General features: G+C 68.7%; 55 protein-coding genes and 1 pseudogene. 9 read left to right on the plus strand and 47 right to left on the minus strand.

Translation table 11 applies throughout. From position 1 onward, the window contains the following. Positions 1 to 216: 216 nt before the first annotated feature. Positions 217 to 1,104: an aldo/keto reductase gene (locus tag JFB92_RS02200; RefSeq protein WP_199034437.1), complete on the plus strand. Its 888-nt coding sequence runs from the start codon at positions 217 to 219 to the stop codon at positions 1,102 to 1,104. 49 nt (positions 1,105 to 1,153) lie between these two features. On the opposite strand, the gene JFB92_RS02205 is transcribed toward JFB92_RS02200, so the two are convergent. Together JFB92_RS02205 and murQ are read right to left on the minus strand one after the other, a co-directional pair. After that, positions 1,154 to 2,002: a helix-turn-helix domain-containing protein gene (locus JFB92_RS02205; protein WP_199034439.1), complete on the minus strand. Its 849-nt coding sequence runs from the start codon at positions 2,000 to 2,002 to the stop codon at positions 1,154 to 1,156. 89 nt (positions 2,003 to 2,091) lie between these two features. Then, complete coding sequence (murQ, locus tag JFB92_RS02210; protein ID WP_307788990.1) at positions 2,092 to 3,027, minus strand: N-acetylmuramic acid 6-phosphate etherase; 936 nt, start codon at positions 3,025 to 3,027, stop codon at positions 2,092 to 2,094. 89 nt (positions 3,028 to 3,116) lie between these two features. Here murQ and JFB92_RS02215 point away from each other — a divergent pair, with 89 nt between their 5' ends. Beyond that, positions 3,117 to 4,001 (plus strand): MurR/RpiR family transcriptional regulator, encoded by an 885-nt coding sequence (locus JFB92_RS02215; protein ID WP_199034441.1) that lies wholly within the window; start codon positions 3,117 to 3,119, stop codon positions 3,999 to 4,001. Here JFB92_RS02215 and JFB92_RS02220 read toward each other — a convergent pair. The 28 genes and pseudogenes from JFB92_RS02220 to JFB92_RS02355 all read right to left on the minus strand — a co-directional run bounded on the left by JFB92_RS02220 (position 3,998) and on the right by JFB92_RS02355 (position 22,318). Then, positions 3,998 to 4,666 carry a peptidoglycan recognition protein family protein gene (locus JFB92_RS02220; RefSeq protein ID WP_199034443.1) on the minus strand — a complete coding sequence of 223 codons (669 nt, stop codon included), beginning with the start codon at positions 4,664 to 4,666 and terminating at the stop codon, positions 3,998 to 4,000. The genes JFB92_RS02215 and JFB92_RS02220 overlap by 4 nt on opposite strands. Positions 4,667 to 4,736: 70 nt before the next feature. After that, positions 4,737 to 5,378, minus strand: a pseudogene (locus JFB92_RS02225) (GH25 family lysozyme); the annotation flags it as partial. Between the two features lie 288 nt (positions 5,379 to 5,666). Further along, positions 5,667 to 7,469, minus strand: coding sequence for a glycoside hydrolase family 3 protein (locus tag JFB92_RS02230; protein ID WP_307788992.1), 1,803 nt, complete (start codon positions 7,467 to 7,469; stop codon positions 5,667 to 5,669). Positions 7,470 to 7,603: 134 nt separating this feature from the next. After that, entirely contained in the window at positions 7,604 to 8,020 is a 417-nt protein-coding gene (locus JFB92_RS02235; protein ID WP_199034445.1) for a type II toxin-antitoxin system VapC family toxin, read from the minus strand. Continuing rightward, positions 8,013 to 8,252, minus strand: coding sequence for an AbrB/MazE/SpoVT family DNA-binding domain-containing protein (locus tag JFB92_RS02240; protein WP_199034447.1), 240 nt, complete (start codon positions 8,250 to 8,252; stop codon positions 8,013 to 8,015). The genes JFB92_RS02235 and JFB92_RS02240 overlap by 8 nt, the downstream gene beginning before the upstream one ends. A gap of 150 nt (positions 8,253 to 8,402) precedes the next feature. Further along, positions 8,403 to 8,798 carry a 50S ribosomal protein L18 gene (gene rplR, locus JFB92_RS02245; RefSeq protein WP_199034450.1) on the minus strand — a complete coding sequence of 132 codons (396 nt, stop codon included), beginning with the start codon at positions 8,796 to 8,798 and terminating at the stop codon, positions 8,403 to 8,405. After that, a complete protein-coding gene (gene rplF / locus JFB92_RS02250; protein WP_199034452.1) occupies positions 8,798 to 9,337 on the minus strand; it encodes a 50S ribosomal protein L6 in 540 nt (179 codons plus the stop codon). Before rplF ends, rplR begins: the two co-directional genes overlap by 1 nt. Before the next feature lie 18 nt (positions 9,338 to 9,355). Further along, positions 9,356 to 9,763 carry a 30S ribosomal protein S8 gene (gene rpsH, locus JFB92_RS02255; RefSeq protein WP_199034454.1) on the minus strand — a complete coding sequence of 136 codons (408 nt, stop codon included), beginning with the start codon at positions 9,761 to 9,763 and terminating at the stop codon, positions 9,356 to 9,358. A 102-nt stretch (positions 9,764 to 9,865) separates the two neighbouring features. Continuing rightward, positions 9,866 to 10,051 (minus strand): type Z 30S ribosomal protein S14, encoded by a 186-nt coding sequence (locus JFB92_RS02260; RefSeq protein ID WP_199034462.1) that lies wholly within the window; start codon positions 10,049 to 10,051, stop codon positions 9,866 to 9,868. Beyond that, the gene (rplE, locus tag JFB92_RS02265) at positions 10,051 to 10,620 is read right to left on the minus strand and encodes a 50S ribosomal protein L5 (RefSeq protein WP_199034464.1); all 570 of its coding nucleotides are present in this window, start codon (positions 10,618 to 10,620) and stop codon (positions 10,051 to 10,053) included. Before rplE ends, JFB92_RS02260 begins: the two co-directional genes overlap by 1 nt. After that, a complete protein-coding gene (gene rplX, locus JFB92_RS02270; protein WP_199034465.1) occupies positions 10,620 to 10,934 on the minus strand; it encodes a 50S ribosomal protein L24 in 315 nt (104 codons plus the stop codon). Before rplX ends, rplE begins: the two co-directional genes overlap by 1 nt. Before the next feature lie 3 nt (positions 10,935 to 10,937). After that, entirely contained in the window at positions 10,938 to 11,303 is a 366-nt protein-coding gene (gene rplN / locus JFB92_RS02275) for a 50S ribosomal protein L14 (RefSeq protein WP_199034466.1), read from the minus strand. 12 nt (positions 11,304 to 11,315) lie between these two features. Then, on the minus strand, positions 11,316 to 11,585 hold the full coding sequence (rpsQ, locus tag JFB92_RS02280) for a 30S ribosomal protein S17 (protein WP_199034467.1): 270 nt from the start codon (positions 11,583 to 11,585) through the stop codon (positions 11,316 to 11,318). Then, complete coding sequence (rpmC, locus tag JFB92_RS02285; RefSeq protein ID WP_199034468.1) at positions 11,582 to 11,815, minus strand: 50S ribosomal protein L29; 234 nt, start codon at positions 11,813 to 11,815, stop codon at positions 11,582 to 11,584. Before rpmC ends, rpsQ begins: the two co-directional genes overlap by 4 nt. 2 nt (positions 11,816 to 11,817) lie before the next feature. Then, positions 11,818 to 12,243, minus strand: coding sequence for a 50S ribosomal protein L16 (gene rplP / locus JFB92_RS02290; protein WP_199034469.1), 426 nt, complete (start codon positions 12,241 to 12,243; stop codon positions 11,818 to 11,820). A gap of 5 nt (positions 12,244 to 12,248) precedes the next feature. Beyond that, positions 12,249 to 13,058 (minus strand): 30S ribosomal protein S3, encoded by an 810-nt coding sequence (gene rpsC, locus JFB92_RS02295; RefSeq protein ID WP_199034470.1) that lies wholly within the window; start codon positions 13,056 to 13,058, stop codon positions 12,249 to 12,251. Next, complete coding sequence (gene rplV, locus JFB92_RS02300) at positions 13,058 to 13,546, minus strand: 50S ribosomal protein L22 (RefSeq protein ID WP_199034476.1); 489 nt, start codon at positions 13,544 to 13,546, stop codon at positions 13,058 to 13,060. Before rplV ends, rpsC begins: the two co-directional genes overlap by 1 nt. Positions 13,547 to 13,582: 36 nt before the next feature. Continuing rightward, entirely contained in the window at positions 13,583 to 13,864 is a 282-nt protein-coding gene (gene rpsS / locus JFB92_RS02305) for a 30S ribosomal protein S19 (RefSeq protein ID WP_199034477.1), read from the minus strand. 3 nt (positions 13,865 to 13,867) lie between these two features. Then, on the minus strand, positions 13,868 to 14,710 hold the full coding sequence (gene rplB / locus JFB92_RS02310) for a 50S ribosomal protein L2 (RefSeq protein WP_199034478.1): 843 nt from the start codon (positions 14,708 to 14,710) through the stop codon (positions 13,868 to 13,870). A gap of 18 nt (positions 14,711 to 14,728) precedes the next feature. Next, on the minus strand, positions 14,729 to 15,043 hold the full coding sequence (rplW, locus tag JFB92_RS02315; protein WP_199034479.1) for a 50S ribosomal protein L23: 315 nt from the start codon (positions 15,041 to 15,043) through the stop codon (positions 14,729 to 14,731). Then, a complete protein-coding gene (gene rplD / locus JFB92_RS02320; protein WP_199034480.1) occupies positions 15,040 to 15,690 on the minus strand; it encodes a 50S ribosomal protein L4 in 651 nt (216 codons plus the stop codon). Before rplD ends, rplW begins: the two co-directional genes overlap by 4 nt. Next, on the minus strand, positions 15,687 to 16,340 hold the full coding sequence (gene rplC, locus JFB92_RS02325; protein WP_199034482.1) for a 50S ribosomal protein L3: 654 nt from the start codon (positions 16,338 to 16,340) through the stop codon (positions 15,687 to 15,689). The genes rplD and rplC overlap by 4 nt, the downstream gene beginning before the upstream one ends. An 8-nt stretch (positions 16,341 to 16,348) precedes the next feature. Further along, positions 16,349 to 16,657: a 30S ribosomal protein S10 gene (rpsJ, locus tag JFB92_RS02330; protein ID WP_199034484.1), complete on the minus strand. Its 309-nt coding sequence runs from the start codon at positions 16,655 to 16,657 to the stop codon at positions 16,349 to 16,351. Positions 16,658 to 17,048: 391 nt separating this feature from the next. Then, positions 17,049 to 18,242: an elongation factor Tu gene (gene tuf, locus JFB92_RS02335; protein ID WP_199034487.1), complete on the minus strand. Its 1,194-nt coding sequence runs from the start codon at positions 18,240 to 18,242 to the stop codon at positions 17,049 to 17,051. A gap of 120 nt (positions 18,243 to 18,362) precedes the next feature. Beyond that, positions 18,363 to 20,468 carry an elongation factor G gene (gene fusA / locus JFB92_RS02340; RefSeq protein ID WP_372451554.1) on the minus strand — a complete coding sequence of 702 codons (2,106 nt, stop codon included), beginning with the start codon at positions 20,466 to 20,468 and terminating at the stop codon, positions 18,363 to 18,365. A 15-nt stretch (positions 20,469 to 20,483) separates the two neighbouring features. Beyond that, entirely contained in the window at positions 20,484 to 20,954 is a 471-nt protein-coding gene (rpsG, locus tag JFB92_RS02345; protein WP_199034489.1) for a 30S ribosomal protein S7, read from the minus strand. A 4-nt stretch (positions 20,955 to 20,958) separates the two neighbouring features. Then, a complete protein-coding gene (gene rpsL, locus JFB92_RS02350; RefSeq protein WP_199034491.1) occupies positions 20,959 to 21,330 on the minus strand; it encodes a 30S ribosomal protein S12 in 372 nt (123 codons plus the stop codon). Positions 21,331 to 21,946: 616 nt separating this feature from the next. After that, entirely contained in the window at positions 21,947 to 22,318 is a 372-nt protein-coding gene (locus tag JFB92_RS02355) for a hypothetical protein (protein ID WP_199034493.1), read from the minus strand. Between the two features lie 54 nt (positions 22,319 to 22,372). Here JFB92_RS02355 and JFB92_RS02360 point away from each other — a divergent pair, with 54 nt between their 5' ends. Then, a complete protein-coding gene (locus JFB92_RS02360) occupies positions 22,373 to 22,549 on the plus strand; it encodes a hypothetical protein (RefSeq protein WP_199034495.1) in 177 nt (58 codons plus the stop codon). Here JFB92_RS02360 and JFB92_RS02365 read toward each other — a convergent pair. From JFB92_RS02365 to JFB92_RS02420, 12 genes are all read right to left on the minus strand, one after another. Beyond that, a complete protein-coding gene (locus tag JFB92_RS02365; RefSeq protein WP_199034497.1) occupies positions 22,536 to 22,832 on the minus strand; it encodes a hypothetical protein in 297 nt (98 codons plus the stop codon). The genes JFB92_RS02360 and JFB92_RS02365 overlap by 14 nt on opposite strands. Further along, positions 22,829 to 23,149, minus strand: a complete 321-nt coding sequence (locus tag JFB92_RS02370) for an AbrB/MazE/SpoVT family DNA-binding domain-containing protein (RefSeq protein ID WP_199034499.1) — start codon at positions 23,147 to 23,149, stop codon at positions 22,829 to 22,831. The genes JFB92_RS02365 and JFB92_RS02370 overlap by 4 nt, the downstream gene beginning before the upstream one ends. A 151-nt stretch (positions 23,150 to 23,300) precedes the next feature. Continuing rightward, complete coding sequence (locus tag JFB92_RS02375) at positions 23,301 to 27,188, minus strand: DNA-directed RNA polymerase subunit beta' (protein WP_199034501.1); 3,888 nt, start codon at positions 27,186 to 27,188, stop codon at positions 23,301 to 23,303. Positions 27,189 to 27,315: 127 nt separating this feature from the next. Next, positions 27,316 to 30,747, minus strand: coding sequence for a DNA-directed RNA polymerase subunit beta (rpoB, locus tag JFB92_RS02380; protein ID WP_199034503.1), 3,432 nt, complete (start codon positions 30,745 to 30,747; stop codon positions 27,316 to 27,318). Positions 30,748 to 31,608: 861 nt separating this feature from the next. After that, positions 31,609 to 32,868, minus strand: a complete 1,260-nt coding sequence (locus JFB92_RS02385; RefSeq protein WP_199034504.1) for a hypothetical protein — start codon at positions 32,866 to 32,868, stop codon at positions 31,609 to 31,611. Positions 32,869 to 33,061: 193 nt separating this feature from the next. After that, complete coding sequence (gene rplL / locus JFB92_RS02390; RefSeq protein ID WP_199034506.1) at positions 33,062 to 33,448, minus strand: 50S ribosomal protein L7/L12; 387 nt, start codon at positions 33,446 to 33,448, stop codon at positions 33,062 to 33,064. 30 nt (positions 33,449 to 33,478) lie between these two features. After that, on the minus strand, positions 33,479 to 34,018 hold the full coding sequence (rplJ, locus tag JFB92_RS02395) for a 50S ribosomal protein L10 (protein ID WP_199034508.1): 540 nt from the start codon (positions 34,016 to 34,018) through the stop codon (positions 33,479 to 33,481). 292 nt (positions 34,019 to 34,310) lie between these two features. Further along, positions 34,311 to 35,006, minus strand: coding sequence for a 50S ribosomal protein L1 (gene rplA, locus JFB92_RS02400; RefSeq protein WP_233162173.1), 696 nt, complete (start codon positions 35,004 to 35,006; stop codon positions 34,311 to 34,313). A gap of 57 nt (positions 35,007 to 35,063) precedes the next feature. Continuing rightward, positions 35,064 to 35,492, minus strand: coding sequence for a 50S ribosomal protein L11 (rplK, locus tag JFB92_RS02405; protein WP_199034510.1), 429 nt, complete (start codon positions 35,490 to 35,492; stop codon positions 35,064 to 35,066). Between the two features lie 173 nt (positions 35,493 to 35,665). Next, entirely contained in the window at positions 35,666 to 36,415 is a 750-nt protein-coding gene (nusG, locus tag JFB92_RS02410; protein ID WP_199034512.1) for a transcription termination/antitermination protein NusG, read from the minus strand. 229 nt (positions 36,416 to 36,644) lie between these two features. Beyond that, positions 36,645 to 36,926 carry a preprotein translocase subunit SecE gene (secE, locus tag JFB92_RS26435; RefSeq protein WP_307788993.1) on the minus strand — a complete coding sequence of 94 codons (282 nt, stop codon included), beginning with the start codon at positions 36,924 to 36,926 and terminating at the stop codon, positions 36,645 to 36,647. A 97-nt stretch (positions 36,927 to 37,023) separates the two neighbouring features. Further along, a complete protein-coding gene (locus JFB92_RS02420) occupies positions 37,024 to 37,521 on the minus strand; it encodes a GbsR/MarR family transcriptional regulator (protein WP_199034514.1) in 498 nt (165 codons plus the stop codon). Positions 37,522 to 37,602: 81 nt separating this feature from the next. Between JFB92_RS02420 and JFB92_RS02425 the strand changes: the two genes are divergently transcribed. Then, the gene (locus tag JFB92_RS02425; RefSeq protein ID WP_199034516.1) at positions 37,603 to 38,523 is read left to right on the plus strand and encodes an ABC transporter ATP-binding protein; all 921 of its coding nucleotides are present in this window, start codon (positions 37,603 to 37,605) and stop codon (positions 38,521 to 38,523) included. 2 nt (positions 38,524 to 38,525) lie between these two features. Continuing rightward, positions 38,526 to 40,187, plus strand: coding sequence for an ABC transporter permease (locus tag JFB92_RS02430; RefSeq protein ID WP_199034518.1), 1,662 nt, complete (start codon positions 38,526 to 38,528; stop codon positions 40,185 to 40,187). Positions 40,188 to 40,277: 90 nt separating this feature from the next. On the opposite strand, the gene JFB92_RS02435 is transcribed toward JFB92_RS02430, so the two are convergent. The 5 genes from JFB92_RS02435 to lanKC all read right to left on the minus strand — a co-directional run bounded on the left by JFB92_RS02435 (position 40,278) and on the right by lanKC (position 47,758). Next, positions 40,278 to 41,531 (minus strand): MFS transporter, encoded by a 1,254-nt coding sequence (locus tag JFB92_RS02435; RefSeq protein ID WP_199034520.1) that lies wholly within the window; start codon positions 41,529 to 41,531, stop codon positions 40,278 to 40,280. Beyond that, entirely contained in the window at positions 41,528 to 43,957 is a 2,430-nt protein-coding gene (locus JFB92_RS02440; RefSeq protein ID WP_199034522.1) for a hypothetical protein, read from the minus strand. Before JFB92_RS02440 ends, JFB92_RS02435 begins: the two co-directional genes overlap by 4 nt. Positions 43,958 to 43,966: 9 nt before the next feature. Further along, entirely contained in the window at positions 43,967 to 44,698 is a 732-nt protein-coding gene (locus JFB92_RS02445; RefSeq protein ID WP_199034524.1) for an ABC transporter ATP-binding protein, read from the minus strand. Between the two features lie 413 nt (positions 44,699 to 45,111). Further along, entirely contained in the window at positions 45,112 to 45,210 is a 99-nt protein-coding gene (locus JFB92_RS02450; RefSeq protein ID WP_199034526.1) for a class III lanthipeptide, read from the minus strand. Continuing rightward, positions 45,203 to 47,758 (minus strand): class III lanthionine synthetase LanKC, encoded by a 2,556-nt coding sequence (gene lanKC / locus JFB92_RS02455; protein WP_199034527.1) that lies wholly within the window; start codon positions 47,756 to 47,758, stop codon positions 45,203 to 45,205. The genes JFB92_RS02450 and lanKC overlap by 8 nt, the downstream gene beginning before the upstream one ends. Positions 47,759 to 48,052: 294 nt before the next feature. Here lanKC and JFB92_RS02460 point away from each other — a divergent pair, with 294 nt between their 5' ends. The 4 genes from JFB92_RS02460 (at position 48,053) to JFB92_RS02475 (ending at position 55,725) form a co-directional block, all read left to right on the plus strand. Next, positions 48,053 to 48,874, plus strand: coding sequence for an AfsR/SARP family transcriptional regulator (locus JFB92_RS02460; protein ID WP_199034528.1), 822 nt, complete (start codon positions 48,053 to 48,055; stop codon positions 48,872 to 48,874). 67 nt (positions 48,875 to 48,941) lie between these two features. Further along, positions 48,942 to 52,043 carry an ATP-dependent DNA helicase gene (locus tag JFB92_RS02465; protein ID WP_233162187.1) on the plus strand — a complete coding sequence of 1,034 codons (3,102 nt, stop codon included), beginning with the start codon at positions 48,942 to 48,944 and terminating at the stop codon, positions 52,041 to 52,043. Further along, positions 52,036 to 55,080: an ATP-dependent helicase gene (locus JFB92_RS02470; protein ID WP_199034530.1), complete on the plus strand. Its 3,045-nt coding sequence runs from the start codon at positions 52,036 to 52,038 to the stop codon at positions 55,078 to 55,080. The genes JFB92_RS02465 and JFB92_RS02470 overlap by 8 nt, the downstream gene beginning before the upstream one ends. Positions 55,081 to 55,245: 165 nt before the next feature. After that, positions 55,246 to 55,725: an Rv0361 family membrane protein gene (locus JFB92_RS02475; protein ID WP_199034531.1), complete on the plus strand. Its 480-nt coding sequence runs from the start codon at positions 55,246 to 55,248 to the stop codon at positions 55,723 to 55,725. Positions 55,726 to 55,782 lie beyond the last annotated feature (57 nt).

Raw genomic sequence — 55,782 nt, forward strand, 5'->3', positions numbered from 1 at the left:
GCGGCCTCCAGTGCGACTCGCGCGGCTACGACCTCTACAAGCCGGATCGTGGAGCGGTCCTGGACGAGAACTACGAGCTGATCGAAGGCTAGCCCGACGTGGCGACTGGCCGGCCCCCGGTGGGGGCCGGCCAGTCGCCACGTCGGAGGGTGGGAACACCGTTCCCACGAAAAGCCTTCTCTGGCACCTTCTGACCTGCGAATCTACCGTCGGGGCATGACTCAGAGAAATCTCGGTGGCAACACCGTCAACCCGATCGGCTTCGGCTCCATGCAACTGGCCGGACCGAACGCATTCGGCCCTCCCGCCGACCCCGACAACGCCGAGGCGGTGCTCCGGCACGCCGCAGCGAACGGGGTCGAGCACATCGACACCGCCCAGATCTACGGCCCCGACATCGTCAACGACCTCATCCGCGAGGCCCTCCATCCCTACCCCGAAGGGCTGCGCCTGGCGACCAAAGTCGGCGGGGCCCGCGACGACCGGGGCGGCTGGCATCCCAGCGGCGACCCGGAGTCCCTCAAACGGCAGGTCGAGGAGAACCTGCGATCGCTGCGGGTCGAACGCCTGGACCTGGTCAACCTGCGCCGCTTCGAACGCGATCAGCCCGAGCACACCGAACCGGCCCTGGCCGACCAGCTCGGCGCCCTCGCCGCACTCCGAGACGAGGGCAAGATCGACATGATCGGCATCTCGAACGCCCGCCTGGACACGGTGGCGTCGGCGATCGAGCTGGCCGGAGTCGTGTGCGTCCAGAACGCCTACAGCATCCTGAACCGCACCGATGACGACATCATCGAGCTGTGCCGCCGGCACGAGGTCGCCTTTGTGCCGTTCTTCCCGCTCGGCTCGGCCCTCGGGTCCGGCGGGCCGAAGCATCTGGCCGCCGACGAGCACGTCGGCGCCGTCGCCGGGAAGCACGGCGCCACCGCGACGCAGATCGCGCTCGCATGGCTCCTGGCCCGGTACGAGCGGATGCTGCTGATCCCGGGAACCGCCTCGATCGCCCATCTCGACGAGAACCTCGCCGCCGGCCGAATCGAACTCGACGCCGACGACCTCGAACGTCTCGAGAAGGTCCAGCCGGTCCCGCTCGGGGCGTGATGCTCCCGCCGCCCGGCCGGGCGGCGGGGACGCGGGCCTTCGAGCCGGTTCAGACCGCTGCCGCCGGCGCCGCCCAGTCTCGGAGCCGTTCGAGCTTCTCGGCGTCGGGGCTGCCGGGCCGGGCCGAGCACACGACGAGCCTGACGCTCGAGTGGGCGACCGTCAGCACGTCGCAGTCGATGGTCATGTCGCCGACCAGCGGATTGTGGACCGTCTTGAGCATGCTCAGATGCGGGGCCGCGTGGCCCTCGTCCCACAGCTCGGCGAAACGGGGGCTGTTCGCGCGCATGGTCATCACGAGCGACTTGAAGGCCGGGTCCTCGCCGAGTTCAGACGCCGAGATCCGCAGGTCGGCCACCAGTGCCCGCTCGAAGACCTCGTCGCCTCCCTCGGGGGTGGCGATCTTCGAGGAGACCTCGTCGATGAAGGTCCGCACGACCAGGTTCTCCCCCGCGGCCTCCGCCGCTGAAGGCAGGTCGAACAGGTCGCAGAGGAGCTGCGTCGCGTAGAGGAGCGTCCAGTCGGCGGTGAAGACCGCCAACGGCCGGTCCGCCATGCGGTCGACCATGCGCCGTGCCGCGGTCGGAATCCGATCGGAGAGGGTGTTCGGCGCGAGCGGAAGATGGCCGGCCGAACGCAGGAGCAGGTCGGTCTCGCTGGGAGACAGCCGCAGCGCACGGGCCAGCGCGGTCACGACCTGCGCCGACGGGGTCCTGAACCGCCCCTGTTCGAGCCGCACGATGTAGTCGGGGCTGACTCCCGCGAGGGAAGCCAGCTCCTCGCGGCGGAGACCCTTGGCCCGGCGGCGCCCGTTCGAAGTGATGCCGGCCTGCTGGGGATGGGTCCGCTCCCGCCAGGTGCGGAGCAGACTCCCGAACGATTGCACTTCCGAACGCACCGGTCGATCCTATCCGCATCCGGCGGCCCGAGTGGACACGGATCGTCCCGGCCGCCGCGTTCCTCAGCCGCGCGACGACGCCGTCCGGATCACCGGACGCCGCGGGCCAGGGCGGCGGCGAGGCGGCCGTTCGCGGACTCGAGGCGGGCGTCGGCGGTCGACGCGTCCACGCCGTGTTCGATCATGACCACCGCGGTCTTGATGCGGTCGCCCGAATCGTTCAGCGCCCGCCGGGCCGCCTCGCGTTCGGAGCCGGTGATCTCGCAGATCATCCGTACCGCGCGGTCGGCCAGTTTGGAGTTGAGGACGCGCATGTCGACCATGAGGTTGCGGTAGACCTTGCCGAGTTTGACCATGCTGATCGTGGAGATCATGTTGAGCACGAATTTTTGGGCGGTGCCCGACTTCAGGCGGGTCGAGCCGGCGACCACCTCCGGGCCCACCGGCACCTCGACGGCGTGCTCGGCCGCCGCCGACAGGGCGGTGGCGGTGTTGCACGACAGGCCGACCGTCAGCGCGCCGCGGGCGCGGGCCTCGCGGACGGCGGCGATCACGAACGGCGTGCGCCCGCTGGCGGCCAGTCCGACCACGGCGTCGTTCGGGCCGATGTCCTCGGCGGCGATCGCGGCGATCCCGGCCGCGGTGTCGTCCTCGCTGCCCTCGACCGCGCCGCGCTCGGCGGCCGTCCCGCCGGCCAGGATCGCCTTGATCAGCTCGGGGTCGGTCGAGAAGGTCGGCGGGCACTCGGCGGCGTCCTGGACCGCCACCCTTCCGGCCGTCCCGGCCCCCACGTAGCGCAGTCTCCCGCCCGCGGCCAGGCGCTCGACGATCGCGTCGATGGCCGCGGCCAACTCGGGGAGGACGGCGGCGACGGCCCGCGGTACGGTCGCGTCGGCCTCGTTCATCGTCCGCGCCAGGTCCAGCGTCGGCAGGTGGTCGATCCCCGAATACCGCGGGTCGGCCCGCTCGGTGCTCAGGGTGGCCAACGCGGCGGTCGAATCGAAATCCTCGGTCGCATCACTCACAGGAGCGAGCCTAGCGCAATGGAGATAAGTTTCAGCATCCTCGATCCGGTTGAAGAAATGCACCGTTAGTCCGGGTGTACCGTGTGCACATGTCTGCCAGCCGCACCGAAACGCCGAACCTCCTGGTGCTCATCAAGTCCCTGCTGCCATCGCTGTCGAAGGCCGAGACGAAGGTGGCCCAGGAGATCATCCGCGAGCCCGAAGCCGCCTCGACGCGCACCATCACCGAACTCGCCCGCGCCGCGGGCACCTCGGAGGCCACGGTGGTGCGCTTCTGCCGCTCCCTGGGGCTGTCCGGCCACCGCGAGCTGCGGATGCGCGCGGCCCAGGCGATGATCGGCACCGGGAACGGGCCCGACCGGGAGATCGCCGGCGGCGACATCCCCACCGGCGCCGACATGGCCCGCATCATCGCCACGGTCAGCTACGCGGACGTCGGCGCCATCACCGACACCGCCGAGTCGCTTGACAAGGACGCCTGCGAGGCGGCCGTGGCCGCCCTGGCCGGGGCCGGTCGGGTCGACCTGTTCGGGGTGTGGGCCTCCGGGATCGCCGCCACGGACCTGGCGCAGAAGCTCCACCGCATCGGATGCGTGGCCTACAGCTGGCCGGACGTGCACGCGGCGCTGGCGGCGACCGCGCTGGCCGGGAGGAAGGACGTGGCGGTGGCGATCTCGCATTCGGGGGCGACGACCGAGACCGTGGAGTTCCTGGAGGCCGCCCGGGACCGCGGCGCGACGACCGTGGCGATCACCAACCACGCCCGCTCGCCACTGGCCAAGACCGCCGACCACGTGCTGACCACGGCGGCGCGGGAGACCACCTTCCGCTCGGGGGCGACGGTCTCCCGCATCGCGCAGCTGATGGTCGTGGACTGCCTGTTCGTGGGGGTGGCCGCGCGGCTGCGGCGCCGCTCGGCCAAGGCCCTGGCCGCGACCGCGGCGGCCGTCTCCGGCCGCCAGCGGGCGTCCTAGGCTCGATAGCTCCGGGCCTGCTCGACCTCGTCGCGCAGGCGCGGGAGCATGTCGTGGATGATCCCCGGGCACAGCGTGTCACTGAAGTCCATGTGTCCGAAGATCTCGGTTGATGGAATCCCGTACCGGTCGGCGGCGTAGGCGCACATGGCCACCAGCACCTCCCACTGCGCGGACGGGGGCTCGGCCCCGTCGTGGTAGGCGCCCTCGCAGGAGATGCCGACCGCCTGCGTGTTCTGGCCGGCGGTGTGGATGCCCTGGATGAAGTAGGAGCCGTCCTGGATCGCGGCCAGGCTCCCGGTGCAGCCCTCGGTGATCCAGCCGCCGCGGCTGACGATGAAGTTGTAGCCGCTGTCGCGCCAGCCGTTGTCGTCCATGTGCAGGTCCTGCACCCACCTGGCGTGCGCGTGCGCCTGCGCGCGCGAGAAGTCGGAGGTGTTCTCCGAGACGGTGTGGTGGACGATCAGTCTGGCGGGGCCGCCCCAGACGACCGGGTTGGTGCCTCTGGGCGGCCGGGCGCCCCACTCGCCGGTGGAGTCGATGTCGGGCTCGATCGCGGCGGCGCCGGCGGCCCGCATGCCCAGGCCGGCCACGCCGCTGACGCCGACCAGACCGGCCGCGCCTGCCGCCAGCAGGAGCCTGCGGCGCATGAGTTGGTTGTCCATGCCTGCCTCCGAGTGGAGGGCGGCCCGGCCCGGCATCGGAGCTCAGGGGCCGGGCCGCGCTCCGGTTGGGTTAGGGAGTGTTGTTCGCCAGGGCCAGCAGCCGCGACTGCGAGCCGTTGAAGTTGTTGCGGTCGACGTTCCCGGAGATGCCCGGGACCGATCCGCTCGAGGTGTACTGCCAGAACGTCCAGGTCGTGTTCCGCCACCCGGCCGGGAGGGTCGGGCTGGAGACGCCCCAGTGCGCCACCCACAACGGGCTCTTGGAGGCCATGCCGGTCCACGAGCCGGTGCAGGTGTTCCACCACGACGCGGTGGTGTAGATGACCACGTCGCGTCCGGTCCTCGACTTGTACGTGTTGTAGAAGCTGTTGACCCAGTTGCGCATCTGGGTGGTCGAGAGGCCGTAGCAGTACGCGCCCGACGGCGGCGCCTCGATGTCGAGCACGCCCGGCAGCGTCTGGTCGTCGCGCGACCAGCCCCCGCCGTTCGAGGCGAAGTAGTTCGCCTGCGACGAACCGCTGGAGGCGTTCGGGCGCGCGAAGTGGTAAGCGCCGCGGATCAGGCCCGCGTGGTACGCGTTGGGGTAGTTGGCGTTGAACCGGGGGTCCTTGTAGGACGTGCCCTCTGTGGCCTTGATGTACGCGAAGTCGATGCCCGCGTTCTCGACCGAGTTCCAGTTGATGGAGCCCTGGTAGTGGGACACGTCGATGCCCGCGGGTTGGGTCTGCGCCTGCGCCGGACTGGCCACCGCCACGGCGGCCGCGGTCAGGATCGCGGACGCGACCAGGATGATCGCTTTCCGCCAGGTTCTTCGGAGTTTCTGATCGATTGCCTTGTTCACACGAGACTCCTTGCGTGTCAGGAGATCTACCTTTCGGGGGAAGTGTGAGGTTTCACACTGAAGCCCAGTATGGTGAAAAACTCCACGACAAGTCAAGCGCGTGAAAATAATTTTCTGATACGGCCAGGTGAACCCGGGGCTTCCGGCCGGTTCGTAGGGTCAGAACCCGTCGCCGGAGCCGAGCTCGAACAGCACGGAATCCGGGTCGTCACCTGCGGGAATGTCGACCGGCAGGGAGCCGGACGGCTCCAGTTCGCCCACGATGACCTTCGCGAGTGACGACAGTGAACCGTCGGTGTAGGAATAGCTCGCGAGATACGCGTTGACATCGGTGAAACGGGCGATGTCATAGGGAGTGCCGACCGCCGCCGCGACCACCGGGACCCCGGTGGCCTGGAGGGACCGCACCAGTTCGGTCTGCGGCGAGTCCGCGCCGACGTTGAACGTGGCGACCACGACCAGATCGCGGCCCTCGGCCGCGGCCGCGGCGTTGCCGATCGCCGCGCTGTCGGGCTCGTCGCCGGTCGGCATCGCATCGGCCGAGGCGCCCAGCTCGCCCAGGGAATCGGCGATCACCGCGGTCGTGTTCTCGCCCCAGCCGGTGACCAGCACGTTCAGGCCCTCGGCGGGGACCGGGAGCGTGCCGTCGTTGCGCAGCAAGGTGATCGCCCGGTCGCCGATGTCGGCCGCGGCCTCGCGGTGCTCATCGGTGCCGACCGTCTCGAGCACGCCCTCGGAGTCGACGCCGCCTTCCTCGATCAGGCCGAGCCGGTACTTCAGGTCCAGCAGCCGCTCGACCGAGGCGTCGAGGCGCTCCTCGGTCAGCTCCCCCGACTCGACCGCGTCGAGCACCGCCTGCCGGGCGAGGCCGAAGTCCGGCGGCATCAGCAGCAGGTCGGCTCCGGCCTGGAGGGCCATCACCGGGACGCGCTCGTCGCCGTACTCGCTGCGCACGCCCTCCATCTCCAGCGAGTCGGTGACCACCACGCCGGTGAAGCCGAGCCGCTCCCGCAGCAGACCCGTCAGGATCGGCTCGGACAGCGTCGCGGGCTTGAGCGAGTCGTCCAGGGCCGGGAACTGGATGTGGGCCGACATGATCATGTCCGCCCCGGCCTCGATCGCCGCCTCGAACGGCGGGGCGTCGATCCGGGTCCACTCCCGTTCGGTGTGGGTGATGCTCGGCAGCCCCACGTGGCTGTCGACGTCGGTGTCCCCGTGCCCGGGGAAGTGCTTGGCGCACGCGGCGACCCCGCCGGAGGAGTACCCGCGCACTTGCGCGGCGGTCAGCTCGGCCGCGAGCTCGGGGTCGGAGGAGAACGAGCGCACCCCGATCACGGGGTTGGCGGGGTTGACGTTGACGTCGGCGTCGGGCGCGAAGTTCTGGCTCAGGCCCATCGCGCGCAGCTCGGCCCCGGCGATCCGGGCGGCGTTCTCGGCGGCCTCGGCGTCGCCGGTCGCGCCCAGCGGCATCGCCCCGGGGAACTGGGTGACCGGTTCGCCGATGCGGGTGACGACCCCGTACTCCTGGTCGGTGGCGATCAGCGGCGGCACGGCGTCGCCGGCGGCCTCGATGAGCCCGTTCGAGAGCCGGGCGATCTGCTCGGGTTCGTCGACGTTCCCGGCCCACCCGAAGTAGATGACGCCGCCGGGGCGGTAGCGCTCGATCAGTTCGGCGCCGTTGTCGACGCCGAGGTGGTCCTGGTTGGCGGCGACGTGGTCGGGGTCGTCGGTGTCGGCCGCCGAGCCGTTCACGTACACCATGAACAGCTGCCCGACCTTGTCCTCCAGGCTCATGGAGGCCAGCTGGTCCTCTACGTAGGCTTCGCGGCCGTCGATGTTCTGCTCCCGTCTGTCGACCGTGCCGTCGTCGTCGGAATCCGGAGAGCAACCGGCCATCGCCGCGGCGGCGCCGGCCAGTCCGGAGGCGAGCACGGTCTTGCGGCGCAGAGTCGGGATTCGCACCCGCCCAGTCTTACTCTACGAGTCCCCCACCGGCGAGGTCGGGGCACACGAAACGAGACCCATTCACCAGACCACCGTCCTCCGGCCACACGAACGAGGGGCCGGGAAGCAGCGAAACTCCTCCCCGGCCCGGCTCAGTCAGGTCCGAGCACATCGAGCTTCGGAAAATAGGTTCGGTATCGCGCCGTATCGCGAGTGAGCAGCCGGTATCCGCGCACCGCTGCGTGGGCGCCGATGTAGAAGTCCGGCAGCGGCGATCGCTTTGTTCCACCACGCCGCCTGTATTCGGCGAACGCCTTTCCTGCCAGGAACGCGGCGTCGTACGGCAGTTGCTCTCGCTCGACCTCGTGGGGAGACAGCCAGCCTTCGAGTTCTTCGAGCATGTCGAATCGGACCGAGATCTCCGCATAGACGATCGGGTTCACGCACAGGATCCCCTCGTCGTAGGCTCGCGCCACGGCACGCAGCGACCAGTCTCGCCAGGGGCCCGGGTGCCCGAACACGTCAAGCCAGACATTGCTGTCGACGAGCGTCGAGACCGGATCAGTCACCGCGCAACATCTCCATCAGCTCGTCGGTCGTCTTGTCCATATTCGCGGTTCCCTTGCCGGCGATCCGCTTAGCGAAGCGCTCACCTCGAGTCTCGCTGCGGGGAACCGGCTTGAGATAGACTCGATCCCCCTCCTTGGCGAACTCGAACTCATCTCCCGGATGCCAGTCTTCCTCGGCCCGGATGTCCGCCGGCACAGTGACCTGGCCCTTGCCGTTCATCAGCATTCCCATTGTTGTCACCCCCCCCAAAGGATAGGTAGCACGAGGTATCTCGGAATACATTCTAACTTCTTGGGCGTGTCGCGCGCGCAGGTCGCACACGCAAGGGGCCGGGGAGGAGCTTCGCTCCTCCCCGGCCCCTTCAAGCCGTGTTCTAGCGGGCTAGAACTTCAGGCCCTCGTCGCGGGCGGCGTCGGCCAGGGCCGCGATGCGGCCGTGGTACTTCAGACCCCCGCGGTCGAAGACGACCGCTTCGACGCCGGCGGCCTTGGCGCGCTCGGCGACCAGCTTGCCGACCTCCTTGGCCTTGGCGGTCTTGTCGCCCTCGAAGGTGCGCAGTCCGGCCTCGACCGTCGACGCGGCGGCCAGCGTCTGGCCCTTCGTGTCGTCGATGACCTGGGCCACGATGTGCTTCGAGGAGCGGAACACCGCCAGCCGCGGCTGGTCGGGCGTGCCGGTGATCTTCTTGCGGCCGCGGAAGTGGCGCCGGTTGCGCCCGATGCGGCGCTTCTGAGAGGCCGACCCGGACGGGCGGCGGCGCTCGAGTTTGCTCGCCATTACTTACCTGCCTTCCCGGCCTTGCGGCGGATACGCTCGTCGACGTACTTCACGCCCTTGCCCTTGTAGGGCTCCGGCGGACGCAGTCGGCGGATGTTCGACGCGACCTGGCCGACGACCTGCTTGTCGATGCCCTCGACGTGCAGGAGGGTCGGCTTCTCGACCGTGAACGTGATCCCCTCGGGGGCGTCGACCTGGATGGTGTGGGAGAAGCCGAGGCTCATCTCCACGCCCTTGCCCTTGGCCTGCGCCCGGTAACCGGTCCCGTTGATCTCCAGGGACTTCTTGTAGCCCTCGGAGACGCCCACGACCATGTTGTTGACGAGGCTGCGCGCCAGGCCGTGGAGGGCCCGGGACTTGCGCTCGTCGTCGGGGCGGGTCAGCTCCAGCGACCCGTCCTCGTTCTTCTCGATGCCGATCGGCTCGGGCAGCTCTTGACTGAGCTGACCCTTGGGGCCCTTCACGGTGACCGTCGCGCCGTCGATCTTGACCTCGACGCCGGAGGGCACCTTTACCGGCTGCTTCCCAATGCGGGACATGCTATTTACCCTCCCCTGCTACCAGATGTAGGCGACGACTTCGCCGCCGACGCCGCGCTTGCGAGCCTCGCGGTCGGTCAGCAGGCCCTGGGAGGTGGACACGATGGCCACACCCAGGCCGCCGAGGACGCGCGGCAGCTCAGTGGACTTGGCGTAGACCCGCAGGCCCGGCTTGGAGACGCGGCGCAGGCCCGCCAGGGACCGCTCGCGGTGCTCACCGAACTTCAGGTCGACGACGAGCGTCTTGCCGACTTTGCCTTCCTCGGGCTCCTCGACGCGCCAGTCGGCGATGTAGCCCTCGCGCTTGAGGACCTCGGCGATCGAGGCCTTCATCTTGGAGTGCGGCATCGCCGTGGTGTCGTGGAATGCCTGGTTGGCGTTCCGCAGACGGGTCAGCATGTCTGCGATCGGGTCGGTCATTGTCATTTGCGATTCGCCTTTCTCACCCCGGTTCCCCCGCGCTTCGCGCGGGGGCCTGTGGCGATCGGAGTTGCAGTGCTTCCCGGGCCGGCTCGGCCGGCGTGCGGTCTACCAGGAAGCCTTGTGGACGCCGGGGAGTTCGCCGCGGTGGGCCATCTCGCGCACGCACACACGGCACAGGCCGAACTTGCGGTAGACGGCCTTGGGCCGACCGCATTTCTGGCAGCGGGTGTAGGCGCGGACGGCGAACTTCGGCTTCCTCTTGGCCTTCGCGATGAGGGCTTTCTTCGCCATTAGTCGTTCTCCTTGAACGGGAAGCCCAGGTGCCGCAGCAGCGCCCGGCCTTCATCGTCGGATTTCGCGGTGGTCACCAGGGTGATGTCCATGCCGCGGACCCGATCCATCTTGTCCATGTCGATCTCGGGGAACACGCTCTGCTCGGTCAGACCGAAGGTGTAGTTCCCGTTGCCGTCGAACTGCTGGTCCGACAGGCCGCGGAAGTCGCGGATGCGCGGCAGCGCCAGCGACAGCAGCCGGTCCAGGAACTCCCACATGCGGTCGCCGCGGAGGGTGACCTTCGCGCCGATCGCCTGGCCCTCGCGCAGTTTGAACTGCGCGATGGACTTGCGGGCGCGCCGCACGATCGGCTTCTGCCCGGTGATCGTGGCCAGGTCCTCCAGGGCTCCGTTGATGAGCTTGGAGTCGCGGGCGGCTTCGCCCACACCCATGTTCACCACGATCTTGGTGAGCCCGGGGATCTGGTGGATGTTCCCGTACTTGAACTCGTCGGTCAGCTTCTGCTTGATCTCGGACCGGTAGGTCTCCTTCAAGCGAGGCGCGATCTTCTCTGCAACGTCAGTCATCACAGGTCCTTACCCGTACGCTTCGAGACCCGGACCTTGCGGCCGTCGTCGCCGATCCGGTAGCCCACGCGAGTGGGCTGGTTGTCGGCGTCGAGCACCATCACGTTGGACACGTGGATCGAGGACTCCTGGGTCACGATCCCGCCGGTGCGCGAACCGCGCGCCGTCTGTCCGGCCTTGGTGTGCTTGGTGATGCGGTTGACGCCCTCGACGAGCACGCGATCGCGCGTCGGGTACGCCTCCAGCACCAGCCCTTCGGCGCCCTTGTCCTTGCCCGCGATGATGCGGACGCGGTCGCCCTTCTTGACCTTCATCTCTTACAACACCTCCGGCGCGAGAGAGATGATCTTCATGTACTGCCTGTCTCGCAGCTCCCGGGCAACGGGTCCGAAGATGCGAGTCCCTCGCGGTTCGCCGTCCTTGACGAGAACAGCGGCGTTCTCGTCGAACTTGATGTACGAGCCGTCCGGGCGGCGGCGCTCCTTGACGGTCCGCACGATGACGGCCTGCACCACGTCGCCCTTCTTGACCCCGGCGCTCGGGATCGCGTCCTTGACGGAGGCCACGATCGTGTCGCCGATGCCGGCGTAGCGTCGGCCCGAGCCGCCCAGCACGCGAATGCACAGGATCTCCCGTGCACCGGTGTTGTCGGCGACCTTCAGCCGCGACTCTTGCTGAATCACGTCCCGATCTCCCTACTTGGCCTTCTCAAGGATCTCGACGATCCTCCAGCGCTTGGTCTTCGAAAGCGGCCGGGTCTCCATGATGGAGACGCGGTCGCCGACGCCGCACTGGTTGTCCTCGTCGTGCGCCTTGTACTTCTTGCTGCTGCGGATGACCTTGCCGTACAGCGGGTGCATCTTGCGGTCTTCGACCTCGACGACGGCGGTCTTGTCCATCTTGTCGCCGACGACCAGGCCTTCAAGCACCTTGCGCCGACCGCGAGTCTGAGTGTCCTCGCTCATTCCTCAACCTCCTCCGGCGTGGCGCTGAGGCCGAGCCGGCGCTCGTTCATGACGGTGTAAATCCGCGCGATCTCCTTGCGGACCAGGCCGAGCATGTGGTTGTTCTCCAGCTGGCCCGTCGCGTGACGGACCCGCAGGTTGAACAGCTCTTCCTTCTTGTCCAGGAGTTTCGCCTGGAGTTCCTTGTCGCTGAGCTCGCGGAGCTCACCGGCGTCGATACCAGTGGCCATCACTACTCACCTGCACCTTCACGCGTCACGATGCGGCACTTCATCGGCAGCTTGTGGATGGCCCGCATGAGCGCCTCGTGGGCGGTGTTCTCGCTCGGGAACGAGAGCTCGAACATCACCCGACCGGGCTTGACGTTCGCCACCCAGTACTCGGGGGAGCCCTTGCCGGAACCCTGGCGGGTCTCGGCGGGCTTCTTGGTGATGGCGCGGTCCGGGAAGATGTTGATCCAGACCTTGCCGCCACGCTTGATGTGACGGGTCATCGCGATACGGGCCGCCTCGATCTGGCGGTTGGTCACGTAGCCGTGCTCGAGCGCCTGGATGCCGTACTCGCCGAACGTCACGCGCGTGCCGCGCGTGGCCTTGCCCCGGCGCTTGGGAGCGTGGGGCTTGCGGTAACCGCGCGGCGGTTTCCGTGGCATGAGCATGTCGCTTAGCCCTCCTGCTTCTGAGTCTCGGTAGCGGGAGCGGCGGAGGCGCCCTCGGGCTGCGCGCCCTGCGGCGTCCCGGTGTTCGCGGTGCGACCGCGACCCCCGCGACCGCCGCGGCCTCGGCCCGAACGGCCGCCGCGCTCGCCGCCGTCACGGCGGCGCTGCACCTGCTCGGCCTGCTCCTTGAGCGTGGCCTCGCCCTTGTAGATCCACACCTTCACGCCGATGCGGCCGAAGGTCGTGTGGGCCTCGAACAGGCCGTAGTCGATGTTCGCGCGCAGCGTGTGCAGCGGGACCTGGCCCTCGCGGTACTGCTCGGAACGGCTCATCTCGGCGCCGCCGAGGCGGCCCGAGCACTGGACCTTGATGCCCTTGACCGTCGGGTTGCGCATGGCCGACTGGATGGCCTTGCGCATGGCGCGACGGAAGTTGACGCGGCTGGCGAGCTGCTCGGCGACGCCCTGGGCCACCAGCTGAGCATCGACATCGGGGTTCTTGACCTCGATGATGTTCAGTTGGACCTGCTTGCCGGTCAGCTTCTCGAGGCGGCCGCGCAGGCGGTCGGCCTCGGCGCCCTTGCGGCCGATGACGATGCCCGGCCGGGCGGTGTGGATGTCGACGCGGACCCGCTCGCGGGTGCGCTCGATGTCGACCTTGCTGATACCGGCGCGCTCCAGACCCTTGGTCATGAGCCGGCGGATCTTGACGTCCTCGCCGATGTAGTCCTTGTACTCCTTGTCGGCGTACCAGCGCGACGTCCAGTCGGAGCTGATGCCGAGGCGGTACCCGTGCGGGTGAACCTTCTGACCCATTACTCGGTCTCCTCCTTCTCAGCCGACTCGTCCGACTTGTCGTCGCTCTCTGCCGGCTTGTCGGCCTTCTCCTCCGCCTTCGGCTGGGAGGCCTTGGGGCGGCGAATCGAGGCGGTCTCGACCGGCGCAGCCTGGATCGACTCGACCACCACGGTGATGTGGCTGGTGCGCTTGTTGATCCGGTACGCGCGTCCGTGGGCGCGCGGCCGGTAACGGCGCATGGTCGGTCCCTCGTCGACGTAGATCTCCGAGATCAGCAGCGACTCGGGGTCCAGGCCCAGGTTGTTCTCGGCGTTGGCCTGAGCCGACGCGATCACCTTGTAGACCGGCTCGGCCGCGCTGTAGGGCGCGAACTCGAGAGTCGTCAGCGCCTCGTCCACGGGCAGGCCACGCACGAGGTCGACGACGCGGCGCGCCTTGCGCGGAGCGACGCGGACATACCGCGCCGACGCGCGCGCCTTCGGAGCCTCCTGCTCCAGTGTTGCCATCGTTAAATTCCTTCGTTCGTTACTGGGGCTCGTGGCTTAGCGCCGACGGCTCTTGCGGTCGTCCTTCTCGTGGCCGCGGAAGGTGCGGGTGGGGGCGAATTCGCCCAGCTTGTGCCCGACCATGTTCTCGGTGACGTACACCGGGACGTGCTTGCGCCCGTCGTGGACCCCGAAGGTCAGCCCGATGAAATCGGGCGTGATCGTGGAACGGCGCGACCAGGTCTTGATGACGTTCTTGCTCTTGGACTCCAGTGCCGCGTCCACCTTCTTCTGCAGGTGGTCGTCGACGAAGGGGCCCTTCTTGAGACTGCGACCCATGGGTTACTTCCTCCGCTTGCGGCTGGCGTGGCGACGACGGACGATGAGCCGGTCGTTCGGGTGGTTCTTCTTCCGGGTGCGGCCCTCCGGCTTGCCGTTCGGGTTCACCGGGTGGCGGCCACCGGAGGTGCGACCCTCGCCACCGCCGTGCGGGTGGTCGACCGGGTTCATGACGACACCGCGGACGGTCGGGCGCCAGCCCTTCCAGCGCATGCGGCCGGCCTTGCCCCAGTTGATGTTGCCCTGCTCGGCGTTGCCCACCTCGCCGACCGTGGCGCGGCAGGTCACCTGGACCAGCCGGATCTCGCCGGACGGCATGCGCAGGTGCGCGTACTTGCCCTCGCGGGCCAGCAGCTGGATCGAGGTGCCGGCGCTGCGGCCCAGAGCGGCGCCGTTGCCCGGCTTGAGCTCCACGGCGTGGACCGTGGTGCCGACCGGGATGTAGCGCAGCTCGAGCGAGTTGCCCGGCTTGATGTCGGCGCCGGCGCCGGACTCGATCCGGTCACCCTGCTTGACGCCCTTGGGCGCCAGGATGTACCGCTTCTCGCCGTCCGCGTAGTGCAGCAGCGCGATGTTGGCGGTCCGGTTCGGGTCGTACTCGATGTGAGCGACCTTGGCGGGAACGCCGTCCTTGTCGTGCCGGCGGAAGTCGATCACCCGGTAGCGGCGCTTGTGGCCGCCGCCGCGGTGACGGGTCGAGATCTTGCCGGAGTTGTTGCGGCCGCCGGTCTTGCTCAGCGGGCGCACCAGCGACTTCTCCGGCGTCGACCTGGTGATCTCGGCGAAGTCGGAGACGCTGGAGCCGCGACGACCAGGCGTCGTGGGCTTGTACTTGCGAATAGCCATGTCTTCTCTCCTGCGTCCCTACGAGATCTGTCCGCCGAAGATCTCACCGAGGCGACCGGGGTCGCCCTCGACGGTGACGATCGCGTGCTTGACGCTCTTGCGCTGTCCCCAACCGTCGCGGGTGCGCTTGCGCTTGCCCTCGCGGTTCATGGTGTTGACGCTCTTGACCTCGACACCGAAGATCTGCTTGACGGCGGTCTTGATGTGGGTCTTGTTGGCGCGCGGATCGACCTCGAAGGTGTACTTGCCCTCACCGAGGAGGGTGTAGGTCTTCTCCGAGACGACCGGCTTGATGATGATGTCGCGCGGGTCGGCGACGTTCACTTCGCTCATGCCGCGACCTCCTGCTCGGTCCGGTCAGCGATGAACGCCTCGATGGCGGCCTCGCTGAAGACGATGTCCTCGTGGTTGAGCACGTCGTAGGTGTTGACCTGTCCCCAGTCGAGGACGTGGACCGTCGGGAGGTTCCGCAGGCTCAGGCGGGCGGTCTCCTCGTCGCGGGAGAGCACCACCAGGACCTTCTTCGCCTCGGTGACCGCGCTCAGCGCGGTCTTGGCGGCCTTGGTCTTGGGCTCGTCGCCTTCGATGAAGGCGTCGATGACGTGCAGCTGCTCGCAGCGCACCCGGTCGGTGAGGGCGCCGGCGAGAGCGGCGGCCTTCATCTTCTTGGGCGTGCGCTCGGCGTAGGAGCGCGGCTGCGGGCCGTGGACGACGCCGCCGCCGGCGTACTGCGGGGCCCGGATCGAGCCCTGACGCGCGCGGCCGGTGCCCTTCTGGCGGTACGGCTTCTTGCCGCCGCCGCGGACCTTGGCGCGGGTCTTGGTCGACGCGGTGCCCGAGCGGGCCGCGGCGAGCTGCGCGGTCACCACCTGGTGCATCAGCGGGATGTTCGGGTCCACGTCGAAGACGTCGGCGGGAAGCTCGATGGTCTTCCCGGTCTCCTTGCCGGAGGCGTCTTTGACTTTGATCTCGAGGCTCATTGGTTGACCACCTGCTTAACTGCGCTGCGGACGAGCACCAGGCCCTTCTTGGGACCGGGGACGGCGCCGACGATGAGCAGCAGCCCGCGCTCGGCGTCGACCGCCTGGATGCGCAGGTTCTGCGTGGTGTGCCGGTTGCCGCCCATGCGGCCGGCCATGCGCATGCCCTTGAACACGCGGCCCGGGGTGGCGCAGCCGCCGATCGACCCGGGGGCGCGGTGGACCTTGTGCGCACCGTGGCTGGCGCCGAGGCCGTGGAAGCCGTGACGCTTCATGACGCCGGCGAAGCCCTTGCCCTTGGTGGTGCCGGTGACGTCGACGAGGTCGCCCTCTTCGAACGTGGTGGCCTCCAGGCTCTGGCCCAGCTCGTAGTCGGCCGCGTCGGTGGTCCGGATCTCGACCAGGTGGCGACGCGGAGCGACGCCGGCCTTCTCGAAGTGGCCCTTGAGCGGCTTGGTGACGTTCTTGAGTTTGACGTCGCCGAAGCCCAGCTGCACGGCCGAGTAGCCGTCGACGTCCGGTTTGCGAATCTGGGTGACGACGTTCGGCTGCACCTGCACCACGGTCACGGGCACGGCGCGGCCGTTCTCGTCCCACACCTGGGTCATGCCGAGCTTGGTGCCCAGGATTCCCTTGATCTGCCTGTCCATTGGTGCCCCTACAGCTTGATCTCGATGTCGACGCCGGCCGGCAGGTCGAGGCGCATCAGCGAGTCGACCGTCTTCGGGGTCGGGTCGAGGATGTCGATCAGTCGTTTGTGCGTGCGCATCTCGAAGTGCTCGCGCGAGTCCTTGTACTTGTGCGGCGACCGGATCACGCAGAAGCGGTTGATCTCGGTCGGCAGCGGCACCGGCCCGGCGATGTCAGCCCCCGTACGGGTGACCGTCTCCACGATCTTGCGGGCCGAGGAGTCCACGACCTCGTGGTCGTAGGCTTTCAGCCTGATGCGGATCTTCTGTCCCGCCATGGTTCCTTACCTTACGTAAATTGGCTGTTCAGACCGCTCCACGCGGTCGGGCGTGTCGCGAGTTCCAGACGCACTTGGACACGAGGGATTCGTGTTTCGGTGTCTTGGCTCGCCCGCCTGCCCGCCGTGAACGGTCCCTCTCGGCGCTGGGTCAGTGCCTACTCGGGCCCGCGGGCCGGGCGTGAGCATCGGCCGCCGTCAAACACGGAGGTCCGATGCGAACGCAACCTCCCTATTATGCAGGTCCCCTGATCGGTCCGACAAACCGGGGCGGAGACAGTGGGGCAGGTTACGCGAATGGAGCTATAAAGCAAAGGAACCGGGGGGACCTACTCTTGGCGAAGCTTGGGAGCCAAAAAATTGCCTGGGAAGATCCCCCCGGTGCGCGGTCTTACTTGACGACCTTGGTGACGCGGCCCGAGCCGACGGTGCGGCCACCCTCGCGGATCGCGAAGAGGAGACCCTCCTCCATCGCGACCGGCTGGATGAGCTCGACCTTCATGCTGGTGTTGTCACCGGGCATGACCATCTCGGTTCCCTCGGGGAGGGTCACGACGCCGGTCACGTCCGTGGTCCGGAAGTAGAACTGCGGGCGGTAGTTGTTGAAGAACGGCGTGTGACGGCCGCCCTCGTCCTTGCTGAGGATGTAGACCTCGGCCTCGAACTCGGTGTGCGGGGTGGTCGTGCCCGGCTTGATCACGACCTGGCCGCGCTCGACCTCCTCGCGCTTGGTGCCGCGGAGCAGCAGGCCCACGTTCTCACCGGCGCGCGCGTCGTCGAGGGTCTTGCGGAACATCTCGATCGCGGTCACCTTGGTGTTGATCGAGCCTTCCTTGATGCCGGTGATCTCGACTTCCTCGTTCGGAAGCAGGACACCGCGCTCGACACGGCCGGTCACCACGGTGCCGCGGCCGGTGATGGTGAAGACGTCCTCGATCGGCATGAGGAACGGCTTGTCGATGTCGCGCTCGGGCTCCGGGATGGAGTCGTCGACCGACTGCATCAGCTCGGCGACGGCCTCGACCCACTTCTCCTCGCCCTCGAGGGCGCCCAGAGCCGAGACCTTCACGACCGGCGCGTCGTCGCCGGGGAAGTCCTGGTCGGACAGCAGCTCGCGGACCTCCATCTCGACGAGCTCGAGGATCTCCTCGTCGTCGACCATGTCGGCCTTGTTGAGCGCCACGACGATGTAAGGAACGCCGACCTGGCGGGCCAGGAGGACGTGCTCGCGAGTCTGGGGCATCGGGCCGTCAGCGGCCGACACCACCAGGATCGCGCCGTCCATCTGGGCCGCGCCGGTGATCATGTTCTTGATGTAGTCGGCGTGGCCGGGGCAGTCGACGTGGGCGTAGTGCCGCGACTCGGTCTGGTACTCGACGTGCGAGATCGAGATGGTGATGCCGCGCTGCTTCTCTTCGGGCGCGTTGTCGATCTCGTCGAACGGCGTGTACGGGTTCAGGTCCGGGTGCTTGTCGTGCAGGACCTTGGTGATAGCCGCGGTCAGCGTGGTCTTGCCGTGGTCGACGTGACCGAGCGTGCCGATGTTGACGTGCGGCTTGGTCCGCTCGAACTTTTCCTTAGCCACTTCGTCCTCCTGTGGACTGAATAAATCTGGTTTGACTTAACTGACCCATCGCGTCGCCTCTGAAGGCCTGCGACAGGTGGTTCCCGGGGCGGGAGGACGGGCTTGCCCTCCCGCGTCCGATTACTCGCCTGTCGCCTTGGCGATGATCTCCTTGGCGACGTTCGCCGGGACTTCGGCGTAGCTGTCGAACTGCATGCTGTAGTTCGCGCGACCGGCCGTCTTCGACCTGAGGTCTCCGACGTAGCCGAACATCTCCGACAGCGGCACCTGGGCTTTGACCGTGCGGTCGTTGCCCCGCTCGCCCATCTCCTGGACCATGCCGCGTCGAGCGTTGATGTCGCCGATGACATCGCCCATGGATTCCTCCGGGCAGATGACCTCGACGGCCATCATCGGCTCGAGCAGTACTGGCTTCGCCCGCTTCGCGGCCTCCTTCAGCACCATCTTGCCCGCGATCTTGAAGGCCATCTCCGAGGAGTCGACCTCGTGGTACTGACCGTCGGTCAGCTCCAGTTTCACACCCACCAGCGGGTAGCCCGCCAGCACGCCGTCCGGCATCGCGTCCTCCGCGCCGGACTTGACCGACGGGATGTACTCGCGCGGGATGCGGCCACCGGTGATCTGGTCGTCGAACTCGAAGACCGCGTCCTCGTTCGACTTCATCTCCAGCGGCTCGATGTTGACGATGACCCGCGCGAACTGACCGGAACCACCGGTCTGCTTCTTGTGCAGGTACTCGACCTTCTCGACCCGGCGGGAGATGGTCTCCCGGTAGGCCACCTGGGGCTTGCCGATGTTGGCCTCGACGTTGAACTCCCGCTTCATGCGGTCGACCAGGATGTCGAGGTGCAGTTCGCCCATGCCGGAGATGACCGTCTGGCCGGTCTCCTCGTCGGTCTGGACCCGGAAAGTCGGGTCCTCCTCGGCGAGGCGCTGGATGGCGGTGGCCAGCTTGTCCTGGTCGGCCTTCGACTTGGGCTCGATGGCCACGTCGATGACCGGCTCGGGGAATACCATCGACTCCAGGATGACCTGGTTCGACGAGTCGGTCAGCGTGTCACCGGTGGTGGTCTGCTTCAGACCCTGGATCGCGATGATGTCGCCGGCGTGCGCCTCCGAGCGCTCCTCGCGCTTGTTGGCGTGCATCTGGTAGATCTTGCCGATGCGCTCCTTGCGGCTCTTGGTCGAGTTCATGACCTGAGTGCCGGTATTGATCGTGCCCGAGTACACGCGGGCGTAGGTGAGACGCCCGAGGTGCTTGTCGGTCTGGATCTTGAACGCCAGGGCGCTGAAGGGCTCCTCGACGTCCGCGTGGCGCTCGGCCGGGGTCTCGTTGTCGGTGAGGGTCCCCTTGATCGACTCGATGTCCAGCGGGCTGGGCAGGTAGTCGACGACGGCGTCGAGCAGGGGCTGCACGCCCTTGTTCTTGAACGCCGTGCCGCACAGCACCGGGTTGATCTGGTTCGCGATGGTGCCCTTGCGGATCGCGGCCTTGATCTCGGCGACGCTGATCTCCTCGCCCTCGAGGAACTTCTCGGCGAAGTCGTCGTCGCAGTCGGCGAGCGCCTCGAGAAGCTTCTCGCGGTACTCCTCGGCCTGGTCGGCCAGGTCCACGGGAATCGACTCGGTCTCGTACTCCTCGCCGAGGCCGGTCTCGCCCCGCCACACCTTGGCGTTCATCTCGACCAGGTCGACGACCCCGATGAAGTCGGACTCGTTCCCGATCGGCAGCTGCAGCACCGCGGTGTTGGAGTTGAGCCGGTCCTGCATCATCTCGACGCAGCGGAAGAAGTTCGCGCCGGTGCGGTCGAGCTTGTTGACGAAGCACATCCGCGGGACGTTGTACTTGTTCGCCTGCCGCCAGACGTTCTCGGTCTGGGGCTCGACGCCCGCGACACCGTCGTAGACGGCGATCGAGGAGTCCAGGACGCGCAGGGACCGCTCGACCTCGACGGTGAAGTCGACGTGGCCGGGCGTGTCGATGATCTGGATGACGTGGTCGTCCCACTCGCACTTGGTGGCGGCGGAGGTGATGGTGATACCACGCTCCTGCTCCTGCTCCATCCAGTCCATCGTGGCAGCGCCGTCGTGGACCTCACCGATCTTGTGCGAGACACCGGTGTAGTAGAGGATGCGCTCGGTCGTGGTGGTCTTACCGGCATCGATGTGGGCCATGATGCCGATGTTGCGAAGCTTTGCCAGCGCGGCGTTTGCCTTGTTAGCCACGATTTCCCCTCTGCACTACCAGCGGTAGTGCGCGAATGCCTTGTTGGAGTCGGCCATCTTGTGCGTGTCCTCGCGCTTCTTGACCGCGGCGCCGAGGCCGTTCGAGGCGTCGAGGATCTCGTTCGTCAGCCGCTCGACCATGGTCTTCTCGCGGCGGTCGCGGGAGAAGCCGACGAGCCAGCGCAGGCCCAGGGTCGTGGCCCGCTGCGGGCGCACGTCGACCGGGACCTGGTAGGTGGCGCCGCCGACGCGGCGGGACCGGACCTCGAGGGTCGGCTTGACGTTGTCCAGGGCACGCTTGAGGACGACGACCGGGTCCTGGTCGGCCTTCTTGCGGCAGTTCTCGAGGGATTCGTAGACGATCCGCTCGGCCAGGCGGCGCTTGCCGTCCTTGAGCACCTTGTTGATCAGCTGGGTGACCAGCACCGAGTTGTAAACCGGGTCAGCAGTCAGCGGCCGACGCGGCGCGGGACCTTTACGCGGCATATGTCTACTTCTCCTTCTTGGCGCCGTAGCGGCTGCGGGCCTGCTTGCGGTCGCGGACACCCTGGGTGTCGAGCGCGCCGCGGATCACCTTGTAGCGGACACCGGGCAGGTCGCGAACACGACCGCCGCGGACCAGCACGATCGAGTGCTCCTGCAGGTTGTGGCCGACGCCGGGGATGTAGGCGGTGACCTCGGTGCCGTTCATCAGCCGCACGCGGGCGACCTTGCGCATGGCCGAGTTGGGCTTCTTGGGCGTGGTGGTGTACACGCGGGTGCACACGCCGCGCGCCTGCGGGCTGCCCTTCAGCGCGGGCGTCTTGTTCTTGCTGGCCTTGGCCTTGCGGCCTTTCCGGACCAGCTGCTGGATGGTTGGCACTGAGCCGAACCCCTCTCAACACGTCGGATGGTTGCGTCGTCTGTCATTGGCGTCATCTCAAGGCCCCGCTCGTTTGAGCGGAACCCCCGTCCCCCGCGTTCGGGCGTGTCACGTCTCTCCGGACTCAGAACAGCCTTGTCCGGCGAAGCGAACTTCGCCGCGCGGGCTGGTTCAGACGCGTTCATGAATGTGATCTCTGGCGAGACCCGACCATCTGGATCGGTATTCACGAAGCCCCCAGTCGGAGGTGTGCGTGCCGATGACGCCAGGCGAAGAGACCCGGGGGCCTCGTCGCCGTGCAGGCACGCAACCTGGCCTGGCTCTCACGTGACCAAGCTGCCGGAGTAGACAGGGCCGCCATGCCGCTAAAGCGGTGTCCAGGCACAAGGGAAAAGCCTACCTAGCCTAACGAACCGCCTCAATGCGGTTTTCGGCCCGCAGAGCATCCGTGCGCGAAGTCACGGGGGCAGGGGCAGAACCGACTCTCAGTTCGCAAGCTTCGCCGAGGTCGGGCACTGGTGCTGTTCGCTGCGGTGCGGTAGACACACCGCAGTCATCTTATCTCGCGGAACGCAGGCGAAACGAGGGGGCCGCCCCGCCAGGGGCGTATCCCGTCTCACTCCCGGCCGAGACCGCCCGCGAAGTCGCCCTCGAGGCCCGGCTGATCGGCCGTCCGCGCCAGATCCACGACCGTGACCAGCAGAACCACTATCACCACGGCAGCGGAGACCCCGATGGCGATCCAAGCCAGCCTCCGGATCCGCGCCAGCTTCCGACCGCCGAGCAGGAAACCCTCGGAGTCCCGGATCTCCGCCTCGGCCTGCCGGGCCAGCACGAGCGCGAGCAGCGCCGGGATGGCGCCGCCGATGAACGGGGAGATCACCAGCCCGATCGCGGCCAACGTGTGCGAAGCCACGATCTTGGTCGACTCCACCGGCTCCGGATCATCCGGATGCCGAACCCCACCGCCATGCGCCACCGACAACATCAGCCCATCCTATTGCGGTTGAACTCTCCGAGAAGAACCGGGAACATCTCTCCCATGACCGATCACTCAGCCGAGGAGGAACTCGGCGACCAGTACCAGGCGGCGATGGAGGAGTGGTTCGCCTCTGAGGACGCGGAACTGTGGGACAGCGTCACCGGAGACGGCCTAGAAGACGAACCGGAGTGGCGTAGCGCCACCGCGCAGCCGCCACCCTCGGTCACGGATTCTTGAAGATGTCGTGGGTTCCGATCCGACGCCACATGACGTGCGGTTCGCCCTCGATCTGCTCTTCGCCGTACTGCCATGTGGCGCGACCATCCGAGTCCCATGTCAGCTCATAGACTCCGTCGCACCCCTGCATCTTTTTGACTCTCAGGCCCGCCCTCAATGGTCGATTCGCCTTGAGATCCTCCACGAATTGAGCTACTGCTCTCTGGAACCGGGCGCGCTGCCCTGCGTCGAGTTTCCCGTAATCCTTGTTGAACTTCGGAAACTCCTCAAACGTCGGACTCACGGAAGCGGGTTCTCCCGCTCTAGGGTCTCGAACATCTCTTCAGCGCTGTGGAACACCCTGCCCTCACCGGCGGCGATCTGCTCATCGGCTTCACGCTCACCGGCCTGCCACTCCGGCGTCCAGTACCAGCGCTGGTCAGCCGGAATCACGACGAGCCCCTCCAGCCTGGCGTCACCATAGTCATCGACAGTGAGGCGGAGGCGGTCCCCTTCCTTCACATGCAGCGCATCTTGTATCTCCCGGGGAATGGTCACTTGACCCTTCGAGCGGATCTTGAGCTCTGCCTCGGCGATCACCCTCGGCTCCTTCTCGTTCATCGAACCCTCCCCAGGATATTCTTACTGTCTTACTTTAGCACTTTCACACGTGCTACATCGTATCATCTGCATGACACACGGAGGGGCCGGAGCGCTTCGCGCTCCGGCCCCCTCTGTTCAGCCGTCGGGAATCGGCTTGGGTTTGGCTCTTCTAGTAGGTGCCGAGGTCGTAGGAGTCCTCCAGGCTCACGGCCGGGCCCGCTCCGTAGGAGAAGGTCGGCGTGGCCGTGTCCTCGTAGCCTCCCAGCGAGTAGACCGCGGCCTTGGCCTCCTCGGTCGGTTCGACCGAGACGTTGCGGTACTTCGCGATGCCGGTGCCAGCCGGGATCAGCTTGCCGAGGATCACGTTCTCCTTCAGGCCGACCAGGCTGTCCGACTTGCCGTTGATCGCGGCCTCGGTCAGGACCCTGGTGGTCTCCTGGAAGGAGGCCGCCGACAGCCACGAGTCGGTCGCCAGGCTGGCCTTGGTGATGCCCATCAGCTGCGGGCGGCCCGAGGCCGGCTCGCCGCCGTCGGCCATGATCTTGCGGTTGGCCTCCTCGAACTCGAGGCGGTCGACCAGCGAACCGGGCAGGAACTCGGTCGTGCCCGAATCGATGATCGTGATCCGCTTGAGCATCTGGCGGACGATGATCTCGATGTGCTTGTCGTGGATCATCACGCCCTGCGAGCGGTACACGTCCTGGACCTCGCCGACCAGGTGCCGCTGCACCTTCCGCGGGCCCAGCACGCGCAGCAGCTCGTGCGGGTCGATGGTGCCCTCGACGAGCTTCTCGCCGACCTCGACGTGCTCGCCGTCGGCCACGCGCAGCCGCAGGCGGCGCGGGACCTTGTCGACCACGATCTCGTCGGACCCGTCGTCGGGGGCGATGATGATCTTCCGGCTCTTCTCGGCGTCCTCGATCCGCACGGTGCCGCTCGACTCGGCGATCGGCGCCTTGCCCTTGGGGATGCGGGCCTCGAAGACCTCCTGCACGCGGGGCAGGCCCTGCGTGATGTCCTCGCCGGCCACACCGCCGGTGTGGAAGGTCCGCATCGTCAGCTGCGTGCCGGGCTCACCGATCGACTGCGCGGCGATGATGCCCACGGCCTCGCCGAGGTCGACCGGCTCGCCGGTCGGCATCGAGCGGCCGTAGCACGCGGCGCAGACGCCCTGGCGCGACTCGCAGGTCAGGACCGAGCGCACCTTGATCCGGCTGACGCCGACCGCGATGAGCTCGGAGATGCGGTCCGAGTTCAGCAGCGTGTTGCGCTCCATGACGACCTTGCCGTCGACCTCGACGTCGTCGGCCAGGCTCCGGGCGTCCACCGCCGTCTCGACGATGTCGGACTCGATGAGCCGCCCGTCGATCTCGGTGCCGATCTGGAAGTCCAGCGCCCGGTCGGTCCCGCAGTCGCCCTCGCGGATGATGACGTCCTGCGACACGTCCACCAGACGCCGGGTCAGGTAACCCGAGTCGGCGGTCCGCAACGCGGTGTCGGCCAGGCCCTTCCGGGACCCGTGCGTGGAGATGAAGTACTCCAGCACCGTCAGGCCCTCGCGCAGCGAGGACTTGATCGGGCGCGGGATGATCTCGCCCTTCGGGTTGGCCACCAGGCCGCGCATGCCGGCGATCTGCCGCAGCTGCAGCATGTTGCCTCGCGCCCCGGAGTTGATCATCTGCCACAACGGGTTGTCCGGCTGGAGCGTGTCGTTGAGGTCGTCCATGACCTCGGCGGTCGCCTTGGTCCAGATCTCGGTCAGCTCGCCGCGCCGCTCCTCGGCGGTCATCAGACCGCGCAGGTACTGCTTGTCGATCTTGGCGGAGTCGGACTCGTACTTCTCGAGGATCTCGGCCTTGTGCGCGGGCTCGACGACGTCCTCGATGCCGATGGTCACGCCCGACCAGCCGGCCCACTTGAAGCCGGCCGACTTCAGCGCGTCCAGGCAGGCGCCCAGCTGCACCTTCGAGTAGTGCTCGGACAGGTCGTGGATGATGTCCGAGAGCTGGCCCTTGCGGACCTCGTAGTTGACGTACTCGAAGTCAGGCGGCAGGCACTCGTTGAAGTACACCCGGCCCAGCGTGGTCTCGACCAGCAGCGGCTGCCCCGGCTCCCAGCCCTCGGGGGCCTCCCAGGGCTCCTCGCCGGGGGCGTTCCTGACCGACTGCACGCCGTCGAGGCGGATGCGGATCTTGGCCTGGACGTCCAGCTCGCCGCGGTCCTTGGCCATCTGGGCCTCGCCGACGTCGGTGAACGCCCGGCCCTCTCCGACCCGGCCCTCGCTGTAGTGGGTCAGGTAGTACAGGCCGATGATCTGGTCCTGCGTGGGCAGGGCCACCGGCTTGCCGTCGGAGGGCTTGAGGATGTTGTTCGAGGCCAGCATCAGGATGCGGGCCTCGGCCTGGGCCTCGGCCGACAGCGGCACGTGGACGGCCATCTGGTCGCCGTCGAAGTCGGCGTTGAAGGCGGTGCACACCAGCGGGTGGAGCTGGATGGCCTTGCCCTCGACCAGCTGCGGCTCGAAGGCCTGGATGCCGAGGCGGTGCAGCGTGGGCGCGCGGTTGAGCAGCACCGGGTGGTCGGTGATGACCTCTTCGAGGACATCCCAGACCACCGGGCGGGCCCGCTCGACCATGCGCTTGGCGGACTTGATGTTCTGCGCGTGGTTGAGATCGACCAGGCGCTTCATCACGAACGGCTTGAACAGCTCCAGGGCCATCTGCTTGGGCAGGCCGCACTGGTGCAGCTTGAGCCGCGGGCCGACCACGATGACCGAGCGGCCCGAGTAGTCGACGCGCTTGCCCAGCAGGTTCTGGCGGAACCGGCCCTGTTTGCCCTTGAGCATGTCCGAGAGCGACTTGAGCGGGCGGTTGCCGGGCCCGGTGACCGGGCGGCCGCGCCGGCCGTTGTCGAACAGGGCGTCCACCGACTCCTGCAGCATCCGCTTCTCGTTGGCGACGATGATCTCGGGCGCGCCGAGGTCCATCAGCCGCTTGAGGCGGTTGTTGCGGTTGATCACGCGGCGGTACAGGTCGTTGAGGTCGCTGGTGGCGAAGCGGCCGCCGTCGAGCTGCACCATCGGGCGCAGCTCCGGCGGGATGACCGGCACGCAGTCCAGCACCATGCCCATCGGCGAGTTGCCGGTGGCCTGGAAGGCCGCGACGACCTTGAGGCGCTTGAGCGCGCGCAGCTTCTTCTGGCCCTTGCCGGTGGCGATGATCTCGCGCAGGTTCTCGGCCTCGTCGTTCAGGTCGAGGGTCTCCAGCAGGTTCTTGATGGCCTCGGCGCCCATGCCGCCGGAGAAGTACTCCCCGAAGCGCTGCTGCAGCTCGCGGTAGAGCATCTCGTCGCCGATGAGCTGGCGCACCTCGAGCTTGCGGAAGGTGTCCATGACCTCGTCGAGGCGGTCGATCTCGCGCTGGGCCTTGTCGCGGATCTGGCGCATCTCGCGCTCGCCGCCGTCCTTGACCTTGCGGCGGACGTCGGCGCGGGCGCCCTCGGCCTCCAGCTCGGCCAGGTCGGCCTCGAGCTTGGTGGCCCGCTCCTCGATGGCGGCGTCGCGCTGCTGCTCGAGGTGGCGCTTCTCGGCCACGATCTCGTTCTCCAGGGTCGGCAGGTCGCGCTGGCGCGCTTCCTCGTCGACCGAGGTGATGACGTAGGCGGCGAAGTAGATGACCTTCTCCAGGTCCTTCGGCGCCAGGTCCAGCAGGTAGCCCAGGCGGCTGGGCACGCCCTTGAAGTACCAGATGTGGGTGACCGGGGCGGCCAGTTCGATGTGGCCCATCCGCTCGCGGCGGACCTTCGAGCGGGTCACCTCGACGCCGCAGCGTTCACAGATGATGCCCTTGAACCGGATGCGCTTGTACTTCCCGCAGTAGCACTCCCAGTCGCGGGTGGGCCCGAAGATCTTCTCGCAGAACAGGCCGTCCTTCTCAGGCTTGAGGGTGCGGTAGTTGATGGTCTCGGGCTTCTTGACTTCCCCGTGAGACCACTGCCGGATGTCCTCGGCAGTGGCGAGGCCGATCTTCAACTTGTCGAAGAAGTTGACGTCGAGCACTGAACTCTTCCCCTTGATGTTGCTATAAAGCCTTGGCTCATTTACGGCTCCGCATGCGTCGCCGTGGGTGATGAGACGTGGGCGGTGGCGGGTCGCTCCCTTGCGGGCGACCCGCCCTCACTCGACGTCAGGCGCTTTCGAAATCGACGCTGGACGGTTCTTCGTGGGACAGGTCGATCCCCAGCTCCTCGGCCGCCCGGAAGACCTCGTCGTCGCTCTCGGTCATCTGGATGGCCTGGCCGTCCGCGGAGAGGACCTCCACGTTCAGGCACAGCGACTGGAGCTCCTTGAGCAGCACCTTGAACGATTCCGGAATACCCGGCTCCGGCACGTTCTCGCCCTTGACGACGGCCTCGTAGACCTTCACGCGGCCGACCACGTCGTCGGACTTGATCGTCAGCAGCTCCTGCAGCGCGTAGGCCGCGCCGTAGGCCTGCATGGCCCAGCACTCCATCTCGCCGAAGCGCTGGCCGCCGAACTGGGCCTTACCGCCCAGCGGCTGCTGGGTGATCATGGAGTACGGCCCGGTGGAGCGGGCGTGGATCTTGTCGTCCACCATGTGGTTCAGCTTCAGGATGTACATGTACCCGACGCTGATCGGGTCCGGGAAGGGCTCGCCGGTGCGGCCGTCGAACAGCCGCGCCTTGCCGGTGGGGGCAACCATGCGCTCCCCGTCGCGGTTCGGCAGCGCGTTCGCGAGCACGCCCTGGACCTCCTCGGCGTGGGCGCCGTCGAACACCGGGGTGCCGACCTTGGTGCCGGCCTCGGACTCGTCCGCCCCGATGTCCTTGAGCGCCTGGGCCCACTGCTCGTCGAAGTTCTCGATCCTCCAGCCGGACTTGGCCGCCCAGCCCAGGTGGACCTCCAGGACCTGGCCGATGTTCATTCGGCCCGGCACGCCCATCGGGTTGAGCAGGATGTCGATCGGGGTCCCGTCGGGCAGGAACGGCATGTCCTCCTGCGGGACGACCTTGGAGATGACGCCCTTGTTGCCGTGGCGGCCGGCGAGCTTGTCGCCCACGCCGATCTTGCGCTTCTGCGCGATGTAGACGCGGACCAGCTCGTTGACGCCGGGGCTCAGCTCGTCGCCGTCGTCCCGGTTGAAGGTGCGGACGCCGATGACCGTGCCGGCCTCGCCGTGCGGGACCTTCAGGGAGGTGTCGCGGACCTCGCGGGCCTTCTCGCCGAAGATCGCGCGGAGCAGGCGCTCCTCGGGGGTCAGCTCGGTCTCGCCCTTCGGGGTCACCTTGCCGACCAGGATGTCGCCGTCCTCGACCTCGGCTCCGATGCGGATGATGCCGCGGTCGTCGAGGTCGGAGAGCATCTCCTCGCCGACGTTCGGGATGTCCCGGGTGATCTCCTCGGGGCCGAGCTTGGTGTCGCGGGCGTCGACCTCGTGCTCGTCGATGTGGATCGAGGTGAGCACGTCGCCTTCGACCAGGTTCGAGGACAGGATGATCGCGTCCTCGAAGTTCTGGCCCTCCCACGAGGTGAAGGCCACCAGCAGGTTCTTGCCCAGGGCCATCTCGCCCTTGTCGGTCGAGGGCCCGTCGGCGATCGGCTGCCCGGCCTCGACGCGCTCGCCCTCGGTGACCAGCGGCACCTGGTTGATGCACGAGCCGGCGTTGGAGCGGCGGAACTTGTGCAGCAGGTAGGTGCGGCGCATGCCGTCGTCCTGGGCGATGGTGATGTAGTCGGCGCTGGCGTCCTCGACCAGGCCGTCGGACTCGGCCACGACCACGTCGCCGGCGTCGACCGCGGCGCGGTACTCCATGCCGGTGCCGACCAGCGGCGAGTCGGTCTTGATCAGCGGCACGGCCTGGCGCTGCATGTTCGCGCCCATGAGGGCGCGGTTGGCGTCGTCGTGCTCCAGGAACGGCACCAGCGCGGTGGCCACGGAGGTCATCTGGCGCGGCGAGACGTCCATGTAGTCGACCTCTTTGCCGGGCACCAGCTCGGCCTCGCCGCCGCGGCCTCGGGCCAGGACCTGGGCGTCGGCGAAGGTCGCGTCGGGATTCAGGGGCGCGTTCGCCTGCGCGATCGTGACCCGGTCCTCCTCGTCGGCGGTCAGGTAGTCGATCTCCTCGGTGACCTTGCCGTCGACGACCTTGCGGTAGGGCGTCTCGATGAACCCGAACGGGTTGACCCGCGCGAAGGTGGACATGGCGCCGATGAGGCCGATGTTCGGGCCCTCGGGCGTCTCGATCGGGCACATGCGGCCGTAGTGCGAGGTGTGCACGTCGCGGACGTCCATGGCGGCGCGGTCGCGCGACAGACCGCCCGGGCCCAGGGCCGAGAGGCGGCGGCGGTGGGTCAGACCCGTGATCGGGTTGACCTGGTCCATGAACTGCGAGAGCTGGCTGGTGCCGAAGAACTCCTTGATCGCGGCCACCACGGGCCGGATGTTGATCAGGGTCTGCGGCGTGATCGCCTCGACGTCCTGGGTGGTCATGCGCTCGCGCACGACCCGCTCCATGCGGGACAGGCCCACCCGGATCTGGTTCTGGATCAGCTCGCCGACGGTGCGCACGCGGCGGTTGCCGAAGTGGTCGATGTCGTCGGCGCCGTAGCCGGGCTCGGCCGAGTGCAGCCGGAGCATGTACTCGATCGTGGCGGCCAGGTCGTCCTCGGTGAGGATGCCGGTGCTGATCGGGCTGTCGAGGCTGAACTTCTTGTTGACCTTGTAGCGGCCGACCTTGGCCAGGTCGTAGCGCTTCGGGTTGAAGAACAGGTTCTCCAGCAGCGTCTGCGCGTTGTCCTTGGTCGGCGGCTCGCCGGGACGGAGCTTGCGGTAGATGTCGAGCAGCGCCTCGTCCTGGGAGTTGATGGTGTCCTTCTCCAAGGTGGCCATCATCAGCTCGGACCAGCCGAAGCGGTCCCGGATGCGGTCGGCGTCCCAGCCGATGGCCTTGAGCAGGACCGTGACGGCCTGCCGGCGCTTGCGGTCGACGCGGACGCCGACGGTCTCGCGCTTGTCGACGTCGAACTCGAGCCAGGCGCCGCGGCCGGGAATGACCTTGGCGCTGGTGAGGTCGCGGTCGGAGGTCTTGTCGGGCTGCTTGTCGAAGTACACGCCCGGCGAGCGGACGAGCTGCGAGACGACGACGCGCTCGGTCCCGTTGATGATGAACGTCCCCTTGGGGGTCATCATCGGGAAGTCGCCCATGAACACCGTCTGGCTCTTGATCTCGCCGGTGGTGTGGTTGATGAACTCCGCGGTGACGAACAGCGGAGCGCAGTAGGTGAGGTCCTTCTCGCGGCACTCCTCGATCGGGGCCTTGACCTCGTCGAATCGCGGGTTGGAGAAGGACAGGCTCATGGTGCCCGAGAAGTCTTCGATCGGGCTGATCTCTTCGAGGATCTCGTCCAGTCCGCTTTGAGCTTCTTCGCCGGTCCGGGCCCGGTAGGACTCGTGGCCGATGAGCCAGTCGAAGGAGTCCGTCTGAAGCTCCAGTAGGTTCGGGACTTCAAGTTTTTCTTCGATCCTGCCGAACGAAATCCGGCTGGGTGCGTGCTTGCTCTTGCTGGAGCTGGTCTTGCCAGTGCGGGAAGCTGCCAAGATTCGTCCTTCCGAGGACCTGAGTTTGCTGCGGCCGGCGCATGCCAGGGTCACGACAACGAAGCGGGATCGGCGTGGGCGGTCGGGGGCGGGCATCGGGTCGCACGAGCCGTTCGGCGCGCGATCGCAGATGAGTCGATACCTGAATTCCCCACCGTCCGCGCCCCTCACCGCTTCAAGAACGAGCGTGAAGGAGGCAGCGCAAATTAATAGCTTAATACAAGCTCCGGCAACTGTCAACTCCCCGCCGGCGCGGCGAGGTGTGTGGTGACGACGATCTCGTCGGCTGCCGAAGCTCCTCCCAACTGAGGGTCGATTCATGCGTGGCCGGTGAGGGCCAGTCCTGCCTTGGCCCGTTCGCATGCAGCTGATGCGAACGTTGCCCGCGCCACGTTGGGGCGCTCGATTCACTAGTTTGCAGGATCAGGTCACACTTCGTCAAGTCAAGCGTCGAATGCGTCGCCAGGCGATCCTTCGCAAGGAGGACCGGACATGAAGGGTTTCACCAGCGGGGCCGGACCGGCGGGCGGCGGTCCGAGCCGTCCCCTCCGCGGCTCGGACCACCGGCATCCGTCGGGAGCGGAAGGTCCCCTCGCCCGGGGCGCGGACGCCGACGCTGCCGCGTCGCCGAAGCCGGGAGCGCCTCCGAGCTGAAGCGGAAGGCACCCGTCTTTCTTGCAGCGCTTGCGTTCCGCGCGCGCCGGGCGGGTCGGGAGCCCGCTGCGGGGCTCCACCCGGTACAACGAGCCAGCGGGCCGAAAGTGACGCATCCTCGGAAGATTTCCCGGGCCGCGGACAGGAGTGCCCGGGCCGCGCCCCATCCGCGCGGCCCGGGCCCATACCCCGGTTAAGGCTTGCGTCCTAGGCGTCGATCATCTCCTGGGCGGCCTCGATCGCCTCGTCCATGTCTTCCTGCCAGGAGTAGATGCGCTCTTCGATCTCCTTGTAAGCGGAGATGTTGACCTCGTCGTAGGCCTCGGCGGAGGCTTCGGCGTAGCCGACCTCCTCGTCGCACTCGGCGAAGACCAGCGCCACGTCGATCTCGTAGGCCTTCTGGTCCTCGAAATCGTCGCCGAGGTCATCGGGGACGTCGGGGAGCTCGGTCTCGGAGTCACCGCCGTAGCTGTACTCCTCCTCCTCGCCCTCCCAGTAGATGCTGTAGAAGTACTCCCAGGTCGGCAGGTACCCGCCCTCGTCGAACTCCCAGCCCGCGTGGCCGGCCTCGGCCAGGCAGTCGGTGAACTCGTACCGGAGGTCGATCATGCGGTCCTGGTACTCGAACTCGATGTCCTCCCACATGGTCTCCTCGGCGGAGTACTCGGGGTTCTCGGGCCGGTAGGACCACTCGGTCCAGGTCCCGGATTCGCCGCCTTCCTCCCACTCGTGCTCGACCAGTTCGGGCTCGCCGTAGAGGCCCTCGATCATCTCGAGCTGGCAGCCGCCGGGCATGGGCTCCTCGAAGTCCTCGGCGTCACCCTCGAACTCGAGGTCGCCGTCCTCGGTGTCCTCGACGACCTCTTCATCTCCGGAGCCCAGCCCTTCGATGACGGTGCCGTCGTCGAGGCCGTGGCCGCCCCCGTCATCGAGGACGTAGCCGTACCACTCCTCGGCCTTCTCCTCGCCGACGTAGGCGACGTACCAGTCCCACTTCTCGTCCTTGTCGAGGGCCTCGAACTCGCTGTTGTCGGGCTCCTCGAAGGCCTCCTCCTCGTACTCCTCCTCCTGCTGGTCGTAGTAGTCCTGGGCTTCCTCGCTCTCCCACTGGTCGGGCGCCTCGGCCCAGATGCCGAAGCCGTACTCGCCGGCCTCCTCGGCGTCGGGGAGGAAGCCCTCGTGCGGGTAGCCCCAGGACAGCGAGTCGCGCTCCTGAGGGGCCCATTCCATGAGCTCGAATTCGTCGTGGACGGTGTGGCCGGCCTCTTCGAGGCAGGAACGGATGATCCGGTTCTCTGCCGCGGTGAGTTCGGCGTCGAGGCGGGCCGACTCGTTGAGCAGCTGGACGAGCTGCTCCTCTTCGCTGGCGGGCTCCTCGTCGTCGTCGCCCAGCAGGCCGCAGCCCGCTGTGAGGGTCAGTGCGGCGGCGGCGCTCAGGGCCGCGGCGCCTCGGAACCGGTCGGGCATCGTCGTCTCCTCGTTTCGGGGTGGCGTCGTCTACCGGTCAGACGCGACAGATGCCCCGAAACGTTGCACGGATTTCGAGATTCGCGCGGAGAAAACGAAAACCGGGGCCGCGCCGCCTTTCGGCGGTGCGGCCCCGGCCGTACAGGGCCTGGGAATCCCCTTGTAGAGCCTGGTCGGCTCCGGCGCGTCCGGTCTACTTCAGCGAGACGGTGGCGCCGGCGCCCTCGAGGGCCTCCTTGGCCTTCTCGGCGTCGTCCTTGCTGGCGCCCTCGACGACGGCCTTCGGCGCGCCCTCGACGAGCTCCTTGGCCTCCTTGAGGCCGAGCGAGGTGATGCCGCGGACCTCCTTGATGACCTTGATCTTGGAGTCGCCGGCCGACTCGAGGACGACGTCGAACGTGTCCTTCTCGACGGCGGCCTCCTCGCCACCGGGGGCGGCGCCACCGGCGGCGGCGACGGCGACGGGAGCGGCGGCGGTGACGTCGAACTTCTCCTCGAACGCCTTGACGAACTCGGAGATCTCCAGGAGGGTCATCTCCTCGAACTGCGAGAGCAGTTCGTCAGTGGACAGCTTAGCCATGGTGTTTCCTTTCTGATGTCTTCGCGCCGGCTACTCTCCGGCGGCTTCCTTCTTGTCGGCCAGCGCGGCGCCCAGTCGGGCGACCTGCGAGGCGGGAGCGGCGAAGAGGCCGGCGGCCTTCTGGATGTTGCCCTTGAGCGCTCCGGCGACCTTGGCCAGCAGCACCTCGCGGGACTCCAGGTCGGCGAGCCGCTTGATCTCGTCGACGGACAGGACGGCACCGTCCATGAATCCGCCCTTGATCACCAGCGCCTCGTGGTTCTTGGCGAAATCGCGCAGTCCCTTGGCGGCCTCGACCGGGTCGCCCTCGATGAAGGTGATCGCGGTCGGTCCGGAGAACAGGTCCTCCAGGCCCTTGACGCCCGCCGCATCGGCGGCGCGCTTGGCGAGGGTGTTCTTGGCGACGCGGTAGCGCGCCCCCTCGCCGAGGGTCCGGCGGAGCTCCTGGAGCTCCTCGACGGTCAGCCCGCGGTACTCGGTGAGCACGGCGGCCGACGAGCTGGAGAAGCGATCGGTCAGCTCGGCGATGGCGGCCTGCTTGTCCGCCGGGTAGTTTTCCCGTTCAGCCATGTTTCCCTCCTTTCTCGGCTGATCAATCCTCAAACCGTCAGGAGGCGCGAAAAAGGCGCCCCCCGCTGGGACGCCTCCGCAAATGACTGTGGCTCAACCTGTGAGAAGGTTCGACACCATGGTCGCTTCGAGTCGCCCTACGTTGGCCCCTGGATGGTTTACAACCGCTCGAGGCGGTGACCGACGGTCTTCGGGTTGTTGTCTCAGATGCTAGCAGTGGACGTGAAGAAGCCCCAGCGCAGGGAGCCTGCGCCGGGGCCACGTCACACTCTTCGCGCTTCGGCGCGGGTCGCTAGGCGACCTTGACCGCCGACGGGTCGACCGGGATGCCCGGGCCCATCGTGGTGGTCAGGGTGATCTTCTTGATGTAGACGCCCTTGGAGCTGGACGGCTTGAGCCGCTGCACCTCTTCGACCGCGGCGGCGTAGTTCTCGACCAGCTGGTCGGTCGAGAAGCTGGTCTTGCCGATGGTCAGGTGCAGGTTGGCGTGCTTGTCGACGCGGAAGGCGATCTTGCCGCCCTTGATCTCCGTGACGGCCTTGGCGACGTCCGGGGTGACCGTGCCCGTCTTCGGGTTCGGCATCAGGCCGCGCGGGCCCAGGATCCGCGCGATCCGGCCGATCTTGGCCATCTGGTCGGGAGTGGCGACGGCGGCGTCGAAGTCGAGCCAGCCTTCCGAGATCCGCTTGACCAGGTCGTCGGAGCCGACCTCGTCGGCGCCGGCGGCCACGGCGGCCTCGGCCTTGTCGCCCTCGGCGAAGGCGATGACCCGGACGGTCTTGCCGGTGCCGTTGGGCAGGGAGACGGTGCCGCGGACGAGCTGGTCGGCCTGCCGCGGGTCCACGCCGAGCCGCAGGGCGACCTCGACGGTGGCGTCGAACTTCGTCGGGGAGGTCTCCTTGGCCAGTTCGGCGGCCTCGGCGGGCGCGTACAGGCGCGCCTTGTCGACCCGCTTCATCAGGTCGGAGTACTTCTTACTGCGCTTCATGATCCATCCTTCGGATGTCGTGGTGAGGGCGAGCGCCGCCCTTCCACTGGGTCGGGTCTACTCGACGGTGATGCCCATGGAGCGGGCGGTGCCGGCGACGATTTTGCTGGCGGCGTCGAGGTTGTTGGCGTTCAGGTCGGGCATCTTCTTCTCCGCGATCTCGCGGACCTGGTCGGCGGTGACCTTGCCGACCTTGTTGCGGTGCGGCTCGCCCGAGCCCTTGTTCACACCGGCGGCCTTGAGCAGGAGCTTCGCGGCCGGCGGGGTCTTGAGGACGAACGTGAACGAACGGTCCTCGTACACCGTGATCTCAGCGGGGAGGATCTCGCCGCGCTGGTTCTCGGTGGCCGCGTTGTAGGCCTTGCAGAACTCCATGATGTTGACGCCGTGCTGGCCGAGGGCGGGACCCACCGGCGGAGCCGGAGTGGCCTGGCCACCCGCGAGTTCCAGCTTGAACGTCACAACGGCCTTCTTGTTGGGAGCCATCGTGTCCTTCTCTTCCTGGGCTGTCACGGGGCGGAGTGCCCCGTTCCTTACGTGCGCGCGCCCGCCCGCGGCGGGTGCGCAACTTCTCGATGGTACTTGCCGGCCGAGCCGGAACCTGAAGCGAGGTGTGTGAGCTGGGCCAACTGCCGGGCCGCAGCGGACCTCTGCCCCGCCTAGAGCTTGGAGACCTGGTTGAAGTTCAGCTCCACCGGGGTCTCGCGGCCGAAGATCGAGACCAGCACCTTGAGCTTCTGCTGCTCGGCGTTGATCTCGGAGATCGTGGCGGGCATCGAGGCGAAGGCGCCGTCGACCACGGTCACGGACTCGCCCTCGGTGAAGTCGACCTTGATCTCGGGCTCGGAGGAGGACTCCTCCTCGGTCGCGCCGGCCTCGGCCTTCTGCTCGGGCGGCAGCAGCCACTGGATGACCTCGTCGAGCGGGAGCGGGCTGGGCCGGTCGGTGCGGTCGACCACGCCCACGAACCCGGTCACGCCCGGAGTGTTGCGGACCACCGAGTAGGACTCGGGGGTCATCTCCATGCGGACCAGCACGTAGCTGGGGAAGACCTTGGCCTCCACCTTGGACCGCTTGCCGTTCTTGATCTCCACCTCGGTGTGGGTGGGGACCTGGACCTCGTAGATGTAGTCCTCCATGTCGAAGGACTGGATCCGGTTGCCCAGGTTGGACTTGACCCGGTTCTCGAATCCGGCGTACGAGTGCAGCACGTACCACTCGCCGGGCGCGAACCGGTATTTGGCGCGCAGCGCCTCGGCCGGGTCGATCTCGGGCTCGGCCTCCGCCCCGGAGTCGGCCTGCTCGTTCTCGGCGGTCTTGGTCTCAACGGCCTCGAGATCGCGCTCGGCGTCGTCCGCCGCGGCCTGCGCCTCGGCTTCCTTCTTGAAGGCTTCGTCGAACTCAGACACGCTCGTCTCTCATTCCGGCTCGTCCCCGCGGAGCGGGGATCCACGTTGCTTGGTCTACTCGGATGACTGCGGTGCCGACTGTGCGGAATCTCGTTCCGCAGGCGTCACCGTGGCTCCCTAACAGTCACGCGCCGGCGGAACCGGCGCGTGTTATACGACTAGGGTAACCGGCCCGCCGCGCGGCCGGTCCCAGGCATGGCGGATCCGGCGCAGGTCACGTCGGAGCGCGTCAGGAGTCGGCGCCGAACGCGCGCTGCACGAGGTCACCGAAGAGCAGGTCCAGGCCGCCGATGTAGGCCATGATGACCGCGACGAAGACCAGCACCACGATCGAGTAGGTGATCAGCTGGCGGCGGGTCGGGTAGACGACCTTGCGGAGCTGCTCGACGACCTCGCGCAGGAAGCGGCCCAGTTTCTTGAAGGGGTTGCGATCGACCTTGCCGGAACCGCGCTTGGGCGTGGGACGACCCTTGCCCGCGGTCGTGTCGGAGCGGCTGGTGTCGTCGGCCACGTCGGCTTCCTCCAGGTCTGGTCGGGCAGTGCCATCCCCGCCGGCGCGGGGAGCTCACGCCCGCAGCATACCGCAAGGGCCAAGACACGTAATTCGCTCATCCCGGCGGGGGCGGCGAATCGGGCATCCGCTTGCGGAACTCCTGCCAGAGCTCGCGCATCTCGGTGAACCGCTCGGCCGCGAACTGGAAATACAGCGCGCTCTGGTACATCCGGTCGCGCCCCGCCCCCGGCGGTAGGGTCTCGACGCCCGCGAGCGCCAGCTCCTCGTAGCGCTTGAGCAGCGGCAGCCGGTCGAGCATTATCCGGCCCCAGATGTCGTCGTCGAGGATCTCGTAGACGTCGGCGCGGGTGTCGGGCCGGCGGTTCTTGACGATGAGCCCGGCGGTCACCAGGTCGCGGACCGCGTTCGAGATCGCCGCCAGGCTCACGCCCATGCCCTCGGCCAGCTCGGCGGCGGTGTAGCTGGAGGCGTCGTCGATGAGGATGTACGAGAAGACCCGGGCGGTCATCCGCTGCATGCCGCTCTCGACCAGCATCGTCGCGAAACGCTCCACGTAGTTCATCACTTCGGTACGGTCGACATCGTCGCTCATCGCGGCCCCTCTTTCGGCTCCAACCTTCGACACGATCATACATTTCACAAATTCATGAAATGTGTGGTACGTTTAAAAACTATGACCGCTGTCATCCACACCGAGAAACTCGTCAAGCGATTCGGTCACGTCACCGCGCTCGACGGGCTCGACCTCGAGGTATCCGAGGGCCAGACGCACGGCTTCCTCGGGCCCAACGGGGCCGGCAAGTCCACCACCATCCGCATCCTGCTCGGGATGCTCAGAGCGGACGGCGGCACCGCCCGCCTCCTCGGGTCCGACCCGTGGAGCGAGGCCGCCGAACTGCACCGCCGCATCGCCTACGTGCCCGGCGACGTCGCCCTCTGGCCCAGCCTCTCCGGCGGGGAGACCATCGACGTGCTCGGCCGCCTGCGAGGCGGGATCGACAAGTCCAAGCGGGACCAGCTGCTCGAGCGCTTCGACCTCGACCCGCGCAAGAAGGGCCGGTCCTACTCCAAGGGCAACCGGCAGAAGGTGGCCCTGGTCGCCGCCTTCGCCTCCGACGCCGAGCTGTTCCTGCTCGACGAGCCCACCTCCGGGCTCGACCCGCTCATGGCCGCCGTGTTCAACGAGGTCGTGCGCGAAGTCGCCGCCGAAGGCAAGACCGTGCTGCTGTCCAGCCACGTCATGAGCGAGGTCGAGGCGCTGTGCGAGAAGGTGAGCATCATCCGCAAGGGCCTCGTGGTCGAGACCGGGACGCTCGCCGAGATGCGGCACTTCTCGCGCTCGGAGGTCCGGGCGACCCTCAAGAAGCCGATCCGCGGCCTGGGCGACCACGAGGGCGTCCACAACCTGAAAGAGGACGGCCTCGAACTGCACTTCCAGGTCGACTCCGGCGCGCTCGACGACGTGCTCACGCAGCTGGCCGTCGCCGGGATCGCCAGCCTCACCTGCGAACCGCCGTCGCTGGAGGAGCTGTTCCTGCGCTACTACGGCGACGAACTGGCCTCCGCGGGGGTCCCGAACGGCAACGGGGACTAGCCATGGCGACCGCAACCGCAGAACGCTCACGGCTCAAGGAGGGGCGCCTGGGCACGCTGGCCGGGACCGGCAAGCTGCTGCGCTTCCACGCCCGGCGCACCCGCGTCTTCCTGATCGGCTGGTTCGCCGGCCTGGCCGGGATGAACGCCGTCATCGCCGCGTCGCTCGCCGGGGTCTACTCGGACCCGAGCTCCCGCATCGAATCGACCGCCACCTACGACACGCCCGCCATCCGGTCGATGACCGGACCCGGGCTCTACCTCGACCACTACGGCGACAGCCTCGCGGTCATGTACGCCCACCAGATGATCCTGTGGTCGACCCTGATGACCGCGGTGATGTTCATCCTCCTGATCACGCGCCTGACCCGGGCCGACGAGGAGACCTCGCGGCTGGAGGTCATCAGGTCGCTGCCGGTGGGACGCCGCGCGGACCTGGCCGCCGCCGTATGGCTGGCCGTCCTGGCCGGGCTCGCGCTCGGACTCCTGGTCGGCCTGTCCGTGCTCGGCATGGACGGAGCGGATTTCGGCGGCGCGATGCTCTACGGCCTCGCGCACGCCGCGGTCGGCATCACCTTCGCGGCGATCACGGCCGTGGCCGTGCAGATCGCGAACTACAGCTCGACCTCCAACGCGCTCGGGTTCTCGGCGCTCGGTTTCGGCGCCCTGATGAGCATGGCCGGCAGCGCCGCCGAGGACCCCGAGGGCAGCGCGGCGCTCTGGCTCTCGCCCTTCGGGTGGGCGCAGAAGACGTTCGCGTTCACGCCCGAGCAGACCTGGACTCCGGTCCTGGTCTCGGCCGTCGTGGCGGCGGCGCTGTTCTGGCTGGCCTTCGCGCTGGTCGCGAAGCGGGACTTCGGGCAGGGCCTGCGGTCGTCCCGCCCCGGGCGGTCCGCCGCCGGATCGGGCCTGAGCTCGATCGGGGCGCTGTCGTTCCGTCTGTCCCGCGGCGTCCTGTGGGCCGGGACCATCACGCTGCTCCTGCTCAGCTCCTCGTACGGAGCGGTACTCGGCAGCGCGGACGACTTCCTCGACTCGATGCCCGAGGCCCAGCAGGAGGTGTTCGACCAGGCGGGCGGGACCGTCACCGAGAGCTTCCTGGCCACGATCTCGCTCGTCGACGCCTTCGCCGCCGTGATCTTCGGGCTGCTCGTCATCGGACGGGCCCGCAAGGAGGAGGTCGGCGGGCGCGGGGAGCTGCTCGCGGCAGGGCCCGTCCCGCGGTCCGGCTGGCCCGGCTCGTACCTGCCGATCGCGATGATCACCGCCTCGGTGAGCGTTCTGGTCGGAGCGCTCGGGCTGGCGACGGTCGGGGCCTCGTCGCTCGAGGACGGCTCGTACTTCGGCGAGATCCTCACGGCCGGCCTGATCCACCTGCCGGCGGTGTGGGTCATGGTGGCGTTCGCGTTCGTCTGCCTGGGGTGGCTGCCCCGGGCCGGCTGGCTGCGCTGGCTGCCACTGGTCTACGTCTTCGTCGCCGGATACTTCGGGGACCTGATCGACCTGCCCCAGGCCGCCCGGGCCGTCTCGCCGTTCGAGTACGTCCCGTCCTATCCGGTGGACGACCTGGACTGGCTCCCGCTGATCGTGCTGGCGGCGGTCGCCGCCGCTCTGGCTGCCTTCGGGTACGCGGGCGTGCGCCGCCGAGACCTCCAGTTCGACTGAAGACCTGAGGAAACAGGAGAAAATAAGGGAAGCGGGCCGGTCGATCCACTCCGATCGACCGGCCCGGATCCGTACCGGGTGATCCGCGGTCTACACCCGCGCCGAACGATCGGTCTCCACCGCGGGCTCGGGTTCGGCGGTGCGCGCGAAGCGCCACAGCAGCGGCACCGCACAGCACGCGACACCGGCGACGATCCACAGTGCCGAACGCACCGGCATCAGCGTGCCGAGCCACCCTCCGGCCAGCGCACCGAGTACGGTGGCCGCCGCGGTCACCAGCTGGACCGAGACGATCAGGCGCCCGAGGCTCCGTTCCGGCACGGCCTTCGTGACGAACGCCGAGAGGGCGATGTTGTTCATCGATCCCAGCGTCGCGGGCCCGGCGATCGACGCGGCGACCAGCGCCACCGACCAGACCTCCAGGCCCGTGGCCAAGGGCAGCAGCAGGAACGGGACCGCCGAGAACGCACCGGTCCAGAAGATCAAGCGCTCGGACCGCCAGCGTCCGCTGAAGCGGTCGACCAGGACGGTCCCGGCCAGGGCCGCCGCGCTCGCCCCGGCGAACAGCCAGCTGTACCACCGGGCGGGCAGCCCGAGGCCGTCCAGGACGAACACCGCCGTCATCGACTTCCACGCTCCTGAGGCCAACGCGCTGATCGCCACGAACGCGACCAGTCCGCCGAGCAGCGGCACCGTTCGCATCAGGCGGAACCCTCCGAAGGCCGAACCGCGCGTCCGCGGCCCCGCCGGAGGGCGTTCGACCTCCGCACCGCCCCGGACCCGGCCGACCAGGCCGAGACTCAGGGCACTGACCAGACTGAGGACCCCGGCGACGGCGAACACCACGAACCCGCCGGCCACCGCCAGGTGACCGGCGGCCGACTGCGCCGCCAGTCGCGCGGACTGCTCTCCACCCTGGAGGCGGGCCCGCCCCTTCATGAGGCGGTCGGCGGGCACCAGGCTCTTGAGGTGGACGAAGTAGAGCGTGCTCGTCGCCAATCCGACCGTGGTGGTCGCCAGGCATACCAGCAGCAGCGTGACCAGGTGGAGCCGGTCGGCGAGGATCGAGACCGTCGCTGCGAGGCCGATCCCGGCCAGAATCAGCTCCCCGGCCAGGAGCACCCGGCGCGGCCGCCGCACGCGGTCGGTCATCGCGGCGATCGGAAGGCCGAAGAGCATCATCGGCGCCGTCCCCGCGACCGTCAGGAGGCCGACCTGGAAGGAATCGGCCCCCAACCGGTCGACCGCGAGGATCGACAGGGCCGAGGAGACGACCGTACCGCCGAGCACGGCGGCGCACTGCCCCCAGAAGTAGACCCGAAAGGCCGGCCCGAACGGCTTCACTTCGAGGCGGCCTCCCCGGGCGGAGCCGCCGGCTCTGTCCTCCGGGCCGCCGACCTCCGCGTCGGATCGGACCACCGGGACGCCACCGAGGCGGCGGTGAAGGTCGCGACCACGAAGACCGCCAGCGATACGGCGGCAATCCAGCCGAGCTCCCCGGCCGCCCGGCCGAGGCCCGGCAGCTGCGCCGAGGCGATCATGTACTGCGGCAGCACCACCGCCGCCGCCGAGGCGACACCGAGGCACGAGACCGCGAAGCACTCGACGTAGGTGGCCGCGCGGATACCTCCGCGTCCGGCGGCGAAGCGCGCCAGCCAGGTCCGTTCGGTGTGGCGCGTCTGGTAGTGGGCGGCCAGGCCGTTGGCCCCGCCGAGGACGAGCATGATGACGATCAGCGACAGGAACACCAGCTCCGTCCCCGAGGCCGCCGCGCCTCCCGCGGTGAGCTCGTCGACTTCCATGATCGTCGTCCCCGGACGCGATTCGACCCACCCGGTCGGATCGGGTGCGTCGCCGTCCAGAAAGACCGCGTCGAGCTCGACGCCGCTCTGGTGCTCGGTGAGCAGGTCGAGCCCGGCTATGATGTTCGGAAAGGCCGTGTCGGAGGCGTGGATCGCCCCGACCGTCACTTCCAGCGGCGTCCCGTCTCCCAGGTACGCCCGGTAGCTGTCGCCCACGTCCACGCCCGTCTCCAGGGCCGCGGTGACCGACATCGCGATCGAAGTGCCGCCGACGTCGTCCATGGAACCGTCGGTGACGTCGACGGTGTACCGGCCCATGTCGCCGCCGAAGGCGACTCCCCCATCGAGGCGTTCGAGGTCCTCACGCGGCGTCTGGACGTACATCGTGAACTCGGTGAACCCCGCCCCGCCCAGTTCTTCCTCGTCCGCCGCGACCAGATCGCCGCGTTCGGCCGCCACCACCGCCTGCCCGGCGTGCACCGCCGACTGCCACTCCTGCGTCGACGCCGCGCCCACGATCACCGAGCCCAGCACCATGTGGAGCCCGATCACCGCGGCGACCGCGACCATGCCCGTGGCTTTCCCCAACGGCTGCATGCGGTGACGCAGGGACCGCGCGGCGGTCCACATCACCCAACCCCGGCCCGCGAGCGCTCGCAGGAGCACGGACGACGCCGCTACCAGCCAGGGTGCGGTGACGACCACCAGCGGAACGGCCAACAGCATCGCCATGCCGACGGCCAGGAACATCATCAGAGACGTGCCTATGTTCATGAGCGCCATCGTGGCGGCCAGACCGGCTATGAGCAGCGCGGTGACGACGGCTCTCGGAAGATGTCCGACGTTCTTGAGTCCGGACCCGCTCCCTTGGACCACCGCCCGTATGTTCCTCCCGGACAATACGGTCAGAGCGATCGCGCCCGCCGCGAGGAGGAACCAGACCTGCAGCAGCGGCCCGGCGGTGGCCTCGATCGAGAACCAGGTCTCGCCCAGTGTCCGGTGGATGAGCTCGGCGACCAGCGGACCGAGGACGAACGTCAGGGGTAGGGAGAGGATCGTCCCCGCAGCCGTATAGGTCAGCAGGAAGGCGCGCAGCTGGCCGCCCGCGCCACCGAGCCGCGACAGCGCTCGAAGCTCGCTTCCGAGGTTGGAGGTCGCCAGGGAGACGCACCCGAACAGGAGGGTGGCCACGGCGAGGACGGTGAAGCCCATCATGGTCCACAAGTCCTCGACCATGCCGTCGACGGCGGCGGTGGACACCTCGTTGTCCCAGTCGACACGCCGCTCGTCCGGAACGGTCGACAACCCCTGGTCTGCCACAACCGCCTCGAACGCGTCCCAGTCGGTGTCGTCGGAGGCGAACACGGCGATGAAATCGGCGTGGCCTTCGGCGTTTCCATCGAGGCTCAGCGCGGTCTCGGAGTCGAAATAGGCCCCGTGAGGGAGTGTCCGAGTGATGCCGGAGACGGTGAGCGCGTGCTCAGTGCCGCCGTCGACGAGCGTGACCGAATCTCCCACCGCCGCCCCGAGATCGTCCGCGGTCGCAGACGCGAGGACGGCCTCCTCGCCGCCCTCCGGGCGCCGGCCTTCGGACAGCAGGTCCGGTGCGGGCCACCAGGTGCGGCCGTCCAGGTGCTCGACCGTGTGCGAGTCCGACCGCAGTTGCGTGATCCTGAAGACCGACGCGGGCACGATGGTCGCTCCGGCAGAGGTCAGTCCACCGGCCGACTCCATGCTGGTCGGCGCCGTGTCCGCCCAGGTGCGCCTCGACGACTCGGGTACCCGCTGGTCGGCGGTGACCACGCGATCGGGTTGGTCCGTGTAGCTCGATTCAGGGTGCGCCAGCTGCGCGGACTGGATCACGACGTTGATCCCGCCGAGCAGCGCCGCGGCCGAGGCGATGGCGACGACCAGCATGCCCAGGTTGAGGATGCGGTACCGGAATGTCCTTATGGCGGTTCGGATCATGGTGAGGCTTCAGTCCGCCGCGGCGAGCAGGTCGTCGAGCAGGTCGCCGGGGTCGGCTCCCTCGACCTCCCTGTCGATGCGCCCTTTGGACAGGACGAGCACCCGGTCGGCTCGGGATGCGACCAGAGGGTCGTGCGTGATCATCAGGATGGTGTTCCCGTATTCTCCGGCCAAGTCGCGCAGGAGGCTGGTGATCTCCCTGGCCGAGGCGGGATCGAGAGCACCGGTCGGTTCGTCGGCGACCACGACCGCCGGTTTGAGTGAGAGCGCTCGGACGATGGCGACGCGCTGCTGCTGTCCGCCGGAGAGCTGATCGATGCGACGGCCGAGCAGGTCGTCGATGCCGGTGCGTTCGGCGAGTCGTCGCACCCAGTCCCGGTCGAGTGCCGTTTTGGCGATCCGGGACGGCAGTTCGATGTTCTCGCCGACTGTGAGCGCCTCCATCAGGGCGTAGTCCTGGTAGACGAATCCGACACGGCTGCGGCGGAACACGGCCAGCTGGCGGTCGTTGAGGGCGCCGAGGTCGGTTCCGTCCAGAAAGACTCCGCCGCTGCTGGGCCGGTCGACCCCGACCGCGCAGTTCACCAGGGTCGTCTTCCCCGAACCCGATGGTCCCATGAGGGCGGTGAACGTCCCCGGAGCGAGATCGAACGAAACGCCCCACAGCGCATGCACCCATCCGCCCCGCGAGGCGAAACTCCGACTGACCTCCCGCATGGCGAGTTTCGATGTCCTGCTCACGGAGACTCCTCTGCGTTTCGATCGGATACACTGGATGTCCGACCCTCGCGTGCGAGGGCCGGACACGCAGATCATCGAGCCCAGCGCCGGCCGACGCAACCGCAAGTCAGGGCGGCGAAACCAAGGCCTGCGGCAGGTGCGCCGGCGCTGGCCCGACTAGTTTCCGCAGTTGAAGAAGCTGAACGAGGAGACCTGCGGCGATGCGTCGTCGGCCTTGGCGTCCAGGGTCTGCAGTTCGAGAATCTTGGCCATCATCGGCTCCTATCTGGTAATCGTGGTTGGCGGTTGCCGGTGTCCGATCCTCGTGTGCGAGGGCCGGACACGCAGATCATCGAGTCCGGCGCCGGCCGATGCGACCGCGGGTCAGGGCGGTGAAACCAAGGCCTGCGGCGCGCACGGCGGCACTGGGTCGACTAGCCGTTGTCGCAGTTGAAGAGGCTGTAGGTGGACCACTGCGGCGAAGCGCCGTCCGCCTTCGCGTCCAGGGTCTGCAGCTCGAGAATCTTAGCCATCATCGGCTCCTTTGCGCTTTTCGATGGATCTTTCGTAGCCGGAGCGGGAGGAGTCCCGTTCCGCTCCCGCCAGTCCCATTCCCGGGAGCTGGCAAGTCTGTTGTTCCGCCAGTGCCGCCAGGTAGACGACGCCGGCGCTGCCGGTGGCGAGGTCGTGGGAGAGCCGGTGGGATTCGCGCCCGAGCAGCGCCAGCCGGTCTTCGGTGCCGGTCGGGCACGCGAACGGTGCGAGCTGGTCGAGATCGATGCCGGGATCATCGGCCAGACCGAGCCGGTGCGCCTGAAGGCTCGTGTACCACAGGCCGAGTCGGCCGCGGAACAGTCCCGCTTCGACGGTGTGGTCGATGGTGGTGGCGGTCAGGATCCGTTCGAGAGCCTCGCGCCGTCGCCGGTCGATCCACTCGCGGCCGCTCATGAGGGCGAGCGCCAGGCCGCATGAGCCCCGTTCCAGGTACGGCAGGGCTTTGCGCCCGTCCATCATCAGTTCCTGGCGGCCGTCGCGGTGCAGGTGGGCGGCGGCGCGGTCCACGGCGATGTCGTAGCCTCGATGCCAGGTCTCGGTTCCCGTGCGGCGGTACTGGTCGGCGAAGAACATCGCCGCTCCCGACCAGCCGTGCAGCAACCCGGGAGGCAGTGCGTCTGGTTCGGCTGAGGTGAGGTGACCGAGCAGCCCTTCGGCGATGGGGCCGACCTTCTCGGAGCGGCCCAGGTCCTCGAGCATGCGGCAGACGCCGATCGCTCCCGAATACAGGGACATGCCGATCTGCTGCCGTCCGGCCCGCTGGAGGACCAGGTCGGCCACGTCCGCGGCGCCGGGATGCCCGGCCCTGCCCAGGATCCATGCGGCACCGGCGAGACCGTCGTAGAGCCCGAGCGCGGCTTCAGGGCGGCTGGCGAGCGCGCGTTCATGGATCCCGGCCAGATCGTCGGGGTCGAATCCGCCGGTCGCCGACGCGTCGGCGAACACGATTCCGGCGGCGCCGTAAGCCAGTCCGACCGCCGAACCGGGGCCGAATCCGCGCGGGTCGGTGCGGTCGGATCCCTTCGGTCGGCCCTGTCCGGAGTCGGTCCGCATGGAGCGGTGCATGCGGTCCACGTCGAGACCGCGCGCGGACCCGTGCGTCCGCCCGCCGGTCAACCGCGAGGCGAGTCGATTCAGGTGACCGGTATCGAGGTCGTACCATGCCGAGAGTCGTTCGAGGGCGAACGGCACTGCCTCATCGTTCAGATGAAATGCCTGGTTGAACGGCGCAAGTGCCGAAATCTCACAACAGGCCGAGGCGTAGTGGTCGAGCGTTTCAGGAGACATGGCGCGGCCCGGGTTGAACCCCGCCGTACCGATACCGGGTGGCGCTTCCGAGCCCGTACGCCGCGCCGCTTCCAGGTCGATGATGCGCAGTTCCCCGGTCTCCTCGTCGAACAGGAGGTTCCGCGGATTGAGATCGCCCACGGCCCATCCGGTCCCGTGGATCTCCTCCAGCGCGCGTTCCAGAGCTTCGAACAGGGGGACCAGGCCGCGGCGGAACTCCTCACGGTCCCCGGCACCGGTACCCGGTCGGATCAGCGGGCTTTCGGCCGCCATTTCACTCAGCGGCTTGCCGTGGCAGTACTCCATCGCCAGGAAGTGGTGCTCCCATTCCGTGAAGATGCCCAGCGGAGCCGGGGTCCAGCCCAGGTCTTCGAGGTCTCGCAGCACCGCGTGCTCGTGGTGGAGCCGATCGACCGCGTCCCGGCCCTCGGCGTCGACACCGCACAGCGGGCGAGCCTCCTTCAGGACGACCTCCGAGCCGTCCGGTGCGAGCGCCAGATAGACGCCGCCGGCGTTCGAGAAGTGCATCGCCTCTTTGACGACGTAGTCTCCGACTGTCGGCTCGGACGGGTCCTCCTGCTGCTCGGCGGGTCGGAAGCCGGTGCCTGAGGCGATCCAGTCGGAGAGCTCGGCCCAGTCCGGAAGCGTGAACGCCGGTTCGCGCCGGTCGGGCACGAGGTGCCCGTCGGGGTGGCGTATCGCCGGGCGGCGTCCCGTCGCGCTCTCGATCCACATCGGTTTGAATGCGCCGTACCGGAGGAACACCGGGCTCTCCCCCCAGCGCAGGTCCGAGAGGATGAACGGGGACGGCCGGTCGCCGAGCAGGCCGTGGAGGGCCTGGACGAGCGTGCGGCAGTGTTCCTCGTCCGTCGGGTATGCGGTGACGAGCTTTCCGGCCGAGACGCGGTTGGCGCCCTTGGCGTTGGAGAGCAAGTGCAACCGAGGGTGGCTGAGGAACTTCAGACTGGCGCCCTCGCGCTCGCAGACGTCCCAGGCCCGCTCCACGGTCGCCTCGTACTCGTCGGTGACGGCGGAGAGGTGGATTTTCCAGCCCTGCTCGGGGAGCTTCTGGTCGATGAGGCGCAGTTCGCACCAGACATCGTTGTTGGCACGCTCCCAACCTGTCGGGAGCGCACGGCGCACTATGGGGTGAGCGTCATCGCGATCCGCCATTTCCTCGGCGGGCGTGTACCAGACGCGGTCGCCGAACAACCATTGGAGCGCGATGCCGCTTTCCATTCGTGGATCCTCCGGAGGGGTCGGTCGTGGTGACGGTCACTACTTTCACAGGCCGACGCATCTTGACTGCACTTCGCGTGCACCTCGTGCGCCCCTCGTCACGGATTATCATGAGAAGGTGGAGGTCACGGCAGATATCCTGTTTTCCCGATCAACCTGTGCTACGTTGCGCAGGCGGGGAACAATCGTGGTGACGCGAACGCTGATCTGATGTGCCGCAACACGCTCAGGTCGAATGACGTACCGGCAAGCCACTTCGCGGCGCGAAACACTACCCCCACGAGGACCCGTTCGATGTCAGTTGAGTACCCCGAGATTCGCCTGGCCGCACCGGTCGCGATCATCGTCCCGTCCGGTGCACTGCCCGTGAAATCGGTCACCGCCAGGGGGCTGCTCGCCCGTCTGGCGCAGGCGCCCGGCCAGCTGGTGGCCTACCACCAGCTCACCGAATCGATATGGGAGGAACGCGAACCGCGCTCGGCCAAGTCCAATCTCAGGACCGCGGCGGCTTCACTGCGCCGCGCTCTGGGTTCGGGCGAGCGCGACCCGGCGGAGGTCCTGCGGACCTACCGCGCGAGTCCGGGCCAGGCGAACGGCGCCATGTCGCTCGACCTGCCCGAGAGCGCCATCGACCTCTTTCAGGTCACACGCAAGGTCGACGCCGCGTTCGAACACATCCGCGCCGACCGCCTCTCGGAGTGCCGCCGACTCTGCCGCGAACTGGAGTCGGTCGATCTGACCGGATTCGGGACCGATCTTCCGGCCACCAGATGGTTCGGCGTCCTGGCCCAGCGGGTCCAGCGGCTGTGGTTGCGGATGAACTTGGTGCGCTGTAAGACCGCGTTGCTGGACGGTGACTTCGTGGTAGCCGAACGGATCGCGGTCACGCTCCATCGGAGCCAGGCGGCGATCGATCCCGGCGAAGCGCTGCTCACCGTCACGCAATTCTTCCTCGGCGACACCGCGCAGTCGCTCGAACATCTCACCGCGCTGCGCGATCGGCACAGCGCACTCGGACTCGACTGGCCCCCGCACTTCGACCGACTGCAACATGCGATCCTCAACCACAGCCACGCGGAAGTCAGAGAGATCGCACGCGTCGATCTGGTCCTCTGAGGGCCGAGAGCCGCATTCCAGGGTTCGTTGTCGGACCCGCGTGGTTGCCTGTGGTTCTATGGTGACCATGTCCGGAGGCGCCGCGGAACCGCGATACGAGCTGATCGATCCGCCTGACGCGCCGTTCGAGTTCGAACTCGACCCGGGACAGCGCGCAGTCCTCGCCCACTCGTCCGGGCCGCTGCTGGTCCGCGGCGGTCCCGGCACCGGCAAGACCGAGGCGCTGATCCGGGCCGCCGCCGCGAAGGTCGAGGCCGGGGCCGAGCCGTCCTCGGTGATGGTGCTCGGGCTGCGGCGGCACGACACCGCCCACCTGAGGGGCCGGATCAACTCGCTCACCGCCTCCCGCTCGGCCGAGGAGGTCCCGGTGTTCACCTTCCCGGCCCTGGCCTTCGCGGTGCTGCGCTCGGCCGCGCTCGCCGACGGCCGCGGCGAGCCGCGGCTGCTCACCGCCCCCGAGGCCGACACGCTCATCCGGTCCATGCTCGGCGGCGAGGACTTCGGCTGGCCCGAGACGCTGACCGAGGCGCTGCGGACGTACGCCTTCACCCAGCAGCTGCGGGACCTCGTGCTGCGCTGCGGCGAGCGCGGGATCGACGGGCGGCGCCTGAGCGCCCTGGGCCGGGAGCACGACCGGCCCGAGTGGCTCGCCGCGGCCCGGTTCTACGAGCGGTACGTGGACACCCTGGCGGTGCAGTCGGTCTCGAGCGCGCTCTACGACTCGGCCGAGATCGTGCGCGCCGCGGCCGCCGAGCTGCGGCGCCGCCCGGAGCTGTGCCCGCGCCCGGAGTGGCTGTTCGTCGACGACCTCCAGGACGCCACGCCGGCGCACGTCGACCTGCTGGAGCTGCTGGCCGGGGGCGGCGGGGGCCTGGTCGCCGCGGCCTGCCCCGACGAAGCCGTCTTCGGCTACCAGGGCGGCGACCCGGAGATCGTGCGGCACTTCCCCGACCGGTTCGGCCCGGTCGGCGGCGGCGAGGCGCCGACGGTGCGGCTGGCCGACACCCACACGGTCGCGCTCGCGCCGCTGGCGGCGACCGTGGCGCTCTCGCGGCGGCTGCGCGGGCCCGACCGGGACCGGCGGCGCGGGACCGGATCGGAGGAGGAGGGAGCGGCCTCGGTGGTGCTCCTGCCCTCGCCCACGCGGGAGGCGACCTTCATCGCCGACACGGTGCGCCGCGCGCACCTGCTGGACCAGGTCCCCTATTCGGACATGGCGGTGCTGGTCAAGTCGGCCTCGTCCATCCCGCAGCTGCGGCGCGCCATGCAGCACGCGGGCGTGCCGACGCGCCAGGCCGCCGACGACGTGCCGCTCCCGTCGCACTCGACCGTCCGGGATCTGCTGCGGATCGTCCTCTTCGGGCGGCGCCCCGAGCGGCTGGACGAGGCCGCGGCCGCCGGGCTGCTGCACTCGCAGTTCGGCGGGGCCGATCCGTTCGGGGAGCGGCGGCTGCGCCAGGAGCTGCGGCGCCTGGCCGTGGCCGCCGACGACTTCTCCCCCTCGTCCGACCTGCTGGTGGACGCGCTGCGGGATCCCGGCGAGATCGCCTCGCTGCCCGAAGAGGAGTGGGCCGAGCCGGCCCGGCGGTTGGCGGCGCTGTTCGAGGCCGCGCGCGCCGGCGGCGGTGTCACGCAGGTGCTGTGGCGGGTGTGGGAGACCTCGGGCGTCGGCGAGCGGCTGCACCGCCGGGCCCTTTCCGGGGACCGCCGCGCCCAGCGGGCCGACGCCGAACTGGACGCGGTGATCGCCCTGTTCGACCTGGCCGAGGACTACGAGCACAAGCAGCCCGGCGCTGGCGTCGAGGTGTTCTGCGAGCACATCCTGCATCAGGAGCTGCCCGGGGACTTCCGCTCGGCCAGCGCCGAGCTCGGCGAGGCGGTCACGCTGGCGACCGCGCACGCCGCCCACGGGCGCCAATGGGCGTTCGCGGTGGTGGCCGGGGCCCAGGAGGGGGCCTGGCCGAACCTGCGTCCGCGCGGTTCGGTGATGGGCGCCGAGGCGCTGGTGGACCTCCTCGACGGCCGCGCCGACGTCGACGCGGTCGCCCATCTGCTCGACGAGGAGCGGCGGCTGTTCTACGTGGCGTGCACGCGGGCGCGCGACCGGCTGCTGGTGACCGCCGTCGACTCCGACGACATGCAGCCCAGCCGGTTCTGCTCCGAACTCGGCCTCGAACCCGCGGCGGCGCCGCGCGGGGTGCGGCCGTTGAGCCTGGCCGCGCTGGTGGCGCGCCTGCGGGAGGTCGTGGTCGATCCAGACCATCCGGGCCGGGAAGCGGCGGCGGCGCAGCTCAAGCGGTTGGCCGAGGCGGCCGTGCCGGGGGCCGACCCGGGCCGGTGGTGGGGCCTGGCCGAACTGTCCGACGAGCGCGCGCTGACCCTGGCCGGGGAGACGATGCGCGTCTCGCCCTCGCAGGTGGAGAAGACCCGGCAGTGCGCGCTGCGCTGGGTGCTGGAGTCGCACGGAGGCGACTCGGGCGACCCGCTCCCCCGCCACCTGGGCACGCTGCTGCACGCGGCGGCCGAGTCGGTGGCCGAGACTCCGGACGCCGACCCGGCCAAGGTGATGGAGCGGGTGGTCTCCGACCATTTCGACCGGCTGCCGTTCGAGGCGCCGTGGCAGGCCGCGCAGGAGCGGCAGCGGGTCGAGGGGGCGATCGGCCGGTTCGCGAAGTGGATGAGCGACAACAAGCGCGAGCTGCTGGGAGCCGAGCGGTCGTTCCGGATCAAGGTCGAGTTGGGGCCGCCGGGTGTCGAGGTGGTCATCTCGGGACAGGTCGACCGCCTCGAGCGCGGCCAGGACGGGCGGCTGTACGTGGTCGACCTCAAGACCGGCCGCAACCCGGTCTCCAACGAGGATTCGTCGGCGCACCCGCAGTTGGGCACCTACCAGTTCGCCGTCGCCGAGGGCGCGTTCGAGGAGGGCGCCGAGCCCGGCGGCGCGGAGCTGGTGTACCCCAACAAGGACTCCAAGGGCTTGACGGTCCGCTCGCAGGGGGCCCTCGGGGAGGCCGAGAACCCCGACTGGGCGCGGGAGATGCTCGACGACGCGGCGAACCAGATGGGCGGGCCGGTCTTCGAGGCGCGGAACTCCTCCAAGTGCGCCACGTGCTCGGTGAAGAACTGCTGCCCGATCGCGGACGAGGGACGGCAGGTGACCGATGAGTAGGACGCCGGAGTACAGCGCGGTCGGGCTGGCGAACCGGCTGGGCGACCCGACGCCGACCGAGGAGCAGCGCTCGGTCGTCGAGGCGAGGCTCGAACCGCTGCTGGTGGTGGCCGGGGCCGGTTCGGGAAAGACGACGACGATGGCCGACCGGGTGGTGTGGCTGATCGCCAACGGGATGGCCAGGCCCGAGCACATCCTGGGGCTGACGTTCACGCGCAAGGCCGCGGCGGAGCTGGCCGCGCGCGTCCGCGAGAAGCTCGCGCGCCTGGCCGAGGGCATTCCGGCCCTGTCCGAGCTGCACGGCGAGCCGACGGTGTCGACCTACAACGCCTATGCGGCGAGCCTGGTCTCCGAGCACGGCATCCGCATCGGGGTCGAGCCGAACACACGGGTGGTGACCGAGACCGGCCGGTGGCAGCTGGCGCGGGACCTGGTGGCGTCCTGGGACGGCGAGATGACCGAGTTCGACGTGGGGATCGACAAGGTCACCGAGCAGGTCCTCAAGCTCGCCGGCGAGCTGGCCGAGCACCTCCAGACCGGGGACGACCTGCGCTGGTTCGACCGGCGCCTGGCCGAGGACCTGGAGGAGCGGCAGGCGTCCCGCTCGAACGAGGACTTCCGCAGGTTCGCGGCGCTGCCGCGCAGGCACGCCCAGCTGCTGCCGCTGGTGGAGGCGTGGGAGCGGCGCAAACGCGAGCAGCGGGTGATGGACTTCGCCGACCAGTTGTCGCTGGCGGCCGAGCTGGTCTCGCTGTCGCCGGAGATCGCGGTGACCGAGCGGGACCGCTGGCGGGTGGTGCTGCTCGACGAGTACCAGGACACCTCGCATTCGCAGGTGACGCTGCTGCGGGAGTTGTTCGGCGGCGGGCACCCGGTGACGGCCGTCGGCGACCCGAACCAGTCGATCTACTCCTGGCGGGGGGCCTCGGCGGGGACGCTCGATCGGTTCGGCACCGATTTCCCGCGCGGCGACGGCGAGAGCGCGGAGCGGGTGTACCTGACCAGGTCGTGGCGGAACCGTGCCGAGATCCTGGAGGTCGCCAACGCGGTGTCGGCGCCGCTGCGGGCCGGGACGGTCCCGCCGCTGACCGCGGGCGTGCCGGGTTCGGGCCGTGTGGAGGCGGCGATGCACCCGACCGTCGAGGCAGAGGCCGAGTGGCTGGCCGGGCGCTTGAAGGACCAGTGGTCGCCAGAGGGCGAGGCGACGGCGGCGGTGCTGGTGCGCAAGCGGCGGCAGATCCCGGCGCTGCACCGGGCGCTGACGGCCGCCGGGCTGCCGGTGCAGGTGGTCGGGTCGCTGGGGCTGCTGTTCTATCCGGAGGTGGCCGAGGTGGTGGCGATGCTGCGCGCGGCGGCCGACCCGCTGGGCGGACCGGCGCTGATGCGGCTGCTGACCGGCTCGCGCTGGCGGATCGGGGCACGGGACCTGGGGGCGCTGTGGGACCGGGCCAGGGAGCTGGCCCCGGACGTGCGCGGTTTCGAGCCGGACGCGGGGGCCGAGTCCGAGGCGTCGCTGGCCGACGCGCTGGCCTCTCCCGGGGATGCGGCGAACTACTCGCCGCTGGGGTACCTGCGGTTCGCGCAGCTCCACGAGGAGCTGGGGTGGATCAGGGGGCGGCTGGGCCAGAGCCTGCCGGATGTGGTCGGCGACGTGGTGGCCAAGTCCGGCCTGGACGTGGAGGTGATGCTCCACCAGGGCGACCTGGCGAACCTGGACGAGTTCACCGACATCGCGGCGTCCTACGAGAACGACACGGCCGGGGCGAACGTGCTGGGTTTCCTGTCGTTCCTGGAGTCGGCGGCCGAGCGGGAGCGCGGCCTGGTCGTGGAGGGCGCGAGCACGGCCGCGGGGGTGGTGCAGATGATGACGGTGCACGCCGCGAAGGGCCTGGAGTGGGACGTGGTGGCGGTGCCCGGCCTGTGCCAGGGGATCCTGCCGTCCCGCGGTTCGGACCCGACCTGGGTGACCGATCCGGCGCGGCTGCCGTACGAGCTGCGCGGCGACGCCGACAACCTGCCGGGCCTGGACCTGGCGGGCGCGGCCGACCCGAAGGAGGTAGCCGCGGCGCTGCGGGCGTTCAAGAAGGCCGACCGTGAGGGCCGGTTGGACGAGGAGCGGCGCCTGGCCTATGTGGCGTTGACGCGCGCGAAGCGGCTGCTGCTGTCCAGCGGCTACTGGTGGGACGCCGAGTCGAGCCGCAAGCGCGATCCGGCGCCGTACCTGGAGGAGGCCCGCGAGGCCGGCGCGGAGGTGGCCCTCTGGGCCGAGCCGGGCGTCGAGAACCCGTTGGAGGCGCAGGGGCGGACCGCGCAGTGGCCCAAGGCGGCGCCGCTGGGTTCGCGCCAGGAGGCGTTCGCGGCGGCGGCCGATCTGGTGATGGCGGCCGGTGACTCCGAGCCCGACTCTCCGGCGGCGCGCGCCTGGGCGGAGACGGCGGCGCTGCTGCTGGCCGAGCGGGACGAGCGCGAGTCGGGAGTGATCCGGGTGCCGCGCCCCGAGCGCCTGTCGACCTCGCAGCTGATGGCGCTGCGGGCCGACGAGGAGGCGTTCGCGGCCGCCAGGCGCCGCCCGATGCCGCAGCCGCCGCGCGCGGCGACCCGGCGGGGCACGGAGTTCCACGCGTGGGTCGAGGAGTTCTTCGGCGGCGGGGCCCTGTTCGACCCGGCGGACCTGCCGGGGGCGGCCGACGAGGTGGAGGCCGACGCGGATCTGGAGCGCCTGAAGCGGGCCTTCCGGGGCTCGGAGTGGGCCTCGCGGCACATGGTGGCCCAGGAGGTGCCGTTCGTGGTCGACTACGAGGGCCTGGTGGTGCGCGGCCGCATCGACGCGGTGTTCGCGCGGGACGGCGGCGGCTTCGACGTGGTGGACTGGAAGACCAGCCGGGCCCCGGAGGGCGAGGCGGCCGAGAACGCGGCGTTGCAGCTTCGGGTCTACCGGAAGGCGTGGGCGGAGCTCAAGGGTGTGGACGAGTCGGAGGTGGGCATGGCCTTCTACTACGTGGGCCAGGATCGCACGTGGCGGCCGGACGGGATTTAGCCGTCGGGAATGCGAAGTTCGTCCATTGTCCGCGCGGTGTCCCCTGGCAGTTTGCAAGGCGGTGTTAGGTTCTTCGGGTCCCCCGAAGGCGCCGACGGACCCGATCGGCGGCGCGATCGAGACGGGACGCGACGATTCCCCCCCACGCACAATTGATAGGAACTCATGAACGACCGCACCAAGCTTCGTCCCGCCCGCCTGACCGCCCTGGCCGGAGGCGCCTTCGCCCTGACGATGGCACTCGCCGCCTGCGGCGGAAGCAACGACACTCCCGACGGAGCAGTCGAGAACTTCTACGACAACGGAGCCCAGGACATCGTGAACGCGATGGTCGACGGCGACTTCGAAGGGGCCGCGGACACCGCCGAGGACTACTTCTGCGCCGGCGACGTTGACGGCATCCGCGAAGTCGGCGACCAGCTCGCCGAGCTGCCGGAGGACATGTCCGACGAGGCCCTGCAAGAGTTGGCCTCGGATGTCGAGATCCCCGACGGCTTCGAGTACGAGATCGGCGACGTCACCGAGGACGGCGACACCGCGACCGTCAATGTCGAGGTCACCGCCGACGGCGAGACCACCGAGAACTCGCACGAGCTGACGAAGGAAGACGACGAGTGGAAGATCTGCGGCGAGTTCGCGATGTAGTTCGCCCGTGAACGAGCATCGGGGCCCGGCCGCAGGCGGCCGGGCCCCGATGCTCGT

Origin of the sequence: Glycomyces salinus, from assembly GCF_016428645.1 — a bacterium.
Lineage (GTDB): Bacteria > Actinomycetota > Actinomycetes > Mycobacteriales > Micromonosporaceae > Glycomyces > Glycomyces salinus.

Bases quoted from the DNA above. Each gene is read 5' to 3' on its own strand.
- JFB92_RS02200 (WP_199034437.1), top strand. From the start codon at position 217: ATGACTCAGAGAAATCTCGGTGGCAACACCGTCAACCCGATCGGCTTC.
- JFB92_RS02215 (WP_199034441.1), top strand. From the start codon at position 3,117: ATGTCTGCCAGCCGCACCGAAACGCCGAACCTCCTGGTGCTCATCAAG.
- JFB92_RS02220 (WP_199034443.1), bottom strand. From the start codon at position 4,666: ATGGACAACCAACTCATGCGCCGCAGGCTCCTGCTGGCGGCAGGCGCG.
- JFB92_RS02240 (WP_199034447.1), bottom strand. From the start codon at position 8,252: ATGGGAATGCTGATGAACGGCAAGGGCCAGGTCACTGTGCCGGCGGAC.
- rplR (WP_199034450.1), bottom strand. From the start codon at position 8,798: ATGGCGAGCAAACTCGAGCGCCGCCGCCCGTCCGGGTCGGCCTCTCAG.
- rplF (WP_199034452.1), bottom strand. From the start codon at position 9,337: ATGTCCCGCATTGGGAAGCAGCCGGTAAAGGTGCCCTCCGGCGTCGAG.
- rpsH (WP_199034454.1), bottom strand. From the start codon at position 9,763: ATGACAATGACCGACCCGATCGCAGACATGCTGACCCGTCTGCGGAAC.
- JFB92_RS02260 (WP_199034462.1), bottom strand. From the start codon at position 10,051: ATGGCGAAGAAAGCCCTCATCGCGAAGGCCAAGAGGAAGCCGAAGTTC.
- rplE (WP_199034464.1), bottom strand. From the start codon at position 10,620: ATGACTGACGTTGCAGAGAAGATCGCGCCTCGCTTGAAGGAGACCTAC.
- rplX (WP_199034465.1), bottom strand. From the start codon at position 10,934: ATGAAGGTCAAGAAGGGCGACCGCGTCCGCATCATCGCGGGCAAGGAC.
- rpsQ (WP_199034467.1), bottom strand. From the start codon at position 11,585: ATGAGCGAGGACACTCAGACTCGCGGTCGGCGCAAGGTGCTTGAAGGC.
- rpmC (WP_199034468.1), bottom strand. From the start codon at position 11,815: ATGGCCACTGGTATCGACGCCGGTGAGCTCCGCGAGCTCAGCGACAAG.
- rplP (WP_199034469.1), bottom strand. From the start codon at position 12,243: ATGCTCATGCCACGGAAACCGCCGCGCGGTTACCGCAAGCCCCACGCT.
- rpsC (WP_199034470.1), bottom strand. From the start codon at position 13,058: ATGGGTCAGAAGGTTCACCCGCACGGGTACCGCCTCGGCATCAGCTCC.
- rplV (WP_199034476.1), bottom strand. From the start codon at position 13,546: ATGGCAACACTGGAGCAGGAGGCTCCGAAGGCGCGCGCGTCGGCGCGG.
- rpsS (WP_199034477.1), bottom strand. From the start codon at position 13,864: ATGGGTCGCAGTCTCAAGAAGGGCCCCTTCGTCGACGACCACCTGCAG.
- rplB (WP_199034478.1), bottom strand. From the start codon at position 14,710: ATGGCTATTCGCAAGTACAAGCCCACGACGCCTGGTCGTCGCGGCTCC.
- rplW (WP_199034479.1), bottom strand. From the start codon at position 15,043: ATGAGCGAAGTGAACGTCGCCGACCCGCGCGACATCATCATCAAGCCG.
- rplD (WP_199034480.1), bottom strand. From the start codon at position 15,690: ATGAGCCTCGAGATCAAAGTCAAAGACGCCTCCGGCAAGGAGACCGGG.
- rplC (WP_199034482.1), bottom strand. From the start codon at position 16,340: ATGGACAGGCAGATCAAGGGAATCCTGGGCACCAAGCTCGGCATGACC.
- rpsJ (WP_199034484.1), bottom strand. From the start codon at position 16,657: ATGGCGGGACAGAAGATCCGCATCAGGCTGAAAGCCTACGACCACGAG.
- rpsG (WP_199034489.1), bottom strand. From the start codon at position 20,954: ATGCCGCGTAAAGGTCCCGCGCCGCGTCGGCCGCTGACTGCTGACCCG.
- JFB92_RS02355 (WP_199034493.1), bottom strand. From the start codon at position 22,318: ATGTTGTCGGTGGCGCATGGCGGTGGGGTTCGGCATCCGGATGATCCG.
- JFB92_RS02360 (WP_199034495.1), top strand. From the start codon at position 22,373: ATGACCGATCACTCAGCCGAGGAGGAACTCGGCGACCAGTACCAGGCG.
- JFB92_RS02370 (WP_199034499.1), bottom strand. From the start codon at position 23,149: ATGAACGAGAAGGAGCCGAGGGTGATCGCCGAGGCAGAGCTCAAGATC.
- JFB92_RS02385 (WP_199034504.1), bottom strand. From the start codon at position 32,868: ATGCCCGACCGGTTCCGAGGCGCCGCGGCCCTGAGCGCCGCCGCCGCA.
- rplL (WP_199034506.1), bottom strand. From the start codon at position 33,448: ATGGCTAAGCTGTCCACTGACGAACTGCTCTCGCAGTTCGAGGAGATG.
- rplJ (WP_199034508.1), bottom strand. From the start codon at position 34,018: ATGGCTGAACGGGAAAACTACCCGGCGGACAAGCAGGCCGCCATCGCC.
- rplA (WP_233162173.1), bottom strand. From the start codon at position 35,006: ATGAAGCGCAGTAAGAAGTACTCCGACCTGATGAAGCGGGTCGACAAG.
- rplK (WP_199034510.1), bottom strand. From the start codon at position 35,492: ATGGCTCCCAACAAGAAGGCCGTTGTGACGTTCAAGCTGGAACTCGCG.
- JFB92_RS02420 (WP_199034514.1), bottom strand. From the start codon at position 37,521: ATGAGCGACGATGTCGACCGTACCGAAGTGATGAACTACGTGGAGCGT.
- JFB92_RS02425 (WP_199034516.1), top strand. From the start codon at position 37,603: ATGACCGCTGTCATCCACACCGAGAAACTCGTCAAGCGATTCGGTCAC.
- JFB92_RS02430 (WP_199034518.1), top strand. From the start codon at position 38,526: ATGGCGACCGCAACCGCAGAACGCTCACGGCTCAAGGAGGGGCGCCTG.
- JFB92_RS02440 (WP_199034522.1), bottom strand. From the start codon at position 43,957: ATGATCCGAACCGCCATAAGGACATTCCGGTACCGCATCCTCAACCTG.
- JFB92_RS02450 (WP_199034526.1), bottom strand. From the start codon at position 45,210: ATGGCTAAGATTCTCGAGCTGCAGACCCTGGACGCGAAGGCGGACGGC.
- lanKC (WP_199034527.1), bottom strand. From the start codon at position 47,758: ATGGAAAGCGGCATCGCGCTCCAATGGTTGTTCGGCGACCGCGTCTGG.
- JFB92_RS02460 (WP_199034528.1), top strand. From the start codon at position 48,053: ATGTCAGTTGAGTACCCCGAGATTCGCCTGGCCGCACCGGTCGCGATC.
- JFB92_RS02465 (WP_233162187.1), top strand. From the start codon at position 48,942: ATGTCCGGAGGCGCCGCGGAACCGCGATACGAGCTGATCGATCCGCCT.
- JFB92_RS02470 (WP_199034530.1), top strand. From the start codon at position 52,036: ATGAGTAGGACGCCGGAGTACAGCGCGGTCGGGCTGGCGAACCGGCTG.
- JFB92_RS02475 (WP_199034531.1), top strand. From the start codon at position 55,246: ATGAACGACCGCACCAAGCTTCGTCCCGCCCGCCTGACCGCCCTGGCC.